The organism is Sphingobacterium sp. GW821-FHT03E03, from assembly GCF_059420745.1.
The window spans coordinates 57672-115342 of record NZ_JBWKUH010000005.1 but is presented as its reverse complement, the minus strand read 5'-3'; the positions used below and the strand labels follow the sequence as shown (position 1 = coordinate 115342).

Here is a 57671-nt window from a genome sequence, read left to right as displayed (position 1 = left end):
CATATATACTGACTGCATAGTCAGGCACTCCAGCACGGATACGAACTGGGTGGACACCCTTTTTAATTTCAGCAATGTCACGACTGATCGAGTAACTTGATCCGCGCCAAGACGGAACCGTATACGAGCCGCTTAACTCATTTAGCGCCTCAGCATACATCAGCAATATATCTGCATAACGGATGGCCGGCTCTGCCTTAGGAATAATACGTGAGCCAACTCCGCCTTCGTAAGTATCACTGGGATGAACAAACTTCTTAACTCCGAAACCCGTACGCAACCAATAGCCATTCGCTGAATTAAAGCCGTTCCCTTTTGGGTCAGCGCTATAATAGAAGATTTGTTTATTGCGGTTTTCCTCTTTTGTTTCATTAAGCAATGTCCAGAAACTTCCACTATAAGCCACCGAAGCATAGAATCTCGGTTCTCGGTTTGCATATTGCAACGACACTCCGGGACGCAATGGTCTGTATTTTTTGTTGTCATAATCCTCCTGAGACACAAAACCACCGATACGATTTGAACCATTTCCACGGCCAATTTCCTTATCCTTACCCGGTACATCCGTGCCATCATTCATATAATAAGCATCCACCAGCTTCTGTGTTAGTCCGTGCGTATTCCATCCCGTTGCTGAACGCGGTAGTTGGTGGATGACCATTTGGTCGATACCCTCATTCGGCTGGTTGTTACCCCGGGTAAATATTAACTCCGGATTACCCGAAGCAGTCAATGTCCCATTAAAGACTTCTGCATATGATTTGGCAGGATCAATATCTGCCCAACCTGCTGGCCAGCTTTTATCCGAAAAATTATGATCCTGAGGAGGTCTGACTGTTGCCTCATCACCCGTTTCCTGAAAAGGGGCCGTGTAAAGCCGATATACCCCCAGTTCGATGACATCACGTGCAGCGGCAGCAGCCTTTGCCCATTTCTCTTCTTTATAATCGGCAGACAACAGGCGTTTCATCTGCTTGTCTACCAGTCGCGCCGCGTAACCTGAATTATTCCCATTGGCCAATGGACTTGCAGCATACAGGAGCACCTTAGCCCGCGCAGCCAATGCTGCCCCTACAGAAGGACGGCTAGAGCCATCCTGTCCACGTCTCATCCCAAGGGCTTCCATTTCTTTCGCGGCCGTTAATAGTTCGTTGCTGATAAATTCAGCACACTCATCATAGGTATTTCGCGCAATGGCCAGTTCTTCGTAACTATCCGTATAATCCAAGCCTTCATCGGGCAGTATCGGAATTGGTCCATATTTACGGAGCAATAACCAGTAGAGGTAAGCCCGCGCAAAACGCGCCTGACCCCGATAATCAACGATTTCAGCCTCAGACATCTCGGTATTCATATAGATATTATGGATAAAGGTTGAAGCATTCCGAATCCCGCGATACGATTGAGTCCATGTCCCCTGTTTATCAGTTTCGGTATACAAACCCATTTTAAACATATTATAGGACAGTTCATTTTTTGATGGATCGTAATCCTTGTCCCGATCACCATAATACATATCATCTGCGAAACAGTGCGGTGTCAGGCCTTTACTGGCGACATCGGCATTTTCACCTTTAAACTCCTCAAATACATGAGCCAGCCATTTCTCCGAATACAGCTTGCTTTTAAATGTTTTTTCCAAGGTGATCCGATCTTTAAAATATTGGTCGGACTTTAAGTAATCCTTTTTACAGGATGAGATCAAATTTGTGCCCAAAGCGAGCATCAACGCAATATATAATGTCTTTCTTTGCATCTTTTTCTAATTTTATAGGTTAATATTGATGCCAAATGTAAATGACTTGGGCAGGGGATAATCCTCACCCCTTGGTGTTGCCAGCTCCGGATCCCAAAGTTTGAATTTTGACCAGGTCAATAAATTTGAGCCGACGAGGAAGAAGCGGATGCTATTGGCCTTAATCCGATTGGTGAGGTGTTTTGGCAGTGTATAACCAATATCCAGGGTTTTCAAACGAAGATATTGCCCGTTTTTTAACCAAAATGTCGACTCTCTGAAATTATTAATATTGTCTCCAAAACTTAAACGTGGATAAGATGCATTCGGATTCTCGGTTGACGGATCGCCTGATATGTCGGCAGAAATCCAACGATTATCACCCATGACACCTTTCATCACCTGCCCCCATTCTCCTTCACGAAAGGCTTGCACCGTTTTTCCATAAATCGAAAAAGTAGACTTCCCTGATCCTTGGAAATGGACACTAAGGTCAAATCCGCGCCAACTTACCGAAGCACCTATACCATAAACCAAATTAGGTCTCCGCGTTGCTCCTATGGCCACCCGATCCCCATCATCCACTATGCCATCTCCATTGACATCTTTATATTTTATATCTCCGGGCTGATAATTTGGTGGATTATTATCAAACTGTTGTTTCGGGCTATTGCGAATATCATCGTAATCTTTAAACAAGCCTAAAGCGATCAATCCTATAGACTGATCCACACGATAGCCTTTTTGATTTTGATAACCATATACGTTATTTTCCTCATCGATTGCCGTAATTTCGTTCTTACTATAGGTGATATTGCTACGTGCTGTAAGGTTCAATTCACCAATCTTCTGTTTATATTCCAAGCGTCCGTCGAAACCACGTGATTTTACTCCGCCCACATTCGCTCTTGGAATACTTTCCAGGCCAACCATGCTTGGCAAAAATCTTCGCTCCATATAAATGCCGGTACGTTTCTCATCAAAGAAATCGAAGTTGGCGACAATTTTATCCCGAAATAAAGCGATATCCAAACCCAGGTTATTTTTGGTAGCCATTTCCCATGTTACGTAGGGCGAAGCCACCTGACTATACCGAATACCACCATAATAACGATCTAGGCCATAGTCAGCCCATTGATAACCTCCTTCGGGAATCCTCTGACCGCCGTCCAGTATAAGGTTCCCATTATTATCTCTACGCCAGATTTCATCAATCGTATATAAGTACGGGAAGCGTTCGTTGTTGTTACCTATTTTAAGTTGGTCATTTCCCACCTTACCCCAGGAGTAACGTACCTTAAGCAAATTCAGCCAAGGAACATTATTTTTGACAAAAGGTTCCTCGGAGATATTCCATGCTGCTGCGACAGCAGGAAAGAAGCCATATTGTTGCCCCATGGCAAAGTTTTCCGAACCCGTATAACCAAAATTGAAATCAGCAACATAACGCGACTTCCAATTATAGGTTAATCTTCCTGCTAATGCCTGGTTACGTAGTGATACACCATTTTTTATGTCATTGCCCAAATCAACTGTTTTGGTAAAAGCATCCCGGGTAAAACGTGCTACTGCTCCTAAATTATGGTCTCCGATTTTGCGATCATAATTAAACATAACATCATAAAACTCCCGTCTATTTCCCTCGGAATACCCTCCCTGTTCCATTTCTCTGGGATTAGCCTTATGCGTAAAAATGAGATTTCCATTCTCATCACGCGCGCGTTCGGCATGCCATAATTCAGGCAATTTAATACGTGTGATATTGTTATTATTATAGGTATCAAAGCCGACAATACCCCTAAGCCTTAAACCTTTGGTAATAAAATCAAAGTTCTGTTCGATTGTGACATCGGTCTGCACTTTGTTTTGCCAATTTTCATTGAATCCGGATTGTGTTGACATGACCCATGGATTGATCTTATTGCCATCTCCTATTGTTGGCACACGGCCATTGGAATATAACACTGGTGTACTGATCGGAGAATATCCAAAAAAAGAACCCCAAAGATCCTGATCACCCAGGCCTGGGCTATTCCGTTTGTCCAGTGATCCCGCAACACCAACTTTCAATACCGTGCTTTTGGTCACGTTGATATCCGCATTCAGACGATAATTCCAACGTTTATAATTAGCATTTGTGTTATAATCGTTGCGCAGTGTTTCATCTGTTTTATACATACCACCTTCATCGACATAACTTCCCGACACGAAATAACGCGTTGTGGCCCCTCCTCCTATCATATTGAGGTTTGCCCTATACGTCATGGCACCATCTTTCAACAACAGATCTTTCCAGTTGACATTGGGATAAAGATCCGGGTCCAATCCCAAACGCAAGATTTCCAGCTCTTCCGGACGATAAATAGGTTCAAAATTTCGTGTGATCCGGGCCTCATTTAGTAGGTTAGCATAAGTTACACCATCCTCAAATTCAGGCGTAATCGTACGCGTATTATAAATGGTTTCGTCCTTAAAATTGATGTTGATTTTTCCCTCTTTACCGCGTTTAGTAGTGATCAGGATAACGCCGTTTGCACCTCTAGAGCCATAAATTGCAGTCATAGCTGCATCTTTAAGCACTGTAAATGTTTCAATATCTTCGATATTTATATCATTGATATCGCGCTCAACATTGTCTACCAAAACTAAAGCTGCGCTACCACCACCGAAGGTAGAAATACCACGTATCCAAAACTCGGAGATATTTCTACCGGGCTGACCAGACTGCATCATCGCCATTACTCCTGGTACATTTCCAGCGAGTGCATTCGTGATACTTGAAGTCGGGTTGGATTTCATGGTTTCTACATCGACTCCACTTGCAGCCCCCGTCAAAGTCAGCTTCTTTTGAGTTCCTGTGCCTGTTACCACCACCTCATCCAATACACTGGTCTCGGATTCTTTCAAACTCACATCAATGATATGTGAATCTTTCACAAGTACTTCCTGTTTTTGATAGCCAACAGAAGAGAAGACGAGTGTTTTGTAACGCTCTACCTTTATCTTATAGTTACCCTTGCTATCCGTGGTCGTCCCTAGCCCCGGAGCGTCTTTCACAGCGATGCTGACACCGATCAAAGGGGACCTTTGGGTATCGACAATAACACCCGTTACTTCAACAATTTCTTGTGCGAACACACTCAAGCTGAAACTGAGAAGCGCCATACATGTTAGTAATATTTTATTTATCATCTTATCACAGGTTAATCTTGGTCATTTTCATCCATTTCCTCCAGAGCGATCTTACGAATTCGCCTATTTTCCCGGTCTCCGATATAAAAAGCTTGTTCTTTTTCATTATAGGCGATGCCTGATGGTCGATCAAAACGAGCATCTGCCCTTAGATCTCCATTAACATAACCGTAAGGATTAGTATTCAGGCTTGAACTACCTCTGCCAGCAAAAGTTGTTACGGCACCTTCAGGCGTAAGCATACGAATGGCATGATTCATAAGGTCTGTAAAATAAAAATCGTAGACATCAGGTTTACCTGCTTCCACATAGGCTTGATTTTTTACAAATACCCCTTGGTAGGGCTGATTGACACGGGCTGAGGATCCCACCCCATCTTTATAACCGGATTCACGGACTTTACCGCAAACTAAATAGGGTTGGTTAAACCGTTTTTTATCCCAGTTGTAGTCCGCACGCATAATATAACCCTGGTTAATCACCAAAATATAGGCGTAGTTTCCCGTCGGATGAATCAAGGCCCGATACTCCCACTCCGGATCCTGAATCACATATAACTGCTCAGCTTTTACCGTTTTATCGGTGAAATACTGATTGAGATCAAAACGGAAGAACTCTCCCTTTGCATAACTGTTAAAATACATTTCCCCATTCATTGGGTGGATGGAGGCCCCATTACATTGTCTACTTTTGGTCAGTACTTCTTTATCGAGAAAGCTCTTTGCACGGGAAAACAAGAGGGTAGATTCATCGTTCTCTCCTCCCCGATCTTGCGCCACAATCATATATTTCCCATCTACCGAAAAATCTACACTACGCGGACGGTTAAAATCGGAACGCTTTTTGGTAATCGTGCTATCCTCGAAATTGATCAGATAAAGGCCATTATTATCATCAAATGTCACCCACAGATGTTTAGGATTCATGGGGTCAAACTTCATAAAAGAGGAAAGCCAAAAGCCGCTCGCCATTTTGTTTTGGTCAGCATCTTTAAACTTGCCATCTTTCCAAGGTTCGTCACCGCGGGCATTCCTGTAACCAGCGAGTGTGGATACCACCAGCTTACGTTTATAATCAAACTTTGCTTCAGCCCGTCCTATGACAGGTTTCTCGGCCCCGCCAACACGCACTTCGATATCCCCCGCGAAAGCCTGTTTGGGAACAAGGCAATACAATGACTCTCCTAAAGCATTAATAACGACTGCTTGTTGTCCTCCTATAAGTACAGTAACATTCTTCGGATCATTTCCGAAATTTTGCCCATAAATAATTAGACGCTGACCCATACCGCCCGATTTTGGGTTGAAATCAGACACGACGACTGGTTTATTGGGATCAAAAGGCTTAGATTCTCCCATAATTGCCGTTGTATCGTTCTTGCAGGCCCAAAGACCAAAGGTGAGAATCATAAAGACCCAGAGTCTACCTAATCGGTACAAGGCTCTACTCGCTACTTGTTTTGTTCTCATAAATTATGAATTGGTTAGAATTTATTTCAAATACTTTTTTTTAGTACCCCAGTGGACCGCTTCCGGATATTTTATCTTTAGGCTTATCTCGTTGAAAGCATGTCAGGGACTTAACTACTTTTCCTTCCGTCGAAATTTTAGGACGAACGAATCGATGCCCGCCCTTTTGAAGGGCGAACTTCTTTTAAAAGTTTACACATAATTGATTTTTTAAATTATAGCTAAATGGTATTAGCTTTTGACAGCGAAAAAAGACTTTCGTGCAATAGCTTCAAAGTCTTCCTAATTTATTTAAATTACTTTTCTAATACTTTCTATTTCCGTTTTCAAATCCCGAATAGCACACAGCTTCATGTTTTATTAGAAACTCCCTGTTCCTCGTTTAATAGTTACTTCAAACCATTCTACTGATTATTCGCATTGTACTGTCTGTTCCGTTCAAAAAAATTTGTTGGATATTTCTTAAATTTTGGTTTCTAATATTTCTCTAAGATGTTCTGCTTTATAATTGATTACTCAAAAGTAGGGAACGTAAAATTTTTGAGACTATCGAATTATCTCAATAATCTGCGTATTTGTATCAAACCAAAACATCCATAACACAATAATCTATAAACTAGCTTACTAAGAATTTATTTTTTCTGTACAACTCATCAGCTAGTTGATATATAGTCCTTGAAAAGTAGATTTATTTCACTTTGGTCCAGATTGAGTCTTGGATCCTTTTCTTTATGATTGTTAGTTTCTTTTATCGATATTTTTAGGGACAACACATTAAAATCAAATAGAGATCAAATTAGCCCTTTTCACAGTACTTGTTCAGTGCTCGTTCAGTATTTGCTCAGTGATAACTCAGTATAGACTGAATAACCAATGACTGATTACTGTCTAAAAATTGATTGAAAATTGTTATTAGGTATAATCTGGTATTAGGATCTTTCGGCTTTAATGCCTATCTTAACTCTCCATATTATAATCAGTTAGTTATGGCAATCATCAAAAATGGCGTTAATGGAACTGTTTCTGGGAAGGCAGGTTCCGTTGTGTTTGTGTTAACGAAAACAGGAAATTATGTGCGTTCTCTCCCGCGCGTTAAAAAACGGGCGCCCACTCCTGAACAACTGCTCAGTAGAACGCGCTTCAAAATTGTGAGGTCGCATATTAGCCTATTAAATTCGATCATCAAGATAGGTTATAAGGCGTATAGCTATCCAAAGCGGGCATACGATGTCGCTATGTCTTATAATCTGAACGAAGCACTTATCCAGGAAGGAGACGGTTTTGTGGTTAACTGGCAGAAATTTATGATTGCCAAAGGAAGCCCAAACCCCATCACTTCCTACACGATGGATTTCGATCAGGAAAAACAAATGCTTCAGGTTACTTGGGAATATGATGCCTATCTGGAGAAGAAGTTTGACACAAGGTCTTACGATTCCTTCTTAATCCTGTATAGCGCAGCGGATAATAGTGTTGAATTTCCACTTTTGATGAACGACTCGAAAAATAGCTTAATATCTGGAAAACAAGATATTAATATTCCAGAGCATAGAAAGGAAGCGACTTATGAAGTGTATCTATTTTTTGTAGAGAGCTATGGTGGAGGTAATACAGACAGCCTGCACTTGGGGAAGATAAAAGTTTGAGCGGTATCATGTGTCATTATTCCAGATTGAATGTAAACCGTAGTACGAAAATCTTAAAAAGACCAGATGCTTAAAATAAATAATTTAAAGAAATTTTATGGGAATCACCTAGCCTTACACATAGGAGATGTAGAATTCGGAGAAGGGCTGGAATTTCATCATTTGATAGGAAATTGCATATGAAGGTTATTCTTCACTTTTTCTTGGGAATCAATATAGGCTTTGTAGATACTGAAAAACAAAAAAACCTGCAAATTTACTATTTTGCAGGTTTTTCTTTTGTAGCCCGTAGGGGAATCGAACCCCTGTTTCAAGAATGAAAATCTTGCGTCCTAACCCCTAGACGAACGGGCCATTTTTAATGCAACTCCAAAAGCTTTCTTGTTTTTGGAGTTGCAAATATAGACCTTAAAATTAGTATTACAAAAATAATTTTAAATATTTTTTAGATTAGGTCAAAACCGATGTCACGTCTGAAGTATTTTCCTTCAAAATAAATTCTTCCGGCATCAGCAGTAGCCTGTTGAAGAGCATCAAAAAGTGAGTCTTGTAATGTCGTAACGGCAATTACACGTCCACCGGCAGTGACAACCTTACCATCCTGCTCCTTGGTCCCTGCTTGGAATACAATAGATTCCTTGACGTTTTCCATATTCGCGATCTCTTTTCCAGATTCATAGGCTCCAGGGTAACCTCCCGCCACTAACATCACCGTAACGGCTGTTTTTGGTGAAACGGTATAAGAACGTTGGTCTAAATTTCCTTGCGCAACGCCTTCCAACAAATCCAATAGATCAGATTCAATCCGTGGCAATACAGATTCTGTCTCTGGATCGCCCATACGAACATTATATTCAATGACATATGGTTCCCCTTCAATATTCATCAATCCAATGAAAATAAAGCCTTTATACGGAATACCATCTTTCTTGAGTCCTTCAACAGTTGGTTTGATGATACGTTCTTCCACCTTATTCAAAAATGTGTCATCAGCAAAAGGTACTGGAGAAATAGATCCCATTCCACCTGTATTTAACCCCGTATCTCCTTCTCCTATCCGCTTATAATCTTTTGCAGAAGGTAATACCTTATAGGAGTTTCCATCTGTCAATACGAATACCGATAGCTCAATTCCTTTTAAAAATTCCTCAACGACAACGACGCGACTTGCCTCTCCAAATTTGGAATCCGCAATCATAGCTTTCAATTCAGCTTTAGCATCTTCAAGTGTTTCACAGATCAAAACGCCTTTTCCCGCAGCCAAACCATCGGCTTTAAGAACGATCGGCAATTTTTGGCTCTCGAGATAAACCAATCCTTCCTCCAATGACGCGACATCAAAAGAACGTGATGCAGCAGTAGGTATGCCATGTCGATCCATAAACTGTTTCGAAAAATCTTTTGAACCCTCTAATTGGGCTCCTTCCTGTTGCGGACCGATTACCGGAATATCTTTCAAATCTGCACGGTTCAAAAAATAATCATGAATACCTTTTACCAATGGCTCTTCTGGTCCTACGAGTACCATTTGTATCGCATTTTCCAACACAAAGGAGGCGATAGCTTCAAAATCAGTAACTTTAATATTGACATTTTGGCCATATGCTCCTGTACCAGCATTTCCTGGAGCAATAAACAATTGACCTAAACGTGGACTTTTCGACAACTTATAGGCGAAGGCAGATTCACGACCTCCGGAACCGATTATTAGGATATTCATAGCACAAAGATATTTTTTTTATGCTAATTTTCAGGCATAAGATGGTTCAAAAACGGATTTTAAATTTATTTTCCGGCTCAAAAGAACTCCAAAGCATCAATACAAATAATTTAACATCTCCAATTCGATAATATTTTGATTTATAAGTTGATTAAAGGGAAAATATTTTCTAATTTTCAAGAAACATTAGTCATATGTACGCTCGAATATTGTTGTTAGTCAATTGCCTATTACTTCCTTTCTTGGCGCTCGCTCAAATTGATCAAACGTTACAGACATTGGAGTCTTACCATGAAAATCATGTAACCGAAAAAATTTATTTACATCTAGACAAAAATGACTATTCGGCCGGTGAAAATATTTGGTTCAAAATGTATTGTACCACCGCACCTTTCAACTACTTGAGCAATATCAGCAAAATCGCCAATATCGAATTAATCTCACCAACAAATAACGTCATCAAGAGCATCAAAATTCCACTAACATTAGGGCTCGGCATTGGTGATTTCAGCCTTTCTGACACCCTCGTGGAGGGTTCGTATAGAATTAGAGCGTACACCCGTTGGATGCAAAATGATTCCATATCCAATTTCTATGAGCGTATTATTCCTATCACCAACGGAAGAGCGGATAATGTCATAACCCAAAGCACATTGCTTAAAAATGGGAATGAAAATTTCTTCCAGATCAATCTAAAAACAATTCAGGGAGCACCTTTAATAAACAGCAGTGTAAGCTATGCCCTCAAACAAGATGGCCAAAAGGAGAAAACAGGACGATTAAAATCCAATGAAAATGGAACGATAGCACTTGAACTCAAAGATAACTTTAAAGGCGGGCTATTAACATTGCAATTCCTTTCCTCAGACAAAAGACGTGTGTTAAAGAGTTTTACCGTCCCAAATCCAAATCAGCAAAACAGTATCCAGATTTTTCCTGAAAGTGGTGAATTGGTAAACAATATCTTGAGCAAAACTGGAGTCAAAGTTCTTAGCCCTGCAGGCTTGGGTCTAAAATCAAAAATCAAAATCGGAGAGGAAAACCAATCGCCGATCATCGAATTTGAGACCAATGCTCTTGGTATGGGAAGCATGCCGCTTATTCTAAGCGCTGGAAAAAAATATATTGCCACAGCAATCTTCCCAGATGGAAATTCGGTAAGCACCCCACTGCCTCCAGTAGCAGCCTCTGGCTATGTCCTCACCGTCAATTCGGGTTTAAAAGATAAGATCGCAGCCCAATTATCCTCCACTAATGATCTGGTAACCGGCAAAGATGTTTATCTAATCGCACAATATAATGGTATTGTACTACATGCTGTAAAGCAAAAGTTAAATGGATCGGAGATTCTATTCAACATTCCTAAAAAGGATCTTCCTTCGGGAGTGATTCAACTGTCTGTACTTAATGAGCAGATGACTCCCATCATCGAGAGGCTCGTCTTTAATTACAATGCTCCTAAAACATTATTTCCAATAGCAATCCAGTTAAATAAGCCCTCCTTTTCGACGAGAGACCAGGTCATCGCAAACCTCTCCGTTAAAGAAGGTAGTAGCGATACCTCAAAAATAGCGGCACTATCTGCTGCTGTAGTCAATCTCAGTAAAATCGATTCTACGACAGACCAATATTATTCTTCCATAATCTCGGAGCTTCTACTCAAATCCGATCTCCGTGGTTTTGTAGAGCGGCCCAATTATTATTTTGAAGATCTAAATAACATCCGGTTTACTGATCTTGACAACCTCATGTTGATCCAAGGCTGGCGTAAACTGGATTGGAAGAATTCTCTCAGTACAACGAATAATCCACATCTACCTGAAAAGGGACTCACAATATCAGGAACAGTAAAGAAAACTGGGCGCAAAGCGGTCGTTCCTAATGCGAAGGTGACCTTAGTACCAACGAGCAATATGATGCTGAGTATAGATACATTGACAAATAATGATGGTCGATTTGTTTTTGATAACTTATTATTCGCTGATAGTATTAAATTTATAGTAACCGGGAATGGTCCAAAGGAGAAGAATAGGGTCGATATACTTGTCGACGAGACCGCAGTTCCAGCAGTTACGGAAAGCAAAGACCAGCCATTGATCGCGAATGATGTAAACACCAAACTGATCGATCAACTCAAAGGTAGCCAGCAATTTTTGACGGAACTGGAAGCTGCTGGTATTATTCAAAAAAGTATTAAATTGGAGGAAGTCCAAGTTAACAGGGTAAGGACCAATAAAGCAGACAAAAATTCAAGAAATCTCAATGGCCCCGGCCATGCAGATCAGGTTTTATCTGCGGAAGATCTATCGACCTGCACAACCCTGGAGCAATGTCTCGCAGGAAGACTAGTGGGCGTTATCTTCCGAAATGGAGTCCCTTACAGCACCCGATCGATGGGAATGAACGGGGGTAGTCCCATGCAGGTTGTTTTAGATGGAATGTACATTGAGGCGGATCAGATCAGCATGATCAATATTCAGGACATCGCAAGTATCGAGGTGCTGAGGAGCATAGGCAATACCGCCATTTATGGTATGTACGGCGGAAACGGTGTATTGGTCATTACGAGTAAATCTGGTGAAGCATTTTCAGCCTCCTATACGCCAACAGGAATTGTCACAATTGTGCCTAAAGGACTGCATGTAAACCGTAATTTTTTCAAACCACAATATAACACCGCTCAAAAGCAGGAACTCAAGCGTGACCTCAGAACAACCATCGCCTGGGAACCTAACCTGATTACAGAGAAAAATGGGAAAACCAAATTTGATTTTTTCACTTCTGATGAACCCGGAACTTATAAAATTATCATCGAAGGAGTTGACATGGAGGGCAAAATTGCCCATCTTGAATATTTAATAGAAGTGAAACCACAATAGCAACACGAACAAACCGTTATAAATTTATATAAATTCGTTATGGAGCACATTAAAACCAACATAGAAGACCATATTTTAAGTATTTTTTTGGATCGGGGAAAGTCAAACGCCATCGATACAAAGCTATTGAAAGAACTTATAGAGACCTTGGAATCTAACCAAGAAAACGATGCCGTCCGTGGAGCGATTCTTATTGGTAAGGAAAACTTTTTTAGTGCCGGTCTCGACCTTATAACCTTATTCGGCTATGATGAGGATCAAATCCGGGAATTCTGGAATCTTTTTTTGGAGGCAACGTCGCTACTGGCCTCTTTTCCTAAACCGATAGCCGCCGCCATATCTGGTCATAGCCCTGCTGGAGGTTGTGTATTTGCCTTATGCTGCGATTATAGGATCATGGCTGAGGGGAATTTTGTCATAGGTCTCAATGAGATACCTGTTGGACTTATCGTTCCCGAAAGTATCTTCCAACTTTATGCTTTTTGGATCGGGAAACGACATGCTTACCAGAATCTCCTCGAGGGAAAACTGCTTTCTCCGCAGGAAGCAAAATCACAGGGCTTAGTCGATGAAGTCGTTCCAGCGGATATACTTTTTAATACCGCAGCAAAGAAGATCAGACAGATCACGCAGTTTAATCAAAAGACCTGGCAGACTTCTAAACTAAACTTCAGAAAAGAAATAATTCTTAAATTGCGCGAAAATAGAGAAGAAACTATTCAGGCCATTCTAGAGCAATGGTGGTTACCGTCAACACGGTCTATATTAAAGTCGATCATCGAAAACTTGACTTCAAAAAAATAATATTAAATAAACGAAAATAACATGAGAAACCTCTTTTTCTTTGTTCTTATCTGTCTCTCCATAGGTGTGATCTCCTGTAGAAACAATAAAAAAGAAGACAAGGCAGTAAAAATTGCCCAGGATTCTATCCCTTTGGATACCATAAGCAAACCAGACACGATCGAAAAAGAAGTGAAGAAAGAGGATACTGAAACACTGGAAGAAGTATTGGAAAAAATTGCCAAAGCATATACTGATCAAGACAGTAAAACAATCAATAACTATATCCATCCAAAATTAGGGATCTATATCATCTATCGTCCGGGGGCATTAGATTCGTATGTGCATCAAAGTAGTTTTAACTTTTCCAAACCAGTACCAGAATATCATTCGTATGAAAAACTGAGTTACAAAGGACCTCTAAAAGCAGGAAAACTGCCTGTTTTTGACTGTGGAACAATGAAATGGGACAAACTTGGTTTTTTTTATGATAGGAAGTCCCGTCCGAATGAACTGTCACAAACAGCCAAATTCATGAATGAGATTTTAGATGCAAAAATTAATCAAACCGAATTACTGCGATTGAGAAATATAGAAACCAGGAGCTACCGTGCAATCATGACTTCCAACGAAAGCGAAGAACCTTTTGTTTTTCATGTGACAAAAGAGGGGGAAAAATGGTACATTACAGTCATTGACCGCGCCTATGCGGGTTGCGACGCCTAAAAGAATTTTTTACATTTAGCCATATTTAACGATCATGGGAAATTTAGATAAAGACATACAAAAGAAAGTTGACGATTGGTTGACCTCAAATTACGACGAGGAAACAAGGTGCGCTGTTCAGAAATTAATAGATGATCGGGCCGAGACGGAATTGATTGATTCATTCTACAAGGATCTCGAGTTTGGAACTGGAGGTTTAAGAGGTATTATGGGTGTGGGATCCAATCGTATGAATAAGTATACAATTGGAAAAGCGACCCAGGGATTATCAAACTATCTAAAAAAACAGTTTCCAAACGAGGACATAAAAGTAGCCGTCTCCTACGATAGCCGTAACAATTCGCAGTCCTTTGGCCAGCTTGTTGCCCAAGTATTTGCAGCAAACGGTATCAAGGTTTATCTTTTTAACGAACTGCGTCCTACACCGATGCTATCTTTTGCAATCCGTCATTTTGGATGTAAAAGTGGGGTCATGTTGACTGCTTCACATAATCCTAAGGAATACAATGGCTATAAAGCTTATTGGAACGATGGTTCACAATTGACAGCTCCCCATGATAAAAATGTAATCGATGAGGTCAATGCTATCGCTAGTGTCAAAGACATCCGATTTGAAGGGAATACCCAAAATATTATTTCTGTTGGTGAAGAAATTGATCCAATTTATATTGATGCCAATAAAGCACTAAGCATACACCCAGAGGCCGTACTGGCACAGAAGGACCTAAAAATAGTTTATTCTCCGATACACGGTACTGGAATTACGATCGTTCCAAAAATGCTTGCCTCATGGGGCTTTGAAAATGTTACTGTGGTCACCGAACAAGCGAACCCGGATGGGAACTTCCCTACAGTGATCTATCCTAACCCTGAGGAGGAGGACGCCATGGCCTTAGCGAAGAAAAAGGGGGAAGAGATTGACGCAGACCTTGTTTTAGCAACCGATCCAGATGCGGACCGCGTAGGGATCGCGGTTAAAAACAGTCAAGGCCAATTTCAATTACTCAATGGTAATCAAATTGGCAGTTTGTTAATCTATTATGTGCTGAGTGCAAAAAGTGATCTAAAACAATTGGGCAACAACCCTTATATTGTGAAAACGATTGTAACCAGCAACCTCCAGGTTGACATTGCAAATCATTACCATGTCGCTCATTATGAAACACTCACTGGGTTTAAATATATCGGCGAACTGATAACAAAACTAGGTGATTCGGCACAATATCTTGCCGGTGGAGAGGAAAGTTATGGCTACTTAGTCGGTGATTTAGTCCGGGATAAGGATGCGCCTAATTCCTGTGCATTCTTGGCCGAGATGACTGCATATTTTAAGTCAAAAGGCAAGACTGTTTATGAAGTGTTATTAGATATCTATCAAGAATTTGGTTGCTATCAGGAAAAACTGATCTCTTTAACAAAAAAAGGAAAAGCTGGAGCCGAGGAAATTCAAGCCATGATGGCCGGTCTACGCCAAAACCTACCTACCAAGCTCGGCGGAATAGAAGTCAAAGAAATTCGGGATTATGAGCTTTCCCAAACAACTGACATGAAAACAGGCCGTAAAAGCGAAATTACCCTTCCAAAGTCGGATGTATTACAGTTTATCACTGTGGATGGTGACGTGATTTCAGCGAGACCTTCGGGTACAGAGCCCAAAATCAAATTCTATTGCTCCGTTAAGGGGACGCTTCAAGATAAAAGTGATTACCTAAGCCTTCAAAATATTTTGGAAGAAAAGGTAGACCGTATGATGAAAGATATTGTTGGATAAATGGAAAAATGGAAACGATTATCATCTGAATATATCTGTAAGGAACCTTGGGCAACATTACGCAGGGATACTTGCGAACTACCCGATGGGCGCATTAATGACCACTATTATGTCCTGGAATATCCGGATTGGGTTAATATGGTCGGCATCACTGCACAAAATGAGTTATTAGTAATCCGGCAATACCGTCATGGTGCAGGTATCATTTCATTGGAAATTCCAGCCGGTACCACTGAGCCAGGAGAAAATCCGCTAGACGCCGCAGTCCGGGAAATGCTCGAAGAAACGGGATATCAATTCGATAAAATTGAAGAGATTGCGAGTCTCTATGCCAATCCCGCGACAAGTGGCAACATTACCTATACCTACCTCATGACAGGTGGATAGAAAGTTCAGGAACAAGATCTGGACGAACATGAAGAGATTGAAGTTTTTCTTATCCCACTTGAGGAAGCGAAAACAATGTTGCTGGAAAACAAATTTAGTCAGGCATTACACAGCAGCGCATTATTCTATGCTTTTAATAAATTAGGCTTATTATAAAACAAGCCTAATTTTATTCTGTTTTTCTCTTTCATACTTTAATTTTTACTAGACTTTTGATTTTTGTACCTTTGTCCTATGGCAAGAGAAATTTTTGAAACCAAGCGCAAGGCCCTGAAAATAAATCTAAATCCTGAGATTTATGGAACCTTCGCTGAGATCGGTGCTGGACAGGAAGTCGCACGAAACTTTTTCAATGCAGGGGCCGCTTCTGGCACAATTGCAAAAACAATGTCGGCTTATGACATGGCATTTAGTGACGCGATTTACGGTGAGGAAGAAGACGGCAGATATGTCAGCAGGACCCGTTTACAAAAAATGCTTTCTCATGAATTTAACTTGTTGACCCAACGCTTGCATGGTGATAAATATTGCAATAAAAAATTCTTCGCCTTTGCAGATACTGTTACAACACTGAATTTCACCAAAACGAATGAGCCTCATGGATGGATTGGTCTTCGTTTTCAACATGAGGTCGGTGGGCCCACAAACGATATTATTGTCCACGTCAGACTTTTGGACAGTGACAATCAGCTGCAACAAAAAGTACTGGGCATTATCGGTGTAAACCTGCTTTTTGCGGCTTACTACTACACAGAAGATGTGCAGACCCTGATTGAATCCTTGGTTGATAATTTATCTGTAGGATCGGTCGAAATTGATTTAGTTAAGTTAAATGGTCCTTTGTTTGAAAATGTCAGCCAACGACTGATCAACTTATATCTCATTGCCAAAGGATTTGCAAAGGCTGCTATTTTCCAACCAGACGGTAAAGCGGTCCAGATCAAGGATTATTTGTACAAAAAGAATATCATCTTACTTCGTACAAAATACCGCCAGAAATCACTTCCTAACTTTGACCTATTTAACCTTGCTGTCGAGCAGTTTAAGAAAAATACGGGGGCAACGGACAGCGATACCATTGTATTGATTGAGGTGTTAATGGGTAATGTACTGGAAGATACACATGAGATTACGGATGAAGATCTACAGGAATTTGCATCGAGAGCAGATGAATTATGTGCCACAGGGAATAACATTATCGTCAGCAACTTCCGTAGAAATAATCATCTAGCGGAGTTTATAAGCAACTTCAAACCCAAAAATATCGGGATTGCAACAAACGTATATAACTTAAAGAACATCTTCAATTCGGACAACTACAATAAAGACCTTTACACCAACGAGTTACTATCCTACATATCAGGTATGTTCAATAAAAATGTAAAGCTTTATGCTTATCCATATCTATTGAAAAAGGAAAATAAAATCATCACAACGCAAAATATGCCCGTCTCGGAAGAAGCCAAACCACTATTTGAATTCTTAATTAAGAACGGTTATATCATCGATATTGAAAATTACGACGAGAAATTTGTAAAAACCGTATAACACAAATCTTCGCTATAATTTATTATATAGTCCAATTTGGTTAAATTGGACTATATTTATGTCTGAGCCTTATGAAGCAAGAAAATGTAATATTAGTCGATTCCAATGACGCTGTCATTGGGAGTATGGAAAAATACGAAGCTCACGAAAAGGGTTTGCTACATCGAGCTTTTAGTGTCTTTTTGTTCAATGACAGGGATCAGCTGCTTATGCAGCAAAGGGCTTTGGACAAATATCATTGCGGTGGCTTATGGACCAACAGTTGCTGTTCTCACCAACGTCTTGATGAGAGCAACTTGGATGCTGCCGAACGTCGCCTGATGGAAGAACTCCGAATAAGCGCATCAGACATATACGATGCATTTTCATTTGTTTACAAAGCCGAGTTTGACAATGGCCTTACTGAGCATGAATTTGATCATGTACTTATTGGCAAATTCAACGGCGAGTCTGATTTTAATGTTGCAGAAGTAGCAGCCGTACAATATATGGATCAACAACAGATCAAAGATGAGATAGCGCACTTTCCGGGGAAATTTACCCCTTGGTTCAAGCTCATCTATCAACGTGTATTTGAAACCTATTTGGACAAATACAAGAAGTAAGATCATCAAAAAGGCCTGTAGCGATAAAAGCAGATCGACATCCTCCTTATCATGGCCAAACCCTATCAACAGCACGCTAATAGAAACTCAAGGGTCTGCTAGCCTGCAAATAAAAAGGAGCAATTCTATCACAAATTGCTCCTCTCATTTTTATACTGTTCAAGAAACCACTATAAGTATTTCTGATAGATGGAATACATAATCTTTAGATCGTTTTCATTCAAAAATGCGGTATTCACATCTTGTTGAATATAGTGAATTTTAAAAGCCTTTATGGCTGCATCCAGATTACGGACATCATAGCCAATAATACGCAAAGCCATTTTTGGATTAAAATCGACAGGCGGCGTTTCTAAAAATTCCTCATACCAATAGCCAAATCCCTGATCTGCCAATTTTTTCCAAGGAAATCGTGATGGGTCATTTTTACGCGAAGGTGCCAGATCCATATGTCCGATAAAATTTGCCTGTGGAATCTTATAGGTATTTTTCAAATAGTTCAGCAGCTGAACCAAAGCATTTATCTGTGCATCCGTCCAGGGGTCTGTCGTCCCATTATTATCCAACTCGATACCTATCGACGAAGAGTTCAGATCAGTATCATTTCCCCACTTACCCAGACCGGCATGATGTGCCCGGTATAGATCATTCACCATCTGTACCACCTTACCATCCCGCCCCACAACATAATGTGAACTTACACCGGCTTTCGCAGAGTGAAACGTACGGATTGTCTGTCCTAACGAATCTTGAGCTGTATGATGAATGACCACAAAATTAGGCTTTCGGATACCGAAATTGATCGAGGCGATCCACTGCTGATCTTTGACATTGACTTTCTCCAACTGCCCAGATACAGGAGACTGGCGATACAGCTTAGAAAACTCTTTTGCTTGGCTTTTATATACCTTTTCGGTCTTAGCATATTTATTGCCAGCACAAGATGTGATCAATGCTGCAATAATAAAAAGATTGAATCGTGATGTTATCCTCATATCGAAATGTTTCAACACAAATATACTTCCAAAATAGGATATCGGTATGATTGTACCCTAAAATGATACAATAATCTTCTTTTCAGAGACAGCTCCAGTGAAATTGCCAATTGTTCTCAAGTGATTTACCGCACACGAGTAGCTATCATCAAAAAAGTCCAGATGGAATATCTGGACTTTTTAAGATCGATGTAACGTATCGATATTTTATTTTAAAGCGCTTACATTCAATTTACCCATGAATGCTTTCAGCTCATCTAAACTATACCCATTACCTCTTAATGTGATCAAATAACGATCTTTTTCAAGGTAACTGATTTCGGAACTCTTTGGAGTCGACCCTTCTACACCTTTATTATCCGTTGTTTTCGCCCGCTTTCCTTCAAAATCACCTGTTTTCTCTACTTCTGTATCAGTGATATTTTCTGAATCGACCATAAAGCCCATTTGCGCAAGACTAACAATAGCGGAAGCGGTCTCACCCGCACCATCAATAATGCTTATTTTAATGTCCTTTTGATCATCGACAGTATATGTTGCATCGCCAGAAACGACACTTACACCATACATAGAGCCCGCAGAATAAGACGTTCTTTTCAAACCGTCTAAGCTTTCTGGGAGAAATGCTTTTAATTCCTCTGAACTCAATGGTTTTTCAGATTTCAGTTTGGTCTGAAGTTCTTCCATTTTCTTTGCACCGTCAGTCAGGTTATCTAGATTAGATACCCCTTTAACCACATCCGAGATTCCCGTACTTGTTTCATTATCATCTGCAGCACCGTCCTTGGATTCGTTGCGATTACCGCAACTTGTGATCAAAATAGCTACACCCAATAATAGGGACATTACGCTCAATTGTCTTTTCATAATTATCAGTTTTTTAGATAAAACGTTAGAAAGATAAAAAAATGATTTAATGGGCGCAACTATTTAAAATATAGCAGTAAAATAGTCCTATTCGTTTTTCCTGAACTTATCTAAGAATGTTTGGGGATCATCATGCTTACATACTCTTTCGTGTCTATCCTTTTGGTTTATAAAGGCTTCATTTAAAAGCCTTAAATATTCCCAGACTCCTGTAAATAAACTCGTCTGGATTAACCCTTTTACGGTATAATGCTTTATTTGCCTAGCCCCAATTCGTCTCACACTAAAAGTCAATACATTTTGCATAACAATATAATGACCTTTTCTAAATTCTCAGTAAAAATAAAAGCCCCTCCGATATGGAGAGGCTTTAAGGATATTATTTTTAAGGCTGTTACGCCTCAGCATATTCTTCGATAGAAGGACATGAGCAGATCAATGTACGGTCTCCCTGAGAGTCGTTTACACGACCTACAGAAGGCCAGAACTTACGTTCTCTTACGTACTCCAACGGATAAGCCGCAGTTTGACGACTGTAAGGTCTATCCCATTCATCTGCAGTAACCACCGCTGCTGTATGCGGAGCATGCTTCAATACGTTATTTGCTTGTTCAACATCTCCTGATTCAACCGCAGCAATCTCCTGACGAATTGCAACTAATGCATCACAGAAACGATCCAATTCAGCTTTAGATTCAGACTCTGTTGGCTCTACCATCAATGTACCCGCAACAGGGAAAGAAACTGTTGGTGCATGGAAACCGTAGTCCATCAAACGTTTTGCAATATCAGCAACTTCGATACCTACATTTTTGAAACCACGGCAATCTAAAATCATCTCATGCGCACAACGTCCATTGCTACCAGAATAAAGTACTGGATAAGCATTTTCCAAACGCGCTTTAATATAGTTTGCATTCAATATTGCAGTCCGTGTAGCATTAGTCAACCCTTCACCACCCATCATCGAAATATAAGCGTGGGAGATGATCAAGATTGATGCTGAACCAAATGGTGCCGCCGAAACAGCTGTAATGCCTTCTTCTCCCGAAGTAGAAACAACTTGATGGTTTGGCAAGAAAGGTACCAAGTGTTTAGCAACACCGATTGGCCCCATACCTGGACCACCACCACCATGTGGAATACAGAACGTTTTATGTAAGTTTAAGTGACAAACGTCAGCACCAATATGGCCCGGACTAGTCAAACCTACCTGTGCATTCATGTTTGCGCCATCCATATATACCTGACCACCATTGGTGTGAATGATTTCACAAACTTCAATGATTGATTCCTCAAATACACCATGCGTAGACGGATAAGTCACCATTAAAGAGTTCAGGTGAGCAGCATGCTCCTCCGCTTTTGCTCTTAAATCTGGGATATCAATGTTTCCAAGTTCATCACATTTCACGACCACCACTTTCAAACCAGCCATTGAAGCCGAAGCAGGGTTTGTACCGTGTGCAGAAGCTGGAATCAAACAGATATTACGACCATGATCGCCTCGGCTCTCATGATAAGCACGGATAACCATTAAACCGGCATATTCACCTTGCGCTCCTGAATTAGGCTGGAAGCTCATTTTAGCAAAACCTGTGATCTCTGATAACCAATCGTTCAATTCACCGATCATCTGCATGTACCCGGAAGTTTGATCTGTAGGTGCAAATGGATGTAATCCACCAAATCTCGCCCAGGTAACTGGAGTCATTTCAGCTGTCGCATTCAGCTTCATTGTACATGAACCCAATGGGATCATCGAATGACACAACGATAAATCTTTCGCCTCCAACGATTTAATATAGCGTAACATTTCATGTTCGGAATGGTAGCTATTAAAGTTTGGATGCGTTAAGTAAGCTGAGGTACGAACCAATTCAGCAGGAATCGAAGAACCTAAGTTTTCCTCTAGCGTATCGAAATCTATATCGTTCAATGTTTTGCCTTGAATTTTTGCAAACACTTTTACGATCGTTTTGATATCCTCATATGTTGTTGTTTCATCGATAGCGATAGAAACTTGTGAACCGTTGTAGTAGAAGTTCAATTCATTGTTCAACGCTTCAGATTTTAAAGCGCCAGCATGTCCACCTAAATCTACACGTAGTGTGTCAAAATAAGCGTTATTCAATTGAGTATAACCCAAAGACTGTAAAGCTTGATCCAATAAATTTGCTAAAGCATGGATACGGGACGCAATATTTTTGATTCCTTCTGGACCATGGTAGACAGCGTAGAAAGAGGCCATAATAGCCAATAAAGCTTGCGCTGTACAGATATTCGAAGATGCTTTATCACGACGGATATGTTGCTCACGTGTTTGTAAAGCCATACGTAAAGCGTACTTTCCATTCGAATCAGAAGTTACACCGATGATACGTCCGGGAATATTACGTTTGAAGCTATCACGTGTAGCGAAGAATGCCGCATGAGGACCACCGAATCCCATTGGTACACCAAAACGTTGTGAGTTACCAACAACAACATCTGCCCCCCATTCTCCCGGAGGAGTCAACAAGGCTAAACTCATTAGATCCGCAGCAGCACATACTGTAATATTTTTACCGTGTGCAGCCTCAGCAAATGATTTGTAATCAATGATTGACCCGTCTGCCGCTGGGTATTGTACGAATGCAGCAAAAACATCATCTGTCAGTTCTGATTCTTGAATAGCTGTAATTTTCAGTTCGATACCGAAAGAAAGCGCACGCGTCTTTAACACGTCAATCGTCTGTGGATAAGCGTTTTCAGAAACCAAGAATACATTTGCATCTTTGTTTTTACGCGCTGAATAAAGCATAAACATCGCTTCAGCAGCAGCAGTAGCTTCATCCAATAATGAAGCGTTTGCAATTTCCAATCCAGTAAAATCAGAAATAACGGTCTGGAAGTTTAACAGTGCCTGTAAGCGACCTTGTGCAATTTCTGCTTGGTAAGGTGTATATTGTGTATACCATCCTGGGTTTTCAAACACATTACGTTGAATTACACCTGGAAGGATCACATCATAGTAACCCTGACCAATAAAAGATTTAAAAACTTTATTTTTCTCTGCGATTTCCGCTATCCGCTTTAAATAAGCAACCTCAGACAATGCTTTTGGAAGATTTAAAGGTTTTGGAGCACGGATTTGAGAAGGGACCGTTTGGTCAATTAGCTGGTCAATTGACGATACGCCCAATTTGGCCAACATTTCATTCGCTTCAACTGGACTTGGGCCATTGTGGCGACTTTCGAATTTTTCTTGGAAGTGTATATTGCTCATGTGTGCAAAAAGTTAACGCTTATAGACAGTTAGCGACATAATAATTAGGTAATTAACTCTCTTATAAACAGTCGTTTTTTGGATGAGCAAAGATAGCAAAATAAATGACTGAAAACGAAGCAAAAAAGTGGATAAAAAGTCAGTTTTAAGTACAAGCGAATATGCAATCGATTGTCCTCTCCATATCAAAATTAAAATAAAGATAATCAATGACAGTTCATATTGAAAATATACCAATCAATCCGAAAATAGATTGACACAATGACAAAAAACAAAAGATTATGCTACTATTTTTCAACCATCATTTTTTCTTTTTAAAGATATTCTTTTTGCAATGGCGCTGATTTTTCAATACATTAGTATAAGTACCAATTGTAATTGATTGCTGACACAACGACTATTATTCAGAACGAATGTCACGCAGCTTCTGGAATACGCTGATTCGCTCAAAAATATTGAGAACAGGTATTTTCTCTTTCCTACAATAGGGCTCATACAAGTAAGAATATCATTTCTTTTTAACAAATATAAACCAGCGAAGTAACGATTATAAATCATGAGAAAACAGGTAACAGACAGCGTACTTCTCGTAAGACCCTCTGTCTTCCGCAAAAATGAACAGACCGCAGTCAATAATTTTTTCCAAAAGGATATTGAAAACCTAAGCGGCGAAGACGTAAATAGAGAAGCACAAGGAGAATTTGATGCCCTTGTCAACGAATTGAAATCACATGGTATTTTAGTGACCGTCATTCAGGACGATGAAAAATCCGAAAGCCCAGACAGTATATTTCCGAACAATATTGTCTCTTTCCATCAGGATGGTAAAATTATCTTTTATCCGATGTTTGCTCCTAACCGTCGAAAAGAACATTTATTGGACTTTGAGGGGCCGTTGAAGCAAAACGGTTATTATGTAAAGTTGATTAAAGACCTCAGCGAGTCCGAAAATAATCGACAATATTTAGAAGGAACAGGTGCTCTTGTACTAGATCGTACACATCGCATTGCTTATTGTGCCCTGTCTGAACGAGCGGACCGGACAATGTTAGATGAATATTGTAAAACTGAAAACTACACTCCTATTGTCTTTCATGCATTTCAGACAGTCAATGGCGAACGGAGACCTATCTACCATACCAATGTGGTATTGGCTGTGGGAGAAGATTTTGCAATTTTATGCCCGACTGCAATTGATAACCCATCTGAGCGTGAGACACTACTAAAGAAATTAAAAGACACTGGTAAGGAAATCATCGAGATCAATGAAAACCAACTGGAAAATTTTGCAGCAAACTGCCTTCAGGTGAGAAATAAATATGGAAATCGTTTTATTGTCCTAAGTGATAAAGCATTGTCATCACTAACACTATACCAAACGGCACAATTGGAAAAACACGGCAAAATTATCCATCAGGATTTACATGTCATTGAAACCTGTGGCGGAGGTAGTGTCCGCCATATGATGGCTGAGGTATTCCTTCCAAAAGAAAAAGTGATGAATGCTTAGGCATTCATCACTTCTATAGATAATCAAATTTCAAAGACAGGATAAAATACGATTATTTTTTTCACACGCAAAGGCTCCGCTGATTCAACTCGACACGTTTGACAAAGTCGCTTTCCTATTTTAAATCTCGCAATTTCCCTTACCCTCTCTTGTAAATAACTTATGGACAAGTTAACCCTAAATTCGCCCTGCTCCCGACTTATAAAAAAAGTGTAACGCAGTGAGAGTAGCCATAAAGGTAGACTCACTGTTCACTCAAACTGCTTACAGGACGAAATAAGTCATAAGATGGTCAATTTGGCCCCCAACACACCCAAGGGCACACCGAAAGTTGCTATTAAATCTCCACAAGAAAACTCACGACAATATAACAATCTCATCCTTGATATAGACAACGTTCTATTCTCCTCTATAATTAAGAGACTATCTTAGAAGAAGAACCAACTTCGTATTGAATTTGGTTCTTCTTCTTTTCCATGCTATTAGATCTTCAACTATTTATTTGCTAATCAATTGTTAAATATAATAAATTTACTTTTCGTTCTGTAGCTGCAAAAAAAGATAAGGCCGTAAGAATAGGAAATTCTACACGGCCTTTACTGCTATTATAAATAAACCTAAACTGTACTACAGCCACCTAATTTGCAGCACATATCCATAAGAGGGAAACTTCGCAATTGCCCCTTGCCTCCTTACTCTTTCCGCTTAGCCCATTTTCCGAGCAACTTGCTGGTTGCGAAACTAACCAACGTTCCCAACGCAGCAGTAAGTAAGGTCTGCAGTATATCACCTAAAGAAATACTCGCCCATAGTGAGCACAGCGCACCACCTAGCCCCCCCCACGCGCATATTATTAATTTTATCACTCACTCCTCCTTCGTTGCCACTATTATCCTTTTCGACCTCTTCTTTTTCATCAATCACAGATTCGATGACACCTACTCCAATTGCGAGATATTTTAAAATATTCAGTGCCTTTCCTGGCAATTTTACGGGTAAGAACAGGATCACCTGAAGTGCCCGGCCAATTTTATTGATTATTTTTTCACGCGTAAATATTTTATGTTGACTAGTCAAAGTCAACAGTTTTATAACTCACTTAGTTAAAAAACACAGCCAAGAGTTGCAAAATTTTATCCTCGAGCTCTATGGCTCAACCCCGTGTGCTTAGCTGTGCAACGTCTGTTTCATCTGAGGGGGCTGGCCCTCCAGTAAAAAATTCGACTTTCCTTATCAGGATCAGACGCTAACGTCCAACCCTTCTAATTCCTTTTTAAATATTCTTTACGCTTTTGGTTACGGTTATTCTCAAACTCCCCTATTGAATAAGCCTGATAAGCCAGTCCGGCCGTCAGGATGATGTAAGCGGCGTTCAGGATCTTATATTCTATTCTCACTAATGCCTTCTTTTTCCCTTTCTTGTGACCACGCTGTCGTACTTAGCCCCCAAATAAGTCCCTTCGGTCCGTGTGGCTGCCCATGCAGCCTTCACCAGTAAACTCTTCAGGTACTTATAACCATTTTTCGTTCTGCTACTCAACTTTTTGCCCCACTCTCATTGTTCCCTGGACAGATACCCGTCCATTTTGCCAATCGTTTCGTATTGCCGAACGCCTCTTCCGGTTGGACACCTATCCGGCAAGCATCTTAACTGCAGTTACTTTGTTAACGCCTGGTATACGGTCAGTAGAGCTACACTCTGCTAATCTTCTGCAAGCAACCTGTCAACTTCTTCTTCCGGTACCGCAATCTGGGGTTCCAGGTAGCCAATATGAGATTTTATCTGCTCGAATTCCACAACCTCGGCAGCTGAAATTACTTCTTTCTTCATCGTAACAAGTTAGTTTGAAGAAAGTTAACAACCCTTATTTATATACCCCTGTGTATGTCTAAAAAAATTCATGTTGGCCTCATCTTAGGTATTTGAATTGTTAATGCGTTGAAAAAAATCATCGGTAATTATATGCAATAGAGGAACATCCAATATACACTTGATTATTAGCACGTTTCAATATTGAAAATCTTATTGTAAGTGAACAGTATTAATCCTTCTATTTAATATCCTAATATGTATTCTTCTCCTTAATTGGAGATTAAGTCCATACTTCCCATTAATGGATCCGTATAACCAGATAGACCGGTTTCAATATGCCCCGCATACCGCAGCTTAAGCTGTGGATCTTCAGTACTTGTTATTTCAATGTCATACCAGCCTTTGCTTTTACTGCAATCCACTTCAAGTGCTCCACTTTTAAGTATTTGTGGCTTAAATGTACCATAGGAGCTATCCACTAACTGCAGATCTAATGCAGAAGATTGCACTTGAATAAAAAGGACCGGGTTACCCGAAACGACCTTTGTATAAACATCAATTTTTGGAATACCTGACTTTTTAGCCTCGATCGAACGAAAAAAACCATTGGGACCATGGAGGGCAAATGATACTTGATCTTCTGCTATCTTGTCAAGCTGCCAATCGTATTGCAATTGGTCGCCGTCCCGAACGGCAAAATTCCAAACTTTCCCTTTTTCATGGCCATCATAAGGAACATAAGAGATTACAAAATAAGGAATGCCCGCACCATGTTTAACCGTATTCAACCTTCGATCTAGTTTCGTGCTGATAGAAAAAATAGTGTCTGTGCTAACCATCTTTACCTGTAGATCATAGTGCAGCGCGCAGGCCTGCTTCCATCCCTGTTCCTGCATCTGTACAGTACTGTGATACTGGCCAGTTGTCCTAATCTCAACGATCTTTTGACCATCAATTTGCACAAAATCCGCGGAAAGTTTTTTGTTCCGAGCAGAGAATATCCGTTCTACATATTCATTTCTGTCAACCGGAAGAACGTTGACTTTGGACACCTTGTCTATCGGGCGAAAAGCCGTCGTCAGATTCCCACATACCATCCTGCGCCACTGACTGATATTATCTTCCCGGACAATCTTTCTTGTTTTCTTTTCCAAAAAATACTCCAAAAATTGAAGACAGGAAGTATGGTCGAATACTTCCGAATTGACCCATCCTCCTTTTGACCAAGGTGATGCAATCACCATCGGCACCCGATACCCCAGTCCAATAGGGCTCCCTAAGGTCACCGTTTGATTATTTGTACGCTTCCTCTCCTGCTCTTGCGTTACATATTCATCCGCTGTATCTATTGCCGACACCGCGCCCTGATCTTTATGCGAACTCAAAGGTGGCACAAACGGGGCAATATGATCAAAATATCCATCATTCTCATCGTAGGTCAAGATAAATATTGTCTTTTTCCAGACTTCAGGATCTTTGGTCAGAATATCTAATACCTCCGAAACATACCAGGCTCCATACCAGGGTGAGCCTGGATGATCTGAAAACCGACAGGGAGCGACCAACCAAGATACAGTAGGTAATTTTCTCTGCTGGACATCTTTTCTAAATTGATAGAAAATATCGCCCGCAGGAACCTCTATCTCTAACTGTTTCCCGTCATCCGCATAAGCCAGTTTATCAAGTTTGTGAAAGTTAGGATCGGCCAGATTTGTCACAAATGCATTTCGATGGATATCTTTTTCAAACTGGGATAGTTTCTCGAAGTTGTCGGGAGCATACTTTTTGACGTCGCTTTGCAAAGCTGCCAGTTCTGCTTTGGCTTTGTTTAGCGATTCGACTTTTTTATCGCTTTTTAATAGTCGCTGCAGTTCCTTAATCCGTTCTTTCATCCACTGATAATGCGCAAGGTGATACCTTACGCCGTACTGCTTATGAAATTCGAGATTGTTGTCTGTAAAATTGGCCAGCCAATCTTCTTCTTCTTCACCTTCAAATCCAACGGGTAGACTTAACTCATTTTGGTAGACCTTCCACAAAATTCCAGCTTCTTGTAGCCGTTCTGGATAAGTCTTCCAGCTAATGTCCTTGTAATTAATCTGATCATTATCCACATGGGCAACAGAATCCGGATTACGCGGCTGTTCGCGCACTGTACCGGTCCAAAAATAGGATCGATTGGCACTAGTTCCAGTCAATGAGGAACAAAAATGTTGATCACATACGGTAAAAGCATCTGCAAAGGCATAATAAAAAGGAATATCCGCACGATTGTAATAGCCCATTGTCAGGGGCATAGCCTTATATTGATCATTCCCTGAACTTTTTGCTTCCAGCCAATTATCCATTTTTCCGTCGTGGCGGGCCGCAACCATATCACGCCAACCGTGCGGCAATGACCCCATCCAGGTCGATTTACTATTGACGATATCCAAATGGAAAGGTGCAAAACATGCACCTTTCTTATTTTCCTGAATCCATACTGGCAGGCCGTTTGGCAATTTCATTGCACGCGGATCATTAAATCCACGCATCCCTTTTAATGTGCCGAAACAATGATCAAACGATCTGTTTTCTTGCATCAAAAAGACAATATGCTCAGCATCTAAAAATGTTGATCCTTTTGGAGCGTCAATGGCCAATGCCTTTTGAATAGACTCTGGCATCCAATTTAATGCTACGGTACTCCCGGCTAACATGGCCGCCTTTTTTAAAAATGCCCTTCTTGAATCCATTATTTTAACCACCAGGTCTGTAAATTAATATTGTCATTTCCTCCAAACTGTGATTTGATGGCATCAGAAACATTAGACGTATTGTTATTGTATTCCTCCTGCGGATACATCCAACGATATGCCGTTTTTACATTGACAGCTTTTCGCAAACTCGGATAACCAGTGCGCAAATGGTCAAAATAGGCTGTATATCCTCCCTGATGAAATGAACGCAGGTATTTCTGCATGAGGATACGCTCCAATTTCTGTTCATTTGAATTTACAGCATCAAGTTTTACCGCACTTTGTGCCAGGTATTGTGTTGCCTGACTTTCATTGGTATAACTGCCTATATTTTTCGCATATTTTTCATAAAACTTGAACGATGCTTGCACCCCTTTTGCATAAGTTGTATTTAGATCGCCTGTAATCCACCCTTTCAATATAGCTTCGGCCAAAATAAATTGCATTTCCGAACAGCCCAATAGTACCAAAGGCTCCGCTGTAGGGTCCTGATAAAACCGCTCGTGGACTTTAGACAGCTTACCCAATACAGCCTTAGCGTTGACCTGTGCATAGGGAACAATCGGATCACCACCTTCATACGCAGTAAAATCATTAATAGCTTTTCCCGCTTCTTTCCCCAAGCGGGTTTGTGTTGCGACAACAAACAATCTAGGATCCTTTAGATCCTGCAATCTTTGGATAAAGGTGGAATCCATATACATTCCAGAGCCATAACCACTGGAATTAAACTCTGGATAGCGGTTGCCATCTTGATTCAAGAAGACCAATTGACCATCTTCAGCGCCGCTCACATCAGTAATTATAGACTCACTCGAATAGATTTTAGCGAATTCAGCTGCCAGGTTAAAAGGCAGATCAGCTGATTTCTTCGAGAGGGTTAACAATATTTTTAGGCGGAAAGAATTGACCAAATTACCCCAATTTGTACTATTCCCTCCATAAATAATATCACCATTTATGTTATTATTATTTTTCTTCAATATAGCATTTGCTTCCTCCAGTTCTTTCAATACACCCACCAAAACCTCTTTCTGTGTATCATATTTTGGCGTAAACACGGCTGTACTTTCGCCTTTTGCTGCTTCTGAGTAAGGCACATCGCCAAAGGTCAGGGTAAGATTATAGAAATAATAAGCACGAAAAAATTTAGCCAGTGCCAAATAGTTTTCAGCACCTATTTTCTCTGCTTCTTCGGTCATCTTCGTAATATCCCGGAGAAAACCATATTGCTCAAAGCTCCCACGCTGCCAGTTGTAAATCTGGTTGGCATTCTCACCATCCGTTTGTACAATCATCTTCAAGGTATACAATGGCGAAGTACCATGCCAGGTACGAAAAGCATCCCATTCTACTTTAGTCAGCAGCGCCTGTGGATGGGTTGTCGTTGCTTCGTTCGGATTAATATTTACTTCAGTCAATTTCTGACAAGAAGTCATTATTGAAAGCGAAAACAATCCCAAAACTATGTGTTTATTAAATAATTTCATATGTAAATAATTTGTTTTTTAACTGCCATATGGATACCCAGTCTATTTTCATACGAGATTGTGTTTTTCGAACATGGATATTTCATCTTGCAATTTTGTTAAAACTTAAAATCTAGCGAAAACCCGATATACCTGGTCGACGGATCCTGAAGGTTCCCATCATTACCAACACCAAAATCAGGGTCGATATAAGGTACTTTCTTCCACATCGCTAAATTGTATCCGAACACCGATGCATTTAATGCAGTGAGCTGTTTTAGTTTGAATACCTTATTGACATCATAACTTACCGAAAGCCGACGCAATTTCACAAATGAACGATCAAAGACATTGGCAAAAAGTTTACTTTCAGCCTCCGTCACTCGGGCCTGATATGGATAATTTTGGCTCCATGCCTGCCAATCAACAGTTTTGGTATTATTGGTATAGGTGCGTGTATCCGAAGTAATGTTGCCGTTCACATCCCGGGTAAACTCCCCGCCTGTTACGATTACGCCATCCGGAACAAACACAGGTTTTCCAGCATCATACTGCTCCTGGCGATATAAAACAGACGATGGATGCTTTCCGCCCCACCACATTTTTTCTATTGTGGTCGAATTCATCACACCCCCGATAGAACCATCTATATCAAGATTAACCTGAAATCCTTTAAATTTAAACTGGTTTGCAAAACCAAATTGCCAGTCTGGCTGGAAATAGCCCAAATATTGCGGGAAAGGATTTTTTGTCGGCATACCGGTATTCGGATTTAGGATAACCTTGCCATCAGCAGATTTTTCCCAAACCGTACCATAATAACTATCCGCACGATCTCCTTTTTTCAAGTTACCATATTTAGCCTGATTATTGTAGATTTCTTCGAGACGCTGGACTGCACGGGACCAATTTACGGTCGAGGTCCAGGAAAATTGGTCATTTTTGATGATATTTCCCGTTAAAGAAACCTCTAAACCTTTGGTACGGTATTTATTTCCATTGACTTTGCGCGAAGTAAATGCCGATGCCTGGGAAACACTTAAATCTATAATCTGATTTTTGTCAACGACATTGTAGTAAGTGACATCTGCCGAAAGCCTGTTTTTGAAAAAGGCAATTGAAGCACCTATTTCCAGCGAACTTGACTGCTGTGGAAGAATATCAGGATTTATAATTCCTGCGGGATAAGTCACAGACGGCGTCGAACCATAAGTCACATCTTTTTTATACGTCGCTGCAATACTATAAGGATCCAAATCAGAAGATACGGATGCCCATGAGCTATACAATTTAACAAAGTCTATTTGCTCAGGTAACTTAAAATAATCGGAGATCACACTACTCAACGAAACAGATGGGTAGAAAAAAGACTGATTTGCTTTCGAGAGGGTGGATGACCAGTCATTTCTTCCTGAAAAATTTAAATATGTAGACTTAAATACGTTTAAGTTTACCGATGCATAAGCGCTCCTTATTATTTTTTCAGTGATTGTATTCGTCGCCTTTACCGGTCCTTGGGTATTTCCCAGATTATAGACAAATGGAACAACCAGACCATCTGTTGTTTGATAAAGTTCGCGATAATCACGTTTGAACGTTGATGATCCTGCATTCACGGTTATTCCAAAATCATCGGACAACTCTTTGATATAGGTGGCTAATACATCCGCATCAAAATTAAGCTGCTTGCTATCCCAGTTTTTATAATCGCCATTTCTTGAATCGCCATAGTTCATATACGATTTGGGGCTCTGCATATCTTGGAACAGATTCTTTTGCCTTGCAGCAGCACGGCCTTTTATCGTAAATTCAGGTGAAATACGCCAAGTCAAGGCTGTCTGTCCCTGCAAAATATCCTGATCATATACCTGATTTAATTCATTGGCAGAAAAATAAGGGTTATTGTACCATGCATAATTGTAGTTTGCCTGGCGATAGCCTTCCTGTCCCGGAATGTAGAGATGATCTTTTAAATCTTGTCCATTTACGTCATTCCCCATCCATAGCAAAATGGTATACATATGATTTTTAGGTCCATATCCATATCTTGGGTAATTTGGAGACTTTACTTTATTATAGGAAAGATTAAGATCCAATTGAACTTCAGGCCTAAAACGATATGAAGTGTTTAGGTTCAGACCACCTGTAGAAAGCTTGGTGTTGGGTACCTGTCCTTTTTGATAAGCATATTTTCCAGTTCCAAAGATGCTGACTTTTTCTGATCGGTAGGATAACGTTGCATTGTTCTCCGTGATTAATCCTGTTCCCAGGAAATCTTCCAAATTGTTGTGTGCCACCCAGTCGATCGGTACCCTTTCATAACGCGACTTATCGTTGTACTTTGTTCCGCTGACATCTCCCCACCAAGGAATCACCTCACCAGTCTGTTTATCACGAATAGGGCTATTCCATTGCGCCACCTTTATTCCAGAATTCAATTTGGGTCCCCAGGTCATATCGCCATCGGAGATTCCGCCATCGGCACCATCCCAAAACTCATACTTACCATTAGATCCACTTCCAAATTCTTTTTGCGACTCAGGAAAAACCGTAAATCCCGCCGAAAACATATTGGTGGTCCCCACAGAAAATTCCAATTTATCACTTTTTGCGCTTTTAGTGGTGATTAGAATAGCCCCGTTTTTACCACGTGAGCCATATAAAGAGGATGCTGCTGTTCCCTTCAAAACGTTGATATTTTCAATATTCTGGCTTGACATATCGTAAAAATCAGATTCCACAGGAATACCATCAACAACAATTAAAGGCGTTTTCCCACGCAATTGAAAAGAAGGGGCCTGAAAAATACCTGTTGGATTATTGACGATCAACCCGGATACCTGTCCCGTCAAGGCTGTTCCAATGTTCATTGTTTTAGATTCCTTAAGCACGTCCAGCTTGACTTCTTGTGTCGCATACCCGATCTGCTTTTTCTGTTGCTTGATCCCAATTGCGGTTACAACAACTTCGTCCAACTTAGAGTCATCTTTTTCCAAAACAACTTCAAGCGGGCTGTCTGTGGCCGTTATAGTGACTGTTTTATACCCTAAGGAAGAAATACGGATTTGGTCCCCAGCCTGTCCTTTCAGATTAAATTTACCGTTAAATTCGGTACGCGTACTCTGCTTACTGGTTTCGTTGATAATGGTACCTCCGTCTATGGGCTTGCCATCTTGGTCTTTGACAACCCCTGTTATAATAGACTGATCGGTAATTTCGAGCTTGATATTTTCGTTTGTTAGATTTGCCCACAGCATGTCAACACTTACAGCATTTAGTAATGCGATCGCTAAGGTAACTTGGGCTTTTTTCCTAAATTGAGGTAGTTTAATAGGTTTCATTATCTTGAATTTACGCCCAAATAACGAAGCTAATGTTAGCTAGAGATAAAGATAACATTAAAGAAACAAGCTTAACAGTAGCTTATTTTTAGGTTAACAACGGACATATTTCATTTATACAGCAAATATCATTTTCAATAATATAAAAGTTGAAATTCATCGATCAGATACAGATCAAATTTGTGCTTGCCAATGCGAGTAATAAACCAAATTTAACGCCAGCGTTAAAGAACGAGATGTTTATTGCTTTGCATTCGAGAACTCCCTCAGCCAATGTACAGTTGAAAGCGTAGTGTACAAAGAGAACCGATAAGGAGGGAGAGCGGGATACTATACCTCCTACTATTGTTTACTTTTCCTTGATAACAAGCACTTCAATCGCTCGCCTACCTTTTGTTATAACCAGTCCATAGCTGGCAAGCTGCAGATTGAGCTCCTCCAACGTTTTAAATTCCACGATCTCCATTTTGATGTCAGTTTTTGCAAGATCAATGCAGGCCGGATTTTTTTTGTCATATCAACTACAATGGCTAACACATCACTTCCCTCTATAGTTAATTTATCTTCACTATTGATGTTATTGTTAGCTGAGGCTGCTGTTTGAATCTTTCCTTTTTTAGCCGGAAGTTGAGATCCCTCGGATATTTCTGATAGTACTCAAAAGATCCCGATATCCTGCTGTTCAATATTCCAAATTCCAGTCCAAGATTGACTATTCCTACGCGCTACATGTTTAATAAACCAAAACAAATTACTTTATCGCAACTCAACAATTTAAATCTGGTAGTAATACGATTAAGTTTTGTTGCATCAATTCACCCCAAAAAAAGCTAATCTTGCGATTAGCTTTTCTTGTTTTAGAGTACTTAGATTCGAAAGAAGAACCGGCAGGGTTTAAGCTATTAGAGTCGCCTGTCTTAAAAATACATGAATTCTGTCATCCAATTGAAGCCGACTTCCGAAAGCTACAAAACACAAAATTCTGTATCGTGTCAAATGGTGTCCGATGGTTTACCCTATGGCAATTGATCTTATTAAAATAATCCTTGAACTGATTTGTTAAACTTATTTCGGAATACTGTTTGATCTCAATGCCGCTGCATTTTTTGGGACCTTGTTCAGAAAATGTGCCTATAACTAAAATGCCATCTGGATTTATATTTTCTTTTACCTTCTTTAGATAACCTGCAATATCATCTTCGCTTGTTAAAAAATGAAAAGCTGCCCGGTCATGCCAGAAATCGTAGCTTTCTGTAGGTTCAAAATGAGTAATATCCTCGACTATCCACTTTACCTTAGTAGCTTTATCACCTAACCGTTGTTTTGCTCTGTCGATAGCTTTTTCGGAAATATCCAAGACCGTAATATCTTCATATCCCAAATCCAATAGATAATCTACCAGCAAGCTATCGCCACCGCCAACGTCAATAATTTTTGCAGAGACAGGTACATTAAAAGCACTTAAATAATCCAAAGATGTTTGCGGTGTTTGCTGATACCAGCTTGTCTCTTTAAGCTCTTTGGTTCCGTAAATATTTTCCCAGTGATTTTTACGATTGAATCTTTCCATACATGTTTTTATATTTATGATCAGGCTTAATTATGCCAAATCTTTCAAAGGTTTCAAGATTAGAATATTGACAAAAATTACCACAATGACAGTTATTCAGTACATCAACAGGAATATCAACAATTTAAAAATTGGCATTATTTAAAATGCACAACGGATAATATCGTATATTATTTTATAGCATCCCTAATCATTCTCTTCTAACTCAAACAATACCTCAATAGGCTGTTCGAGCACATGCGATATTTTTAGTGATAGTACGGTGGATGGTATATATTTTTCAGCCTCCAATGCATTGATGGTCTGTCTGCTTACATGAACCAAGTCCGCCAATTGTGCTTGAGAATAATTTTTCATCAACCGATGTATCCTTATCTTATTCTTCATGTGCAATCCTCCTGTTCATCTGCCAAATGTTAACTCTAAAAATAGCGATATACATTAACAACAAGAGATGTCCAAAGAAAAACGAAAAACTTGAAAATGTCATCCCATAGACAAAAATGGTTACTATTATGCCGAAAACCATCATTAGGATAACAGACCAAGACCAACTATATAGTCGTATGGAATTAATCATTTCATCCTCAGTTTTCATTTTGCAAAACGCTATACATGATAGCCCCATTAGCAAAGACACTAAAATTAATGTCAATAATATATCTACTTCTTTTACTTGAAATAAATCCGGCGGACTCATCGGACTATCGTTAATAAAAACAAAAGTTTTTAAGAATAATCCGCCTTTTGCCGATCGATCCCGCATCGCGTCGTTAACATAAAGAACAATACTGGCAGCGATTAAAAGGAAACCGATCCATCGGAAATACCTCGGTAACAAAGGAATTACTTTCATATAATATTATCTAAGTTTATAAAAGCAAATGTAAAACAAACTTTACATAATGACAAATATTTTTTACATTTAGAAATATACTTGGCATGCATCAAGCCATAGATACAAAAATCCGCAAGAATAATATATTAGTTTAAAACGGGCATTTCTATTGCACCGTCCGATCGCATTCATCCAAGCGATTATACGTACGCCGCAGATAATTTACCGCCACCTAGTGGCGGTGTTTTGCCAAAAATCCTGTCCTATCTTTGAATTAACGAAAGAAGAAAAAATACGGAGGATTAAATTACAGTAATGGAGCAACAACAGTCAAACGGCAAAAGACAGGCCAACAGGCATATCTCGGAGATGAGCCCGATCTACTCAGCAGTGAGCGATCCGAAGCAGGGCCATCCGGCAATGCTGCAGGAGGATGTCAGGGTCATGGCAGGAGATCATCGCATCTCGCTGGGAAACTGTTGTTGCGCAGGGCCAGTCCGTGATCGACACGGCCGTAGGTTTACGACCTTCCCGCGAGGCGGTAGGGGAAGAATTGGTCTGGCAAAATAAGGAGTCCCAGCGCCAGACCAAAGAGTCCGCTACGTGCGGGCTCGGGGCCAATGTACTGTCCAATTTTTTTGACCGATAGGAACAGTGGCATTGTGACTGGTTCATAAATCTAAGTTAGGCAATTTAAATCATACGATTATGGCATGGTTTCAATTATTGATGAACGGAGACCCAACGGATCCAAATGATTACAATTTGGTAACTTCCCCGGGTTGCAGTGGTTCACTTTATGTCTGCGCAATTCAGACAAGCCCTGATGTAAACAATAAACCTATAATAAACACTTCTTTACGGAATGAAATGATCACTGCATTAAATAATAAAGGCAGTACAACAAATATATTGTTAAGAACAAACCCATAGTAATGCACAGTTAAAAAAGGAGCACTCGAATAAAGAGTGCCCCTTTTCCTTTTTCCTATTTCCCCACTTCTTCTACGACCATAACTTCGATTACTCTACGTGCAGGCACTGCTTCAAGACCATAATATAGCAGGTTACGATTTAGTTGTTCTAACGACGAAAATCTGCTTACTTCCATGATCCCTTTCACTCCCGCCTCGTCTATGGCAGGTGCATATCCCCCAACATAATCGATATAAAAAGCCAGATTCTCACTACCATCTACTTGCATACCATCCTCAGGATTTTTCGCTCCCTCCCTAGATTTTGTTGTTTTTTGGATTACGATAACATCTTTTTCTTTTTTCACTTTACTAACCTTCACACCCAAGAAGGAAACAAGGTCGTTCATCACCAATTGGGCCATCTCCTTCTTCGGTAGGGTATCCTGACTAAAACGCTGATAACAAATCGCATACTTGGTATCCCATATAGTCTGTCCTATTGTGTTCGGCTGATACTCATATATGGACGGATCCTTCACATTCCATTCGATACGCCCAGGTATTTTCAAATATGTAGGCGGGTCAATTGATGCATACAGACGTACAAATGCGTTAAAGATACCAGTATTGATCAGGCTCGTCACATACATTCCCGTTACCGAATCCTTTTCAATGGGTAATCCGCCCTTAAACTGCAAGCCATCCTGATAGCCTGTGATCAATACCTTGCCCTTCAGGTTAACATCGGCCGGATCATGCATCACAGTTTTGGTATTAAAATCATCCTTTACCGGGATATCCAATTTCTCGTTCGCAATAAGTTCGTCGATAAACTTCGGTTTTATATAATCCGGATAAGTGATTGCCTTTACCTTCCCCTTGTAAATAAACACCGTATGTGGCACCCCGTGATAGGGAAAATATTTTTTTAACAACGAGTCCGACACGATTGTGGGCAGATATGCATTTTTCTCCTTGAGGTATTTATTCTTTTTATAAAATTCCGTTATCAGCTCCTTGGATTGCCAAGTCACTGCAAAGATCTGGGCTTTGTCCCCTACTTCCTTTTGCACTTCCTTGACATGGGGCATCAGCTGGATACAGGTAGCACAGTTGGTATCCCAAAAGTCCAGGATCAATACCTTGTCTTTGTAATCATCCAGGTCGACCTTTGTCCCTGAAAAGTTCAATATTTCCATAGCAGGCATATCTGGTACCGTAGCGTTGATTTTTAACTGCTTACTTAAATCTGCCTTTGCGTTATGTTGGCCAAAGCTAATCTGAAAGGCTATCAATAAGCCTAGTGTTAATAATAATGTTCTCATTTTTCTATTTATAAATATTATCGTTTATTCTGTTCTATAGTCGGGTTTAGATCTATTACAGCGCGTGGGATTAAAAAAGCATACTTCGAACTGCCGACCACAAGCTGATAATTCGCTCCGTTGACTTGGCGTTGGGGTACAATCGCTGTCTTATTTTCTTGATTCAACCGTTTCGTATCGGCCCAGCGTCTTCCCCTAAATACCAGTTCGCGTCTTCGTTCTTTCAGTATTTCGGATAGCAGCTTGTCGTTCTCCCAATCGACGGGCACGAATTTTCCCTGTGCGAACCTATTCTTGCGCAGCAGGTTGATATCAGCCAAGGCATCCGTATTTCTGTTCAATCGGGCTGCTGCCTCCGCACGGATCAATAAGATCTCGCTGGACGTAAAGCCTATAAATGCCCCAATAGCGCTCTGGTCGTAATTGGTCTTGTAACCATAGGTTCCGGGATCAAAATCATTGTGCTGGAAGTAGATCAATTTACGCAGGTCAGCATCCCTATAGAGTGCCATCAGGTCCGGATTTATCCGTGCGGCATAGGGGGTTAATGTTTCCGAGTAAAATGTCTGCGACATAAATATGATCTCCGCGTTATTCTTGGGGATGCTCATTTCATCATATATATCCAGTGTATTGTAGTCTAATAAATTTGGCTGCGCCTTCCATGCATCATCCGCGTAGCGAAAGGCACCCGCATAGTCCTGCATATCAAGATACAGGCGAGCCAGTCCTGCATAGGCAGCTGTTTTATTGGGTCTGCTCTTGGCAATAGCCCTTAGCGGTAGCTTTTCTGCAGCCATCTGATAGTCTGACAGAATCTGCTGATAGGTATCCAACAGGCTAGCCCTTCCCTTGGGCAGCTCAAGATCTGGCGTGAATTTCAGGGGTAGCCCCAGTTCCGCGGCCGCCATATTTTTATTAAAGGGCAGACAATAGAGCTCAAGCAACTGCTGATAGGCAAAAGCGCGAAAGAAATGAGCGTTACCCACAATCTCCTTAGCTTGTTGACTCTCCTTCTCCTGCGCGGAAAGCGCATCCACTACGCTGAGTATCTGGTTTGCATAGAAAACCGCCTTGTAGGGCCCCTGCCATGCTGCGGCATTGATCGTGGGCTCATCCGACCAGATGTAGGCATTTCGCTCATCAGGATCCGATACGGAACTCCAATCTTCGCTGTTGAGGTAAAACTCTTCCCCTGCAATTAAATTTGCCGCTGCAAAGCTGCTGTTAAGCACAGAATATTCATTCAATAGCAGTTCGCAGTCTGCTAGCGTACTCGGAATATCCATTTTCCTGTCGGGCTTGAGTTCAAGAAAATCCGAGCAGGAGGCCATCAATAGGCCTATGGTAAGTATGATATAAGTTTTCATATAATCGTGTTAAAAAGAAAAACTAAGTCCCAATGATCCGGCAAATGGGGCGGGCGGATTATTCCCAAATTCGGGGTCTATCCCCCATTTGTTTGCCCGCCATATGGATATGATATTGGCCGCATAGGCGTATACACGGAGATCTTTTAGCCAGCGGTTTTTGGGTGAATAGCCGATCTGAATATCGCGCCATTTGATCTGGTCCGCTGGCGACACCAGGGCGGCAGAATACATATAAAAATTTGCCTCCTGAGCGTTAGCTGGATAGGTAAACACAGGTACATCCGTTATTTTTTCATCCCCGGGTTTCTGCCATCTTTTGGCGTAGTCAGCGTGCCCCACTTGGTTTGTCAGCAGGGTGGAATAGTTGATCGACTTGCGCATAAACTTGTGTCCCAACTGAAAGCTTATATTGAACGAAAAATCCCAATTTTTGTAAGCAAAGCTATTCCGCAGTGATCCAAAGTAAAGCGGCAACGCCGAGCCCGAGTTATGCATGTCGGCCAGCAATGTGCCATTTACGATGGACGTATAGTTGGTGGAGATCTCCCCGTTTTCATAGCCCCGCGGCTTTCCGGTCTCCGGATCCAACCCCGCCCATTTGTAACTGATGATGCTATTCAAATCAGCCCCCTCGATCGGTGTGACATTCATGGAGTATGCTCCAGAGCGGTAATAGCGACCAAGCTGATCGGCCAGATACGATTTTGTCACCTTGGTACGGTTATAGGAAAAAGCCAGATCCGAGCGCCATGAAAAATCTGTAGCATTGATATTGACTGAATGGATCGAAAGATCTATCCCTTTGGCTTTGAGATTGGCACTGTTCACATTGAGCGATGCAAAACCTGTAGTCGGATCTATCTGTGTAGCCGAAATCAGGTCTTTTGGCGTTTTGATATAAAATTCTGCCGAACCGCTAACACGTCCACTCTTAAGACTAAAATCCATCCCCAAGTTAAACATCCCTACTGTCTCCCATCTCAGATTGGGATTTGGCGGGCTCTGCATGCTTGCATAGGGCAATCCCGTCAAAAAGTGATTTTGAGTCGACCGCAGCATAATCGGGTAAGCCGATGTGGCATTGTTTACATTCCCATTTTTACCATAGGTCATGCGCAGCTTGAGTGTAGAAAAGGGGCCATCGGTCAAAAAGCTTTCATTGGAAAGTAACCAGGCTGCACCTATGGACCAAAATGGCTTGCCCCGATCGTTGGCACTGACGCCAAACAAGTTGGAAGCATCCTTGCGCATGCTGGAATTAAAGATGTACCGCTGTTTAAAAATATAAGAAGCATTGGCAAAGTAAGATGTAAAGCGATTGGTTACCTCCGATAACTGCGGGTAATTATTGATCTTGCGGATACCCAGGATACCATTGAGATAAGGGTGATCATGCACAAGGTCTGCTTCCTGATAAGACAGCGTCGCAGGGTCGTAGCCAAAGAATACCGATGAGTGCGCTGTCGAATGATCCTGACGGATCTCACCGCCCAGCAGTATATTGACTTCGTGGGCGTCAGTAAACTTACGGTTATAGTCCAACTGTACCCTTCCCTGCTGTGCATCACTGCTGCCATTTAAGATATAGAGGTAGTCGCCGACCGGATAGTTCCATTTGACAGACTGCTTGTCCCATGATGCGAAATAGTTGATCTCATCGCGTTGGTGCATACTGCCTATCCCCCGCCAATTTTCCTGTTTGGTATCTGCTTTTCTAAAATTATAGAGCAGCGAAAGCCTTAGTTCGGGCAGTATCTGGTAGTTTGCCCCAAATGAAAACATGATCTCCTTGGTATTATCCTTGATCTGTGTTTCGTACAGTTCGGCAAGCGGCTTGTAATTCCAGTCAAGCAGTCTTCCGCCAGCCACGGTATCCCTAAAATCACGGCTCAGGCCCACGGTCTCTACCTCTAATGGATTACCGTTTTCATCCGCAAGGCGCATATAGGGATAGTTGCCATAGCCCGCTCCCATTTCATTGTACTTAATCGGCACCATGGCATCCTTGGTGGTATACTGCGTGTACTGTGTACTGAGATTTAGCTCCAAGCGGTCAATGGGCCGATAGGCCGTCTGGTTTCGGAAAGAGAGTCTATCGGACGAACTGGTAACCACCGCCCCCCGGTTTTTATCAAAGCCAGCCGAGAAAATATTGCTCAGTTTTTGTCCACCACCTGCCAGCTGCACATTATACTGCTGTTTTACCGCCTTGCGATAGATATATTTTGAAAAATCATCCCGCATATCTATCGACCGCAGTTCATTTATTTTACCGGTCAGCTGTGCCTCCGTGATTTTGCCTTCCTGATGGTCTTTGATCAGTTGCACCACTGGGGTGAGTGTATACATCCGGTCATACATCCTACTGTTGTAAAATCCCTTTTCAAAGAGCATCAGCTCCACATCAATAAAATCCGAGGTATTCATCTGTGGGAAATAGTAGAGGTTGGGCTTATTTTCAACGGTTGTATTTGCATTGACGGATACCCTAAAAGGTTCATTTCGTTTTGCTTTCTTGGTTGTGATGATAATCACACCATTGCCCGACTGGGCACCCCAAATGGATGACGCCGAGGCATCCTTTAGGATGGAGATATTTTCGATATCATTGGGGTTGATGTTGTTGAAATTGCCACTATAGGGAAATCCGTCCACCACGATCAGCGGCCAGATGTTAGAGCTGATTGAGCTCCGGCCCCTGACATTGATATTGGGAAATTTACCCCGGTTTTCATCCAGCATCTTTACCGTTGAGATACTGGGCACCACATCTTCCAACCGCGATATAAAATCCATGGATACTTTTCGGTTCAGCAGCTTATTATCCACAAACTCAAAACTACCCGCAGCCCTTTCCTTGGGAATCTGCTGAAATCCCGTACTGACCACTTCCACCTCATCGAGCGTATTCTCTTTGAGAAAAAGGGTGATACTAAGCTTGATATCTACCTGATAATCGACTAATTGGTCGTTATAGCCGATATGAGAAAGCGCTACCTTTCCTTTACGGTCTCTAACCGGAATTGTAAAATTTCCGGTTTTATCGGTTTTGGCACTCCCCTTTTCATCCGGTATCCGTACCGATACACCGACCAGAGGCTTCCCATCCAGAGATGAAATGACGGATCCGCGCAACATTTGCTGTTGTCGCCCATCGGCCCCGCTGTCCTTGCGGGGCGTCTGAGCTGATAAACTAAACATAGAAAACATTACAATACCCCAGAAAAGGATTGACAATTTTAAGCAGTTCGATTTAGTTTGTTTTGGGCAGAGGAAGTCTAAACCTAAAGGCAGTTCACTCCCACCCTTGTAAAAATAATTCATTTTTAAAGGTGTTAATGGCTGTGACCTGCTGGATTAGAATCCTCTTTGATACTTACGAGCGCATCGCTTTTGCTCCTAAGCCTAGCTTAGGTCACAAATAAAAAATGATTGATAATTGCAACCTAAGAGCGTTTGATTGAGATTTTCTAGGTAAATAATAGGGTCGCTACGCTCTTCAAGATTAGGAGAAGTCATGATATGACTTTGCTTGCAGAGCTACTCCGCTGGCTTAATTTTGTTTTTGGTAATTTGCTTTTTTTTCATACTCGTTTTTATTGGTTAACGAGTCTACGAGGAGGGAATATAGCTATAAGCATGGAGCCCCAACCTATGGTTCTGGAGGGCTAGCACGCCCTGAACACGCATAAGAAGGGAACCCCATACTTATAGCATGGGAGTTCTTACTTCTCATCTTGTGTTCTTTAAAAGTGCTAGTTTCCAGAACAAGACTCGAAGCAGAAGCTTCATTTCTTTCTATTTGAAGTTCTGCAAAGTTACTAAATCAAGTAAACTTTTACTACTTTGATTTTTAAATCTATTTCAACAATTATTTATATACAAAATTAAAGAAAAAGGGCAAGTATTACTATTTTTTTTAGTATATTTACCCTCGTAAAAAGTAGCTAAAAACCACTTACCAATTAAACTTTAGTAGTTCAGAATGATTAAATTTGTAGCTTATGGCAAATGAATACATGCGTCCTTTTTTAGAATTGGATAACAAAAAAATAGGACATAAAATTTATATTCAACGAAAAATTGCTGGTCTTAAAGCGTTTGATGTTGCCGAACAGCTTGGTATCAAGGAAGCCGCATATACCAAATATGAACGTGGAGAAACAAAAATTACTATTGATTTTATTAAAAAAATAGCGTTGATTTTTAACATAGACCCGCTCTTAATATTGTCTACAGCACCAGATACGTTTTACTCCCAAATTACGAATTCGACTATTCTCAATGCGTCTCATTTCCAAAATTTCCATGGAACTAGCGAAAAACAAAATGAATCAATTTTGTTTTTGATTGATAATGTCGTACAATTAAACGAACGGATGATGTTGTTGTTAGAAAAATTAGATAATAAAAATTCTGAAACGCCCAATAATAATTTATAATTACATTGATAATGGAAGAAAAAAATATACAGCCAATAGAACTAGATCACAAAAGAATAGGTTTCGAATTCTATCTACATAGGCAAAATTCTGGTTTGACTACGAAAGAAACAGCGCAGGGACTGGAAATTCTAAAGGAAGATTATGAAAATCTAGAAAAAGGAAATGGGAAATTTACTATTGAATTAATTGAGAAAGGAGCTCGATTGTTTAAGAAAGATCCATTGCAGTTCCTTTCGCAAACTTCCAGCCATACATTTAATAATATTGAAAACGCTACTATCCTTAATGCCTCTACCTTCCATACTTTCATTGGAGTGAACGAAAAACAGAATGATGCTATTCTAGCGTTAATAAACAACGTTACAGAAATGAATAAAAAAATATTTGAAATGATTGAGCAAAAGTAATTTTTGCTTTCTATGTGCGGGCAGCTCTCTATTTGTTGCTCGCATTTTAATAAAAATATTAGCCAATTATTTTTTAGTCCTGTTTTCATAAAAAAATGACTAAAAATTTGAAGTATTAAGACATATCAGAGTTTTTGAATTAGAAAAATTATAATGCCAAATTATAAGCATATTTTAAGACGAGAAGAATCAGCTGGTTATTCAGGGAATATTAATGAGAAAAGCATCCCAGTTCTTAAATGTAAGGATTATATTGTTATAGACAAGCCACTAGATGGTGACGCACCAAAGGCGTTTTTAAAGGTATATTCGTTCAAAAAAGGCGGAAAGAGCAAAAAATGCAACCAACAGAGCTGGGAAGCTTATATTGCAAAAACCGGTGAAAAGTGGTATCCACAGGAATCTGTTATTGAATTTATGATAAACAGAATTGGGCAAACTCTTGGATTGAAAATGAATGAGATCTACCTCCTAAAAATCAATGGACAAATCAGATTCTTAAGCAAATATTTTTTAAATCCTAAACGTGAAGTCATGAGCCATGGCGCCGAAATATTTGGTGAATATCTAAACGATATGGAATTGGCACAAGAGATAGCCAATGACAAAAAAAGATCACGAGAAAATTTCACTTTTGAATTTCTAGTTGGGGCTATCGAACATAAATACCCTCATTGCCATCAGACTATAATCAAAGATATAGTTACCCAACCTTCCTCTCCAAAAATATTACACCTCTGAAATAGGAAAAAAGACACTCCGTCTTTCACAGGAAGAAGAATTTTTAACAGGCGATATACGAAAAGCTTAAAGAATATGTACTCGAAGTTATTTCGGAGAACTTGGGGAAATTTTTAAGCGAGAAAGTAGATGTAAGATATATTCACTAGAATTTTTTTTTATTTTCCTATATTTACTTAACACATATTCGAGATGAACGCATTAGGAAAAAAAATCAGATTACTTAGACACCAAAAAGGGTGGACCCAGGAGGATACTGCAAAGCAATTGAACATCTCAGTTCCGGCATTTTCCAAGATAGAAACAGGAATCACAGATGTTAATCTGTCTCGCCTAAATCAAATTTCAAAATTATTCAATTTGACAGTTATACAACTATTATCTACTTCTGACGCACAAGAAGATAAAGAGTATGTCGATGAGGTCAATGTACTAACACTAAAATTGCAACAACGCGATAGCGAAATTATCGAACTTCAGAAAAAGGTCATCGATCTTTACGAGCATTTGTACAAAGATAGTGGGCTTTAAAATTGTTACTTAAAGGCGACTATCCACATGGTTATTTTTTTTATAAGTAAGGGAACTGCTCATACTCCGTCTTTCAACGCCACGATTAACCTGTATTTCGTACGTCGCCTTCACTTTGGGCTTAAGTGGTCTATCTACTAGCATCTAGGATTGCTTCGGTCTTTACGATGATTATGCTTTTCGAGCTATTTGTTCATCCCACTGAACAACTTTTCATAAACTCCTTTGTTTGTCAGTTTTTAAATAGGAAGATAAGAAGGCTCCTTTCCTATTTATAAAACAGATACTTTCAAGAAAAACGACACCCACAAAAGTCTATTAATTTTGAGGGCATCGTTGTATTTTTATTCCTTTATACAATTAGAACGAATACCTTAATCCCAGCTGAAATTGGTATGGATTTCCTGATGGAGAAACTACCCCGGTATTGTTCACAATATAATTAAATTGCTGCTTTACGGCATCAAATTGCGCTAAATCTTTACCATCTTCACCTTTTCCGCCCAAGGCATATAATTTCTGATTGCCAATAGCTTCATTTACACCCCAGGTTTTCTTAAATAAGTTGGCAACATTGAAAAGATCTCCTGATATTTCCAACGCATGATTTTTATATAGATTGAATTTTTTGGCAATCCGCAGATCTATTAAACCATAAAAACCATTTATCCCACCATTACGTTCTGCTATTTTACCTTCATATTTCTTGATATAGTCTTTAAGACTTTGGCTCGCTTCAGGGCTATTGAGCAGCTTATTCAAACCGTCTGCCAAAGCTGTGGCTGTATTTTTATTGTTGGGATCAAAAATAAAAGCTAGATCATTATCACTTGCAACAAAATCTCCATTGACATTCGCCCCAGCCAGCAGGCTGTAGCGTGTGCCGCCGATACCCGAATAGCGCACACCTACGCTAACGCCATAAAATGTCGGTAGCGTACCATAAATAACGATCTTATTACGGAACTGGTTGTTTGAATAGCTTATCTTGCTTAAATCCCTCGGGTCATCTTTCACCGCCAAAGACAGTGTAGCTGTATTGGCCACATTTCCATTGAAAGAGGTATTGTCCTTGGCATCATTCCAGGTATAACTTACGGATATGGATCCATCTTTGTAGTATTGATAGCTTGCATCCAATACGACGGCAAATTGATTAACTTTTCCTTCAGAATTCAATTCCAAAACACGTCCATACTTATTAGAGATCCTTCCTTGCTTCCAATCTGGAGCTCCTTGTGCAATTGTTGAGGCAGGAACGAATACTCCCCTGTTATCTTCATTCGCTAATCTGAAGAAAGGATCTTTCACCATATTACGATCGACGTACATATAATTATTACGTCCCAAATTCATATATCCCGAAAGGCTGGCTTTCAGCTTCTCAGTAAAGAAATGTGTGTATGATATATTTGCTTTATACACCACCGGAATCTTTGCATCTGGCCCATAGGTATTAATAGTCGGTGTTTGAAGCTTTTCCAATGTCGGTGTAGTCGAAGGATCTTTTCTGTACCCTATGAAATCTGGTGTTGGCACGTCTTTCCCACGCACATCAACCGTAGCAAAATGCTTCCCATCAAAAGTAAGGTTATTAATGGTCATATAGTTATTGATATCCGATGCGAAGATCCCCCCACCTACACGGAAAAAGTCTTTACGTTCCTCATTTACATCCCAGGTCATTTGGAAGCGCGGTTGTATCACAAAGGATTTCAGTTTATAGTCTGTACGTACGCCGACTTCTTTTAGTAAGTCTTCGTTTAGTGGCGAAGTTGGATAATGACCATAATCCAATCTTAATCCTGCTACTAAATCCAGGCCTCTTGCGAGTTTGGTCTGCAATTGTCCGTAGATTCCTGCATTAAATATTTTGCCAATAACGGTTGGATCGGCTACTAAGGGAACCTCGCGATAATAGTTATATGGTATCATTGCTTCGAAATTCTGCAATGCCGTGTTACCTTTATCAGTCGGTCTAAAGTGGAAGCGACCATTCACCTCACTCCCGTAAATTGAGTTGGCATGGGTATACATCAGGTCAACACCGAATGTATAATTGATATTATCGGTGCTGTAATAGATATTGTCAACCAATTGGAGTACATTATTTTTAAATGATTCCTGAGCAAAACGATGTCCCCCTAACTGTAAGGTAGCCTTCTTATCTGCTCCGCCAACTTTCGACACCACATCTTCTACAATTGCACGTGGAATATTCTGGCTAGGCAGCAGGTCTCCAGGGCTACTTTTTTGGTACGTATACAAGTGCTGTACTTTCAATTCATTAGTCACCCTAGGCGAAATAGTACTTCTTAAAGTAGCTAAAAAACTGTTATCAATATTTTTATCATTTCCATAAGATTCAAAAATAGCTGGCTTATTGTCTTCGAGCCCGAGTTTATTCAAATCATTCGTAAAATTATTACGGATCGTCAATAGATTTTTATCATTGATCTGCCAGTCTATACGGCCGAAAACAGCATTAGAGGGGCGTTTTTTATTGAAAGACCCAAATTGACGCTCATTTCCTAACCCATATTTACTTCGACCTATATTTACAAATTCATCCAAAGATGACTGTGTTAAATTTAAACGTGCTTCATCTGCTTCTGAAGCGATATCGAGTACCAATAGAGGGCGTGCATCCCGCTGGTGATCCCAAGCCACGAAATAATGTAATTTATCTTTTATAATGGGGCCGCCCAAAGTAAATCCATATTGATAGGTTGAAAAATCGTTGACACGCTTCTCTCCTTTAATATTATAAGGACTGGACAACCAATCCGCCCGAGAATATAACCAAGCACTGCCCTGAGTCTTATTTGTTCCCTGTTTTGTCACTGCGCTCACCGTTCCACCACCTGCTCTTCCGTAGGTGACGTCATACTGGTTGGTCACGACTTTAAACTCCCGAACTGCTTCAATAGAGATTGAAAAAGGAGCACCACTCCGACTTGTTGTCGAACCCGCAGAGGTTGGGTTTTTCGCGTTCATACCATCTATCGTAAAATTGGTAGAAGACCCTAACTGACCACCAATATTATCGCCTTTGCTTAAGGGAGACAGATCCATTAAAGACGTAAAGTTACGACCATTGACAGGTAGCTTTGCGATATCCCGGGCCGTCACCGCAGTGGCAGCGCCAAGGTTTTCAATTTTATTTTTCAATGTACTTACTCCTGTAAGCTCAACCGTCTCTAATACGTTGGATGCATTCTGAATCGGAATATTTAAGCGAATCATATCGCCCTGGTTTAATGTGAAACCCGAACGAACCTGTTCGCCATAGCCTATAAAGGTAACTTTGATAATATATGGCCCCCCGAGTGGAAGTTCCTTAAAATTGAAATCGCCATTGGCGTTGGTGGATGTTTTGGTGGTAAAACCTGTAGATTCGTTACGAACCTCTACTGAAGCTCCATGAACCCCTTTGTTATTCTCGTCCGTAATCTTTCCGGAAAATCCTGCTTGGGTTGTTTGCGCATACAAACCTGTTCCTATTGCAATGGCACAAGTCGTAAGTAATATTTCTTTCATTTAGTTCTTGGTTGTAATACGGCAACAAAACTACTTCGATAGTATTAACAGAAGCTAAACGAAATATTATGAAATTATAAACAAAGCATCATAAAACACTATATGAAAAAATAACGAAGCAAAAATCAAAGTTTCTTCCCCCTACTTGCCTGATATTCATAAAAAAGTCAGTAAAACACTGACTTTTAATATAATATCGTGAATTTAAAATCTAGGGGATTAAAGTATTTATAGAGATCTCTAAAAAGGTTATCACCATATTTTACATACAACAAGGCAAAATTTTCAGATCGCTCTTGTAATCCTCCTCCGGGAAAGAGCTTCTCCTTTACGTTATCAATATCTGCCAATGCATGCTGATGGTTTCGTTTTTCGGCTTTCATCAACTTTTTCTCTAGATTGTTCATCGCCTTTTTCAAACGAGCTTTTATCGCCTCGGTGCTCGGTCCTAGACTAGGATCAATTTTGTGTGTACGTAACCTTATCTTTCCAAAGATCGCATTCAGTTCCATCCATTCATCATTAAGATTCAATCTTTCCTTCGTATGACGACGCACATACTCTTTCTTCAAAACCTCCGCAGGGCGAAAAATGCTTTTGAAGGTTAGATCGACCCGGAAAAGCTTAGCAGCCACATTATCTTCGGTAATCATGGCTGAATTGCGCGGAATTAAGATCGGGAAATCTATTTGGTACTGATCAAAATTAGATTTTAATTGCATCCAATAGACCATTTCCGCACCACCACCAATATAAGCCAAATTAGGAAGGATAATTTCCTGATACATTGGGCGCATTACCACATTTGGGCTAAAACGTTCGGGATGGGCGTCTATTTCTTTTTCCAGCTCTTCCTTGGTAAAATATATATTTTGATGCAGAACCTCATATCGGCCATCTGCAGACAGAACCAGGCGTTCTCTAAATTCATCGGTCAGATAGAAGAAATTGATCTCCCGGGCATGTACCTGTGTAGAAAACCCTTTCGCTTCCAGTTCTTTCGATCTGTCTGTAATGGCCTTAAAACTATTTTCGGATAAAATATCCGTTTTGATGATCGGCTTAAATAATTCCTTCAGTTCTTTATCATCTGCATCAATAATCAAAAGACCATAGGATTTAAAAAGTTCGTTCACCATATAACGCGTCGCATCAGCTAACCTGGTGTGTTTCAGATAAGCTTGCTCTACAATACGTGTGAGGTTAGCAGAATTGTCTGAAAGGCCAAGGATATTGGTGTATTGCTTTACCGCATCAACAATGGAGGCGGTATCCATACGTCCTGTAGCGGATACCGCAGGTGTCTCCCATGCTATTTTTTTCCCATAGACCTTGGTATGATTAATTTCTTCAAAATCATGGTCCTCAGTCGCCATCCAATATACCGGGATAAAGTTTTTGTCCGGATGTTTGGCCCGCAGGTCTTCTGACAGACGTATCGCTGTCATAATCTTAAATATAAAGTACAACGGCCCTGTAAAGATATTCAGTTGATGACCTGTGGTAATCGTATAGGTATTCTCCTGCAACAACAAATCTATATTTGCGGCGACAGTGGGAGAATCCTGCAACAAAGTCGCATATTGAGCTTTTAGGCGCTCCACAAGAATGGGGCGGTGGCCAAAATGCTTTTTTTCGTGCAATTGCTTCTCAAAACCGTCAAATGTAGGCCAGTGTCCAACAAACGGTTTCAGTGCCTCGTCATGGGCCAAATAGGCCAGCAATGTTTTGGAGAAACTGTTTGTCTCACTATATTCGATATAAGTTGCTTTCATATATGCTTATTGTACGATATACAAATGTATTTAGTTTGAGCAGACAAAATACTGATTTTTAATAAAAAGCTCATTTCACTTTTAAATTATATCATTCTATTGACAATTCATTCGAATCACAAGTTTTGTTTACAAATGAAACTCATTATTAATCAGCAAATAAAAAGATAAAATAATATTAACAATTACATCACAATAAACACCCAAATTGCCATTAATATATTTTTTACAAGATTAATTTATTTTATGACAACAAAACTCAACCTCAACTTTTATCATCTAACAATGGTAATTGTCGTTCTTTTACTATTCGCCTGTAAAAAAGACGAAAATGTTATTCCAGAGCCTAAATTGGAAATCAGTCCCAAAACGAAGGCAAGCAGACCTTTGTTACCTGGTGATGTAAATTTATTACCTACATGGGATTGGACCCAAAATAAATGGACGACATACTTTAGAAACTCAAGTGGTAGTATAGGAACCATCACGACTTTAAATCCGTTTATTGACGGAAGTCAAAAAGTCTATGGTAGTGTAAATATAGATAAGGCTGACATGACGCCAGCCCAGGGTTGGATGTTAGTTTCGAGAGATTTCGGAACCACTACTGATGCAAATTCGTATCCGTTCATTATTCTCTATAATAAATATAGAGGTATCTTAAGAGTGTGCATTTTAAGAACAAACGATGTATTATCTTCCTATCAAGAAATTTCTCTTGGTTTTGCCCAAAACTCAACTTATCCAAAACTATTTAAATATGCGGTTGGCGATGACGCCAATACGAACTCTATCCAAACTGCTATTACCCAAGCGGGAGTTAATGAATGGATGATTGGTGATTTCGATGTAAGCTGTTACGACAACTCATTTGACACCTATTCTTCATTTGTAATTAATTTGAGAGAAATAGCAGAATCAAATATATCTTTAGAGGGGAATATCAATCTCCAAGGAACAGCCCAACCAGTAACATCTAGTAAAACCGGACCATTAGGACAAATTAATGCCATTGCAGGATTTTACTCATCAACTGCAGAAGGCATTTCAAAAATTACCAAAACTACAGCTAGCTCTATCCAAGATCTGATGACGTCAGGTGGTGCAGGTGCTTTATTAAAAACTTTTTATAAATTATTTACTGGATTCTCTGGTGGGGGCGGATCCGCCTCTGTTTACAATATTAATTTAAAAGGTCCCATCAAATTAAATGGTAAACTTACAACCTCATCACCGAAGACTTCATTCAGTGTATATTTAAAGAGTTTACCTTCAGTAAGTGGGTATCGGGCCGTTCAAAATATTCCATGGGGAATATTTTCAATTGATAAGTTGCAAACCTTTAGCGATAGTGAGCAGACCATTACGAAATGGGTTTTAAATCCTGGAGATTTGGATCCTAGTGAGACTACGGTGGGATATTATCGAAGTGTTCAATTTCAACCAAATTTTATCACCAATTCATCTTTCACTATTAACCCAGCTGTTGCAGATGCTGTGCAAAGCATAGAGTGTGTAACTATTGAACAAACAGATGATGTGGTAGATGAAAATGGGAATGTGATCGAAAGCTCTTCGGGAAAAATTAGAACAACATATGATATAAGTAATTTTGAAAATCTCGAAACCTTTCAAAATCGAATCATATATCTTTCCGCAAAAAATAACTATTATATAGCTATAGGCATAAAGATCACTTTCAAAAATGGGTCGGTGGTATACAAAGTTATCAAAGTATAACTTTTATTAAATAGTAAAGGGTAACTTTTTATTTACCCTTTACTATTTCGCCATAGAGATCGAAATCTTCCGCACGATCTATTTTTACCTGAACAAAATCTCCAATCCGTGCATAGGAACCAGCTGTGGAAATCAGCACCTCATTATCCACTTCTGGCGAATCATATTCTGTCCGTCCGATAAAATAATCGCCGTCCACACGATCTACCAGCACTTTATACGTATTACCTACTTTAGATTGATTAATCTCATAAGAAATACCTTGTTGAACCTCCATAATAGCCTCAACACGTTCTTCTTTTACTTCTTGTGGAACATTGTCCGCTAAGGTGTGGGCGTGCGTCTTCTCCTCATGTGAATAAGTAAAACAGCCCAAACGGTCAAAACGGGTTTCCTCTACCCATTCCAACATCTCCTGGAAGTCTTGCTCGGTCTCCTCTGGATATCCACAGATTAATGTTGTTCGCAATGCGATATTCGGTACTTTGTCGCGAATGGCATTGACAAGATCAATCTGCTTTTGTTTGGTCGTCCCTCTGCGCATAGACTTCAACATTGGGTCAGAGATATGCTGCAATGGCATATCCAGATAATTACAAATATTTGAACGTTCATTCATTGCGTCCAAGATATCCATTGGAAAACCAGAAGGATAGGCGTATTGTAAACGGATCCACTCAATACCGTCCACGTCAGATAGATGACGCATTAAATCAGAAAGATTACGTTTACCATAGATATCCAGTCCATAATAGGTTAGATCCTGCGCAATTAAAATCAACTCTTTAGTTCCATTTGAGGCTAAAAATTTAGCTTCTTTAACCAAGTCATCAATTGATTTGGAAACGTGCTTACCACGCATTAATGGTATTGCACAGAATGAACATGGGCGGTTACAACCTTCTGCGATCTTAAAATAAGAAAAGTGTGAAGGCGTCGTCAATAAACGTTCACCCAACAATTCGTGGCGGTAGTCAGCTCCAATGGAGGATAATAAATCCGGCAAATCATTTGTCCCAAAATAAGCATCCACACTCGGTATTTCCGCCTGTAATTCTGGCTTATAACGTTCAGAAAGACATCCTGTTACAATCACCTTATTGATCTTACCTTGATCCTTTAACTCCGAATATTGTAAGATTGCATCAATAGATTCTTGTTTAGCATTGTCAATAAAGCCGCAGGTATTGATGACAACAATATCATTCTCCTGTATATTTGAGGCTTCATGGACAACTTCCATCTGGTTACCTTTCAACTGGCCCATCAGCACTTCACTATCGTGAATATTTTTCGAACAGCCCAAAGTAACCACATTGACACGTGGTTTATTGATCAAAGGGACAGATTTCGTATATTTTGTCTTCATATGATTAGAAGGGTTTGTCGAGAAAAAAAAGGGGCTGATTAATCATTCCTAAGCAAAGAATGACAACCTTATTTCCGACAATTGTTTTAATTTTCTATTTGAAAAGGGAGTCTACAAATTCCTTTTTATTAAATAATTGGAGATCGCCAATTTTTTCGCCTACACCAATGTATTTCACAGGAATCTTAAATTGATCGGATATCCCAATGACGACACCGCCTTTTGCTGTTCCGTCCAATTTCGTCAGCGCCAAAGCGTTTACGTCTGTCGCTTGTGTGAATTGGGTACATTGCTCTATGGCATTTTGACCTGTTGAAGCATCTAAGACCAATAAAATTTCATGCGGCGCGCCGGGAACAACTTTTTGCATGACATTTTTAATTTTAGTCAATTCATTCATTAAGCCAACCTTATTATGGAGACGACCGGCGGTATCAATAATACAGACATCTTCGCCATTCGCTACAGCAGATTTAACTGTATCATAAGCGACCGAAGCGGGATCTGACCCCATCGCCTGTGCAACAACGCGCACGCCAACACGTTCACCCCAGAGTTTAAGCTGATCTACAGCAGCAGCACGAAACGTATCCGCCGCACCCAAAACCACTTTACTTCCAGCCTGTTTAAGTTGATGAGCAAGTTTACCTATTGTAGTAGTCTTTCCAACACCGTTCACCCCGACCACCATAATTACATAAGGTTTATGATCTCCGTAATTAAAGTTTTCAAAATCTGAGCTATTATTTTCCGCCAGTAAAGTCTGAATCTCTTCTTTCAGTAAATTGTTCAGCTCAGAAGTGGACACATATTTGTCTCTTGCAACACGCGCCTGTATACGGTCGATGATTTTTAAAGTCGTTGTAACCCCCACATCAGAAGTAACCAAAACCTCTTCCAGATTATCAAGCACGTCGTCATCTACAGTCGATTTACCAACTACGGCTTTCGTTATCTTGGAAAGAAATCCTTCTTTTGTTTTTTCCAAACCTTTATCTAAGGCTTGTTCTTCTTCTTGTGTTTGTGGTTTTTTCTTAAAAAAATCAAATAATCCCATGGAGTGTTTAGTGAAAATTGATGTCCAAATATAAACAAATGTCCTCAACAAAAAAAGCCCTTTCGGTAGGATACCAAAACGGCTATTTTTTATCGAATTCTTTTTAAAGAAAAACTTTAAAAAAGGAAAATGCTACTAGTTATTTTTTTGAGCTTCTGCAACTACGTCTTTCACTTTATCATTGTGAATCATACCTTCTTTGAAAGTATACGCGCCAGTTTTCGCAGATTTAGTAGTAACAATAACCTTTGTAAATTCTTTACCGCCACCTTTTTGTAACGATGCAACTGCTTTCTTTGCCATGGTATTTAAATATTTTTACTCAGCCCTCTATTGCAAGTGCTAAGATGGGTGAATTACTTAATTTCTTTATGAACAGTAACTTTTCTCAATACTGGGTTGAATTTTTTCAACTCTAAACGCTCAGTTGTGTTCTTTTTGTTTTTAGTAGTGATGTAACGAGACATTCCCGGAAGACCACTTTCTTTGTGTTCAGTACATTCTAAGATAACTTGTACTCTATTTCCTTTTTTAGCCATTGTTTTACTTTATTTTGATCCTAATATAGGATTGAAATTCATGAATAATCTTAATGTAACAGGCGATAAATCAATATTAAATTGATCCTTTAACGATAAATTTATTGATCGCAGCTGTGATACCGTTCTTGTTGATGGTCTTGATAGCAGAAGTAGATACTTTCAACGTAATCCAACGATCTTCTTCTGGAATGTAAAAACGTTTAGTTTGTAAATTTGGATAGAATTTACGTTTAGTTTTAACGTTTGAGTGAGAAACGTTATTTCCTGTTAACGCTGCTTTGCCTGTTAAATCACAAATTCTTGACATGATATTATCTTTTTTGTTGTCTTTATTACAATATGTTAATCCTTTGCACTCTCTGCAAAGAGTTTGCAAATATCTATATTTTTTTTTAGATAAGCAACAACATTATGGGAATTATTTTTAAAAATAGTTCTACACAGGAATGGTATGGGCAAAAATAAAGCATTTTATTGTATTATATTTGCTCTGTAAAGAAAAATAGTTTTCAACAATTCACATTTATGAACAAATATCTTCGCAAGGGTCTAAGAGAAATAATCATTGGTGTATTATTGGTTATCCTAGGTTATTACCTGATGGAACAACGATCCAACTGGTATAAATTAGCCATGCTCGTCGGAGTGGTTGCATTTAGCATTGGTTTCCTCACATTAATTTATAGAATGATTCGAAAAGTGGACCGCAATGCAATTATCGAAATGCGTGGAGAGGCTCATAAGGAGGATATTCCCAAAAAAGACAAGGAAGAAGATGCTGAACAAAACTAGAGCTGTCGTCTTAAAAACAACAAATTATTCGGAAAGCAGCCTCGTCGCGCAACTATATACCGAGTCATTTGGCATGCAATCTTATCTCATTGCTGGTGCACGTAAGCCAAAAGCAAAAATCAAAGCCAATATCTTACAACCTTTACATCTACTGGAAATCATAGCAACACACAAGGACAATGGCTCACTACAGCGCATTTCGGAAGCTCGCCAAACGCCGGTATTGCAAGAGATACCCTACGACATT

The 57671-nt window shown here is 40.0% G+C and carries 45 protein-coding genes, 1 tRNA gene and 1 pseudogene (2 of these 47 cut by a window edge); 18 read left to right on the top strand and 29 right to left on the bottom strand.

Going from position 1 to position 57671, the window contains the following annotated elements:
* The 3 genes in view from AC07UV_RS08330 to AC07UV_RS08320 are tightly spaced (at most 12 nt apart) and all read right to left on the bottom strand, a layout consistent with a single transcriptional unit that may run on beyond the window.
* Positions 1-1756: the 5' portion of a RagB/SusD family nutrient uptake outer membrane protein gene (locus AC07UV_RS08330; RefSeq protein WP_282251275.1), read on the bottom strand. The gene continues 302 nt to the left of window position 1, outside the view; only the first 1756 of its 2058 coding nucleotides appear in the window; it begins with the start codon at positions 1754-1756; the stop codon falls past the left edge of the window.
* Positions 1757-1768: 12 nt separating this feature from the next.
* Positions 1769-4927 (bottom strand): SusC/RagA family TonB-linked outer membrane protein, encoded by a 3159-nt coding sequence (locus tag AC07UV_RS08325; protein WP_495183332.1) that lies wholly within the window; start codon positions 4925-4927, stop codon positions 1769-1771.
* 11 nt (positions 4928-4938) lie between these two features.
* Entirely contained in the window at positions 4939-6396 is a 1458-nt protein-coding gene (locus tag AC07UV_RS08320; protein WP_495183331.1) for an IPT/TIG domain-containing protein, read from the bottom strand.
* A 986-nt stretch (positions 6397-7382) separates the two neighbouring features.
* On the opposite strand from AC07UV_RS08320, the gene AC07UV_RS08315 reads away from it, so the two are divergent.
* Positions 7383-8042 carry a DUF6266 family protein gene (locus AC07UV_RS08315; RefSeq protein WP_495183330.1) on the top strand — a complete coding sequence of 220 codons (660 nt, stop codon included), beginning with the start codon at positions 7383-7385 and terminating at the stop codon, positions 8040-8042.
* Positions 8043-8324: 282 nt separating this feature from the next.
* Here AC07UV_RS08315 and AC07UV_RS08310 read toward each other — a convergent pair.
* A tRNA-Glu gene (locus tag AC07UV_RS08310) sits at positions 8325-8396 on the bottom strand.
* 91 nt (positions 8397-8487) lie between these two features.
* Positions 8488-9762, bottom strand: coding sequence for a phosphoribosylamine--glycine ligase (gene purD, locus AC07UV_RS08305; protein WP_495183329.1), 1275 nt, complete (start codon positions 9760-9762; stop codon positions 8488-8490).
* Positions 9763-9956: 194 nt separating this feature from the next.
* On the opposite strand from purD, the gene AC07UV_RS08300 reads away from it, so the two are divergent.
* The 7 genes from AC07UV_RS08300 (at position 9957) to idi (ending at position 18461) form a co-directional block, all read left to right on the top strand.
* Positions 9957-12641, top strand: coding sequence for a carboxypeptidase-like regulatory domain-containing protein (locus AC07UV_RS08300; protein ID WP_495183328.1), 2685 nt, complete (start codon positions 9957-9959; stop codon positions 12639-12641).
* Positions 12642-12680: 39 nt separating this feature from the next.
* Positions 12681-13445 carry an enoyl-CoA hydratase/isomerase family protein gene (locus AC07UV_RS08295; protein WP_282251284.1) on the top strand — a complete coding sequence of 255 codons (765 nt, stop codon included), beginning with the start codon at positions 12681-12683 and terminating at the stop codon, positions 13443-13445.
* A 21-nt stretch (positions 13446-13466) separates the two neighbouring features.
* Positions 13467-14150, top strand: coding sequence for a hypothetical protein (locus AC07UV_RS08290; RefSeq protein WP_282251285.1), 684 nt, complete (start codon positions 13467-13469; stop codon positions 14148-14150).
* Positions 14151-14184: 34 nt separating this feature from the next.
* Positions 14185-15921 (top strand): phospho-sugar mutase, encoded by a 1737-nt coding sequence (locus AC07UV_RS08285; protein WP_495183327.1) that lies wholly within the window; start codon positions 14185-14187, stop codon positions 15919-15921.
* On the top strand, positions 15922-16308 hold the full coding sequence (locus AC07UV_RS08280) for an NUDIX hydrolase (RefSeq protein WP_495183326.1): 387 nt from the start codon (positions 15922-15924) through the stop codon (positions 16306-16308).
* 234 nt (positions 16309-16542) lie between these two features.
* Positions 16543-17856: a nicotinamide mononucleotide adenylyltransferase gene (locus tag AC07UV_RS08275; protein WP_282251290.1), complete on the top strand. Its 1314-nt coding sequence runs from the start codon at positions 16543-16545 to the stop codon at positions 17854-17856.
* 71 nt (positions 17857-17927) lie between these two features.
* A complete protein-coding gene (gene idi, locus AC07UV_RS08270) occupies positions 17928-18461 on the top strand; it encodes an isopentenyl-diphosphate Delta-isomerase (protein WP_495183325.1) in 534 nt (177 codons plus the stop codon).
* A gap of 170 nt (positions 18462-18631) precedes the next feature.
* Here idi and AC07UV_RS08265 read toward each other — a convergent pair whose 3' ends face one another.
* The 3 genes from AC07UV_RS08265 to gcvP form a co-directional block, all read right to left on the bottom strand.
* Positions 18632-19456 (bottom strand): N-acetylmuramoyl-L-alanine amidase, encoded by an 825-nt coding sequence (locus AC07UV_RS08265; protein WP_495183324.1) that lies wholly within the window; start codon positions 19454-19456, stop codon positions 18632-18634.
* Positions 19457-19663: 207 nt separating this feature from the next.
* Positions 19664-20323, bottom strand: a complete 660-nt coding sequence (locus AC07UV_RS08260) for a hypothetical protein (RefSeq protein ID WP_495183323.1) — start codon at positions 20321-20323, stop codon at positions 19664-19666.
* Between the two features lie 394 nt (positions 20324-20717).
* Positions 20718-23591: an aminomethyl-transferring glycine dehydrogenase gene (gene gcvP / locus AC07UV_RS08255; protein ID WP_495183322.1), complete on the bottom strand. Its 2874-nt coding sequence runs from the start codon at positions 23589-23591 to the stop codon at positions 20718-20720.
* A gap of 556 nt (positions 23592-24147) precedes the next feature.
* On the opposite strand from gcvP, the gene ctlX reads away from it, so the two are divergent.
* A complete protein-coding gene (gene ctlX, locus AC07UV_RS08250) occupies positions 24148-25101 on the top strand; it encodes a citrulline utilization hydrolase CtlX (RefSeq protein WP_495183321.1) in 954 nt (317 codons plus the stop codon).
* Positions 25102-25887: 786 nt separating this feature from the next.
* On the opposite strand, the gene AC07UV_RS08245 is transcribed toward ctlX, so the two are convergent.
* From AC07UV_RS08245 to AC07UV_RS08205, 9 genes are all read right to left on the bottom strand, one after another.
* Positions 25888-26178, bottom strand: a complete 291-nt coding sequence (locus tag AC07UV_RS08245; RefSeq protein WP_495183320.1) for a hypothetical protein — start codon at positions 26176-26178, stop codon at positions 25888-25890.
* A gap of 185 nt (positions 26179-26363) precedes the next feature.
* Entirely contained in the window at positions 26364-26498 is a 135-nt protein-coding gene (locus AC07UV_RS08240; protein WP_495183319.1) for a hypothetical protein, read from the bottom strand.
* Positions 26498-26641, bottom strand: coding sequence for a hypothetical protein (locus AC07UV_RS08235; protein ID WP_495183318.1), 144 nt, complete (start codon positions 26639-26641; stop codon positions 26498-26500). The genes AC07UV_RS08240 and AC07UV_RS08235 overlap by 1 nt, the downstream gene beginning before the upstream one ends.
* Positions 26638-26736 carry a transposase gene (locus AC07UV_RS08230; RefSeq protein ID WP_495183474.1) on the bottom strand — a complete coding sequence of 33 codons (99 nt, stop codon included), beginning with the start codon at positions 26734-26736 and terminating at the stop codon, positions 26638-26640. Before AC07UV_RS08230 ends, AC07UV_RS08235 begins: the two co-directional genes overlap by 4 nt.
* Before the next feature lie 67 nt (positions 26737-26803).
* Complete coding sequence (locus AC07UV_RS08225) at positions 26804-26932, bottom strand: hypothetical protein (protein WP_495183317.1); 129 nt, start codon at positions 26930-26932, stop codon at positions 26804-26806.
* Positions 26933-27183: 251 nt separating this feature from the next.
* Complete coding sequence (locus tag AC07UV_RS08220) at positions 27184-29649, bottom strand: phosphocholine-specific phospholipase C (RefSeq protein ID WP_495183316.1); 2466 nt, start codon at positions 29647-29649, stop codon at positions 27184-27186.
* On the bottom strand, positions 29649-31142 hold the full coding sequence (locus AC07UV_RS08215) for a SusD/RagB family nutrient-binding outer membrane lipoprotein (RefSeq protein WP_495183315.1): 1494 nt from the start codon (positions 31140-31142) through the stop codon (positions 29649-29651). Before AC07UV_RS08215 ends, AC07UV_RS08220 begins: the two co-directional genes overlap by 1 nt.
* Before the next feature lie 98 nt (positions 31143-31240).
* On the bottom strand, positions 31241-34462 hold the full coding sequence (locus AC07UV_RS08210) for a SusC/RagA family TonB-linked outer membrane protein (RefSeq protein ID WP_495183314.1): 3222 nt from the start codon (positions 34460-34462) through the stop codon (positions 31241-31243).
* A gap of 937 nt (positions 34463-35399) precedes the next feature.
* Positions 35400-36032 (bottom strand): class I SAM-dependent methyltransferase, encoded by a 633-nt coding sequence (locus AC07UV_RS08205; RefSeq protein WP_495183313.1) that lies wholly within the window; start codon positions 36030-36032, stop codon positions 35400-35402.
* A gap of 13 nt (positions 36033-36045) precedes the next feature.
* On the opposite strand from AC07UV_RS08205, the pseudogene AC07UV_RS08200 reads away from it, so the two are divergent.
* Positions 36046-36177, top strand: a pseudogene (locus AC07UV_RS08200) (IS982 family transposase); the annotation flags it as partial.
* A 41-nt stretch (positions 36178-36218) separates the two neighbouring features.
* On the opposite strand, the gene AC07UV_RS08195 reads toward AC07UV_RS08200, so the two are convergent.
* Entirely contained in the window at positions 36219-36419 is a 201-nt protein-coding gene (locus AC07UV_RS08195) for a helix-turn-helix transcriptional regulator (protein WP_495183312.1), read from the bottom strand.
* Positions 36409-36888: a hypothetical protein gene (locus tag AC07UV_RS08190; RefSeq protein WP_495183311.1), complete on the bottom strand. Its 480-nt coding sequence runs from the start codon at positions 36886-36888 to the stop codon at positions 36409-36411. Before AC07UV_RS08190 ends, AC07UV_RS08195 begins: the two co-directional genes overlap by 11 nt.
* A 690-nt stretch (positions 36889-37578) precedes the next feature.
* Here AC07UV_RS08190 and AC07UV_RS08185 point away from each other — a divergent pair.
* On the top strand, positions 37579-37803 hold the full coding sequence (locus AC07UV_RS08185) for a hypothetical protein (protein ID WP_495183310.1): 225 nt from the start codon (positions 37579-37581) through the stop codon (positions 37801-37803).
* A 55-nt stretch (positions 37804-37858) separates the two neighbouring features.
* Here the strand turns inward: AC07UV_RS08185 and AC07UV_RS08180 are convergent, their stop codons facing one another.
* Genes AC07UV_RS08180 through AC07UV_RS08170 form a run of 3 tightly spaced genes read right to left on the bottom strand, consistent with a single transcriptional unit; the run spans position 37859 to position 43686 of the window.
* Positions 37859-39112, bottom strand: a complete 1254-nt coding sequence (locus tag AC07UV_RS08180; RefSeq protein ID WP_495183309.1) for a TlpA family protein disulfide reductase — start codon at positions 39110-39112, stop codon at positions 37859-37861.
* 17 nt (positions 39113-39129) lie between these two features.
* Positions 39130-40482, bottom strand: coding sequence for a RagB/SusD family nutrient uptake outer membrane protein (locus AC07UV_RS08175; RefSeq protein WP_495183308.1), 1353 nt, complete (start codon positions 40480-40482; stop codon positions 39130-39132).
* Positions 40483-40491: 9 nt separating this feature from the next.
* The gene (locus AC07UV_RS08170; protein WP_495183307.1) at positions 40492-43686 is read right to left on the bottom strand and encodes a SusC/RagA family TonB-linked outer membrane protein; all 3195 of its coding nucleotides are present in this window, start codon (positions 43684-43686) and stop codon (positions 40492-40494) included.
* An 803-nt stretch (positions 43687-44489) separates the two neighbouring features.
* Here AC07UV_RS08170 and AC07UV_RS08165 point away from each other — a divergent pair.
* The 4 genes from AC07UV_RS08165 to AC07UV_RS08150 all read left to right on the top strand — a co-directional run bounded on the left by AC07UV_RS08165 (position 44490) and on the right by AC07UV_RS08150 (position 46609).
* Complete coding sequence (locus AC07UV_RS08165) at positions 44490-44927, top strand: helix-turn-helix domain-containing protein (RefSeq protein WP_495183306.1); 438 nt, start codon at positions 44490-44492, stop codon at positions 44925-44927.
* Positions 44928-44938: 11 nt separating this feature from the next.
* Positions 44939-45337 (top strand): hypothetical protein, encoded by a 399-nt coding sequence (locus AC07UV_RS08160; RefSeq protein WP_495183305.1) that lies wholly within the window; start codon positions 44939-44941, stop codon positions 45335-45337.
* A 153-nt stretch (positions 45338-45490) separates the two neighbouring features.
* Positions 45491-46078 carry a hypothetical protein gene (locus AC07UV_RS08155; protein WP_495183304.1) on the top strand — a complete coding sequence of 196 codons (588 nt, stop codon included), beginning with the start codon at positions 45491-45493 and terminating at the stop codon, positions 46076-46078.
* Positions 46079-46270: 192 nt separating this feature from the next.
* The gene (locus tag AC07UV_RS08150; RefSeq protein ID WP_495183303.1) at positions 46271-46609 is read left to right on the top strand and encodes a helix-turn-helix domain-containing protein; all 339 of its coding nucleotides are present in this window, start codon (positions 46271-46273) and stop codon (positions 46607-46609) included.
* 360 nt (positions 46610-46969) lie between these two features.
* Here the strand turns inward: AC07UV_RS08150 and AC07UV_RS08145 are convergent, their stop codons facing one another.
* Both AC07UV_RS08145 and bshC read right to left on the bottom strand, forming a co-directional pair.
* On the bottom strand, positions 46970-50149 hold the full coding sequence (locus tag AC07UV_RS08145) for a TonB-dependent receptor (RefSeq protein WP_495183302.1): 3180 nt from the start codon (positions 50147-50149) through the stop codon (positions 46970-46972).
* Between the two features lie 185 nt (positions 50150-50334).
* The gene (bshC, locus tag AC07UV_RS08140; RefSeq protein WP_495183301.1) at positions 50335-51924 is read right to left on the bottom strand and encodes a bacillithiol biosynthesis cysteine-adding enzyme BshC; all 1590 of its coding nucleotides are present in this window, start codon (positions 51922-51924) and stop codon (positions 50335-50337) included.
* Positions 51925-52170: 246 nt separating this feature from the next.
* Here bshC and AC07UV_RS08135 point away from each other — a divergent pair, with 246 nt between their 5' ends.
* A complete protein-coding gene (locus tag AC07UV_RS08135) occupies positions 52171-53664 on the top strand; it encodes a hypothetical protein (protein ID WP_495183300.1) in 1494 nt (497 codons plus the stop codon).
* Positions 53665-53692: 28 nt separating this feature from the next.
* Here the strand turns inward: AC07UV_RS08135 and rimO are convergent, their stop codons facing one another.
* The 5 genes from rimO to rpmB all read right to left on the bottom strand — a co-directional run bounded on the left by rimO (position 53693) and on the right by rpmB (position 56939).
* The gene (gene rimO / locus AC07UV_RS08130) at positions 53693-55033 is read right to left on the bottom strand and encodes a 30S ribosomal protein S12 methylthiotransferase RimO (protein WP_495183299.1); all 1341 of its coding nucleotides are present in this window, start codon (positions 55031-55033) and stop codon (positions 53693-53695) included.
* Between the two features lie 94 nt (positions 55034-55127).
* Positions 55128-56090: a signal recognition particle-docking protein FtsY gene (ftsY, locus tag AC07UV_RS08125; RefSeq protein ID WP_077436836.1), complete on the bottom strand. Its 963-nt coding sequence runs from the start codon at positions 56088-56090 to the stop codon at positions 55128-55130.
* A 135-nt stretch (positions 56091-56225) separates the two neighbouring features.
* Positions 56226-56393 carry a DUF4295 domain-containing protein gene (locus tag AC07UV_RS08120; RefSeq protein ID WP_257095943.1) on the bottom strand — a complete coding sequence of 56 codons (168 nt, stop codon included), beginning with the start codon at positions 56391-56393 and terminating at the stop codon, positions 56226-56228.
* A 53-nt stretch (positions 56394-56446) separates the two neighbouring features.
* The gene (gene rpmG / locus AC07UV_RS08115) at positions 56447-56629 is read right to left on the bottom strand and encodes a 50S ribosomal protein L33 (protein ID WP_002998409.1); all 183 of its coding nucleotides are present in this window, start codon (positions 56627-56629) and stop codon (positions 56447-56449) included.
* A 76-nt stretch (positions 56630-56705) separates the two neighbouring features.
* Positions 56706-56939, bottom strand: a complete 234-nt coding sequence (gene rpmB / locus AC07UV_RS08110) for a 50S ribosomal protein L28 (RefSeq protein ID WP_046672597.1) — start codon at positions 56937-56939, stop codon at positions 56706-56708.
* A 218-nt stretch (positions 56940-57157) separates the two neighbouring features.
* Here rpmB and AC07UV_RS08105 point away from each other — a divergent pair, with 218 nt between their 5' ends.
* A complete protein-coding gene (locus AC07UV_RS08105) occupies positions 57158-57424 on the top strand; it encodes a signal peptidase (RefSeq protein WP_495183298.1) in 267 nt (88 codons plus the stop codon).
* Positions 57408-57671, top strand: partial view of a DNA repair protein RecO gene (gene recO, locus AC07UV_RS08100; RefSeq protein WP_495183297.1) — the 5' end (the start) only. It continues 459 nt past the right edge of the window; only the first 264 of its 723 coding nucleotides appear in the window; the start codon lies at positions 57408-57410; its stop codon lies beyond the right edge, outside the window. The genes AC07UV_RS08105 and recO overlap by 17 nt, the downstream gene beginning before the upstream one ends.

What these genes read in the sequence shown, in the direction of transcription:
- AC07UV_RS08325 (WP_495183332.1), bottom strand. Translation starts at nt 4,927, where the DNA reads ATGATAAATAAAATATTACTAACATGTATGGCGCTTCTCAGTTTCAGC.
- AC07UV_RS08320 (WP_495183331.1), bottom strand. Translation starts at nt 6,396, where the DNA reads ATGAGAACAAAACAAGTAGCGAGTAGAGCCTTGTACCGATTAGGTAGA.
- AC07UV_RS08315 (WP_495183330.1), top strand. Translation starts at nt 7,383, where the DNA reads ATGGCAATCATCAAAAATGGCGTTAATGGAACTGTTTCTGGGAAGGCA.
- purD (WP_495183329.1), bottom strand. Translation starts at nt 9,762, where the DNA reads ATGAATATCCTAATAATCGGTTCCGGAGGTCGTGAATCTGCCTTCGCC.
- AC07UV_RS08300 (WP_495183328.1), top strand. Translation starts at nt 9,957, where the DNA reads ATGTACGCTCGAATATTGTTGTTAGTCAATTGCCTATTACTTCCTTTC.
- AC07UV_RS08295 (WP_282251284.1), top strand. Translation starts at nt 12,681, where the DNA reads ATGGAGCACATTAAAACCAACATAGAAGACCATATTTTAAGTATTTTT.
- AC07UV_RS08290 (WP_282251285.1), top strand. Translation starts at nt 13,467, where the DNA reads ATGAGAAACCTCTTTTTCTTTGTTCTTATCTGTCTCTCCATAGGTGTG.
- AC07UV_RS08285 (WP_495183327.1), top strand. Translation starts at nt 14,185, where the DNA reads ATGGGAAATTTAGATAAAGACATACAAAAGAAAGTTGACGATTGGTTG.
- AC07UV_RS08280 (WP_495183326.1), top strand. Translation starts at nt 15,922, where the DNA reads ATGGAAAAATGGAAACGATTATCATCTGAATATATCTGTAAGGAACCT.
- AC07UV_RS08275 (WP_282251290.1), top strand. Translation starts at nt 16,543, where the DNA reads ATGGCAAGAGAAATTTTTGAAACCAAGCGCAAGGCCCTGAAAATAAAT.
- idi (WP_495183325.1), top strand. Translation starts at nt 17,928, where the DNA reads ATGAAGCAAGAAAATGTAATATTAGTCGATTCCAATGACGCTGTCATT.
- AC07UV_RS08265 (WP_495183324.1), bottom strand. Translation starts at nt 19,456, where the DNA reads ATGAGGATAACATCACGATTCAATCTTTTTATTATTGCAGCATTGATC.
- AC07UV_RS08260 (WP_495183323.1), bottom strand. Translation starts at nt 20,323, where the DNA reads ATGAAAAGACAATTGAGCGTAATGTCCCTATTATTGGGTGTAGCTATT.
- gcvP (WP_495183322.1), bottom strand. Translation starts at nt 23,591, where the DNA reads ATGAGCAATATACACTTCCAAGAAAAATTCGAAAGTCGCCACAATGGC.
- ctlX (WP_495183321.1), top strand. Translation starts at nt 24,148, where the DNA reads ATGAGAAAACAGGTAACAGACAGCGTACTTCTCGTAAGACCCTCTGTC.
- AC07UV_RS08225 (WP_495183317.1), bottom strand. Translation starts at nt 26,932, where the DNA reads ATGAAGAAAGAAGTAATTTCAGCTGCCGAGGTTGTGGAATTCGAGCAG.
- AC07UV_RS08220 (WP_495183316.1), bottom strand. Translation starts at nt 29,649, where the DNA reads ATGGATTCAAGAAGGGCATTTTTAAAAAAGGCGGCCATGTTAGCCGGG.
- AC07UV_RS08215 (WP_495183315.1), bottom strand. Translation starts at nt 31,142, where the DNA reads ATGAAATTATTTAATAAACACATAGTTTTGGGATTGTTTTCGCTTTCA.
- AC07UV_RS08210 (WP_495183314.1), bottom strand. Translation starts at nt 34,462, where the DNA reads ATGAAACCTATTAAACTACCTCAATTTAGGAAAAAAGCCCAAGTTACC.
- AC07UV_RS08205 (WP_495183313.1), bottom strand. Translation starts at nt 36,032, where the DNA reads ATGGAAAGATTCAATCGTAAAAATCACTGGGAAAATATTTACGGAACC.
- AC07UV_RS08195 (WP_495183312.1), bottom strand. Translation starts at nt 36,419, where the DNA reads ATGAAGAATAAGATAAGGATACATCGGTTGATGAAAAATTATTCTCAA.
- AC07UV_RS08190 (WP_495183311.1), bottom strand. Translation starts at nt 36,888, where the DNA reads ATGAAAGTAATTCCTTTGTTACCGAGGTATTTCCGATGGATCGGTTTC.
- AC07UV_RS08185 (WP_495183310.1), top strand. Translation starts at nt 37,579, where the DNA reads ATGGCATGGTTTCAATTATTGATGAACGGAGACCCAACGGATCCAAAT.
- AC07UV_RS08180 (WP_495183309.1), bottom strand. Translation starts at nt 39,112, where the DNA reads ATGAGAACATTATTATTAACACTAGGCTTATTGATAGCCTTTCAGATT.
- AC07UV_RS08175 (WP_495183308.1), bottom strand. Translation starts at nt 40,482, where the DNA reads ATGAAAACTTATATCATACTTACCATAGGCCTATTGATGGCCTCCTGC.
- AC07UV_RS08170 (WP_495183307.1), bottom strand. Translation starts at nt 43,686, where the DNA reads ATGTTTAGTTTATCAGCTCAGACGCCCCGCAAGGACAGCGGGGCCGAT.
- AC07UV_RS08165 (WP_495183306.1), top strand. Translation starts at nt 44,490, where the DNA reads ATGGCAAATGAATACATGCGTCCTTTTTTAGAATTGGATAACAAAAAA.
- AC07UV_RS08160 (WP_495183305.1), top strand. Translation starts at nt 44,939, where the DNA reads ATGGAAGAAAAAAATATACAGCCAATAGAACTAGATCACAAAAGAATA.
- AC07UV_RS08155 (WP_495183304.1), top strand. Translation starts at nt 45,491, where the DNA reads ATGCCAAATTATAAGCATATTTTAAGACGAGAAGAATCAGCTGGTTAT.
- AC07UV_RS08150 (WP_495183303.1), top strand. Translation starts at nt 46,271, where the DNA reads ATGAACGCATTAGGAAAAAAAATCAGATTACTTAGACACCAAAAAGGG.
- AC07UV_RS08145 (WP_495183302.1), bottom strand. Translation starts at nt 50,149, where the DNA reads ATGAAAGAAATATTACTTACGACTTGTGCCATTGCAATAGGAACAGGT.
- bshC (WP_495183301.1), bottom strand. Translation starts at nt 51,924, where the DNA reads ATGAAAGCAACTTATATCGAATATAGTGAGACAAACAGTTTCTCCAAA.
- AC07UV_RS08135 (WP_495183300.1), top strand. Translation starts at nt 52,171, where the DNA reads ATGACAACAAAACTCAACCTCAACTTTTATCATCTAACAATGGTAATT.
- rimO (WP_495183299.1), bottom strand. Translation starts at nt 55,033, where the DNA reads ATGAAGACAAAATATACGAAATCTGTCCCTTTGATCAATAAACCACGT.
- ftsY (WP_077436836.1), bottom strand. Translation starts at nt 56,090, where the DNA reads ATGGGATTATTTGATTTTTTTAAGAAAAAACCACAAACACAAGAAGAA.
- AC07UV_RS08120 (WP_257095943.1), bottom strand. Translation starts at nt 56,393, where the DNA reads ATGGCAAAGAAAGCAGTTGCATCGTTACAAAAAGGTGGCGGTAAAGAA.
- rpmG (WP_002998409.1), bottom strand. Translation starts at nt 56,629, where the DNA reads ATGGCTAAAAAAGGAAATAGAGTACAAGTTATCTTAGAATGTACTGAA.
- rpmB (WP_046672597.1), bottom strand. Translation starts at nt 56,939, where the DNA reads ATGTCAAGAATTTGTGATTTAACAGGCAAAGCAGCGTTAACAGGAAAT.
- AC07UV_RS08105 (WP_495183298.1), top strand. Translation starts at nt 57,158, where the DNA reads ATGAACAAATATCTTCGCAAGGGTCTAAGAGAAATAATCATTGGTGTA.